42 protein-coding genes, 4 tRNA genes and 2 pseudogenes are annotated in these 43813 nt (G+C 72.1%); 25 read left to right on the top strand and 23 right to left on the bottom strand.

Annotated elements, in window-relative coordinates:
- Positions 1-60: 60 nt before the first annotated feature.
- From HMPREF3099_RS08660 to HMPREF3099_RS08650, 3 genes are all read right to left on the bottom strand, one after another.
- Complete coding sequence (locus HMPREF3099_RS08660) at positions 61-714, bottom strand: hypothetical protein (RefSeq protein ID WP_070705594.1); 654 nt, start codon at positions 712-714, stop codon at positions 61-63.
- Positions 715-934: 220 nt separating this feature from the next.
- On the bottom strand, positions 935-2794 hold the full coding sequence (locus HMPREF3099_RS08655; protein ID WP_070705593.1) for an acyl-CoA dehydrogenase: 1860 nt from the start codon (positions 2792-2794) through the stop codon (positions 935-937).
- A 251-nt stretch (positions 2795-3045) separates the two neighbouring features.
- Positions 3046-3315 carry a hypothetical protein gene (locus HMPREF3099_RS08650; RefSeq protein WP_070705592.1) on the bottom strand — a complete coding sequence of 90 codons (270 nt, stop codon included), beginning with the start codon at positions 3313-3315 and terminating at the stop codon, positions 3046-3048.
- A gap of 130 nt (positions 3316-3445) precedes the next feature.
- Between HMPREF3099_RS08650 and bioB the strand changes: the two genes are divergently transcribed.
- Positions 3446-4483 (top strand): biotin synthase BioB, encoded by a 1038-nt coding sequence (gene bioB, locus HMPREF3099_RS08645; protein WP_070705601.1) that lies wholly within the window; start codon positions 3446-3448, stop codon positions 4481-4483.
- A gap of 344 nt (positions 4484-4827) precedes the next feature.
- Here the strand turns inward: bioB and HMPREF3099_RS08640 are convergent, their stop codons facing one another.
- The 6 genes and pseudogenes from HMPREF3099_RS08640 to arsB all read right to left on the bottom strand — a co-directional run bounded on the left by HMPREF3099_RS08640 (position 4828) and on the right by arsB (position 10450).
- Positions 4828-6276: an HNH endonuclease signature motif containing protein gene (locus tag HMPREF3099_RS08640; RefSeq protein ID WP_237769806.1), complete on the bottom strand. Its 1449-nt coding sequence runs from the start codon at positions 6274-6276 to the stop codon at positions 4828-4830.
- Between the two features lie 287 nt (positions 6277-6563).
- Positions 6564-7346: a class I SAM-dependent methyltransferase gene (locus HMPREF3099_RS08635; protein ID WP_070705590.1), complete on the bottom strand. Its 783-nt coding sequence runs from the start codon at positions 7344-7346 to the stop codon at positions 6564-6566.
- The gene (locus tag HMPREF3099_RS08630) at positions 7343-8473 is read right to left on the bottom strand and encodes an ArsO family NAD(P)H-dependent flavin-containing monooxygenase (RefSeq protein WP_070705589.1); all 1131 of its coding nucleotides are present in this window, start codon (positions 8471-8473) and stop codon (positions 7343-7345) included. The genes HMPREF3099_RS08635 and HMPREF3099_RS08630 overlap by 4 nt, the downstream gene beginning before the upstream one ends.
- A gap of 7 nt (positions 8474-8480) precedes the next feature.
- A complete protein-coding gene (locus HMPREF3099_RS13515) occupies positions 8481-8921 on the bottom strand; it encodes an arsenate-mycothiol transferase ArsC (protein WP_256374423.1) in 441 nt (146 codons plus the stop codon).
- Positions 8919-9353, bottom strand: a pseudogene (locus HMPREF3099_RS13510) (arsenate reductase ArsC); the annotation flags it as partial. The gene HMPREF3099_RS13515 and the pseudogene HMPREF3099_RS13510, both read right to left, overlap by 3 nt.
- Positions 9350-10450: an ACR3 family arsenite efflux transporter gene (gene arsB, locus HMPREF3099_RS08620; RefSeq protein ID WP_070705587.1), complete on the bottom strand. Its 1101-nt coding sequence runs from the start codon at positions 10448-10450 to the stop codon at positions 9350-9352. The gene arsB and the pseudogene HMPREF3099_RS13510, both read right to left, overlap by 4 nt.
- 146 nt (positions 10451-10596) lie before the next feature.
- Between arsB and HMPREF3099_RS08615 the strand changes: the two genes are divergently transcribed.
- The gene (locus tag HMPREF3099_RS08615; protein WP_070705586.1) at positions 10597-10911 is read left to right on the top strand and encodes an ArsR/SmtB family transcription factor; all 315 of its coding nucleotides are present in this window, start codon (positions 10597-10599) and stop codon (positions 10909-10911) included.
- Positions 10912-10976: 65 nt separating this feature from the next.
- Here HMPREF3099_RS08615 and HMPREF3099_RS08610 read toward each other — a convergent pair whose 3' ends face one another.
- Positions 10977-11693 carry an arsenate-mycothiol transferase ArsC gene (locus HMPREF3099_RS08610; protein WP_070705585.1) on the bottom strand — a complete coding sequence of 239 codons (717 nt, stop codon included), beginning with the start codon at positions 11691-11693 and terminating at the stop codon, positions 10977-10979.
- 114 nt (positions 11694-11807) lie between these two features.
- Positions 11808-12965, bottom strand: coding sequence for an oxidoreductase (locus HMPREF3099_RS08605; RefSeq protein WP_070705584.1), 1158 nt, complete (start codon positions 12963-12965; stop codon positions 11808-11810).
- Positions 12966-13169: 204 nt separating this feature from the next.
- Here HMPREF3099_RS08605 and HMPREF3099_RS08600 point away from each other — a divergent pair, with 204 nt between their 5' ends.
- From HMPREF3099_RS08600 to HMPREF3099_RS08570, 7 genes are all read left to right on the top strand, one after another.
- Entirely contained in the window at positions 13170-13538 is a 369-nt protein-coding gene (locus HMPREF3099_RS08600) for a hypothetical protein (RefSeq protein ID WP_070705583.1), read from the top strand.
- Positions 13539-13551: 13 nt separating this feature from the next.
- Positions 13552-14307: an ABC transporter ATP-binding protein gene (locus tag HMPREF3099_RS08595; RefSeq protein WP_070705582.1), complete on the top strand. Its 756-nt coding sequence runs from the start codon at positions 13552-13554 to the stop codon at positions 14305-14307.
- Positions 14304-15539, top strand: a complete 1236-nt coding sequence (locus HMPREF3099_RS12455; protein ID WP_070705581.1) for a hypothetical protein — start codon at positions 14304-14306, stop codon at positions 15537-15539. Before HMPREF3099_RS08595 ends, HMPREF3099_RS12455 begins: the two co-directional genes overlap by 4 nt.
- Complete coding sequence (locus HMPREF3099_RS08585) at positions 15536-16207, top strand: hypothetical protein (RefSeq protein ID WP_141494201.1); 672 nt, start codon at positions 15536-15538, stop codon at positions 16205-16207. The genes HMPREF3099_RS12455 and HMPREF3099_RS08585 overlap by 4 nt, the downstream gene beginning before the upstream one ends.
- 107 nt (positions 16208-16314) lie before the next feature.
- The gene (locus HMPREF3099_RS08580) at positions 16315-17853 is read left to right on the top strand and encodes an ABC transporter substrate-binding protein (protein WP_070705579.1); all 1539 of its coding nucleotides are present in this window, start codon (positions 16315-16317) and stop codon (positions 17851-17853) included.
- A gap of 74 nt (positions 17854-17927) precedes the next feature.
- Positions 17928-19385, top strand: coding sequence for an alanine/glycine:cation symporter family protein (locus HMPREF3099_RS08575; RefSeq protein ID WP_070705578.1), 1458 nt, complete (start codon positions 17928-17930; stop codon positions 19383-19385).
- Positions 19386-19410: 25 nt separating this feature from the next.
- Positions 19411-20358 (top strand): ABC transporter permease, encoded by a 948-nt coding sequence (locus tag HMPREF3099_RS08570; protein WP_070705577.1) that lies wholly within the window; start codon positions 19411-19413, stop codon positions 20356-20358.
- Here HMPREF3099_RS08570 and HMPREF3099_RS08565 read toward each other — a convergent pair.
- The gene (locus tag HMPREF3099_RS08565) at positions 20353-21279 is read right to left on the bottom strand and encodes an AraC family transcriptional regulator (protein ID WP_070705576.1); all 927 of its coding nucleotides are present in this window, start codon (positions 21277-21279) and stop codon (positions 20353-20355) included. The genes HMPREF3099_RS08570 and HMPREF3099_RS08565 overlap by 6 nt on opposite strands.
- Positions 21280-21379: 100 nt before the next feature.
- Between HMPREF3099_RS08565 and HMPREF3099_RS08560 the strand changes: the two genes are divergently transcribed.
- The 4 genes from HMPREF3099_RS08560 (at position 21380) to HMPREF3099_RS08545 (ending at position 25317) form a co-directional block, all read left to right on the top strand.
- On the top strand, positions 21380-22084 hold the full coding sequence (locus HMPREF3099_RS08560) for an NAD(P)-dependent oxidoreductase (protein ID WP_168168492.1): 705 nt from the start codon (positions 21380-21382) through the stop codon (positions 22082-22084).
- A 22-nt stretch (positions 22085-22106) separates the two neighbouring features.
- Complete coding sequence (locus tag HMPREF3099_RS08555; protein WP_070705599.1) at positions 22107-22556, top strand: anthrone oxygenase family protein; 450 nt, start codon at positions 22107-22109, stop codon at positions 22554-22556.
- 128 nt (positions 22557-22684) lie between these two features.
- Positions 22685-23563 carry an ABC transporter permease gene (locus HMPREF3099_RS08550; protein ID WP_083323643.1) on the top strand — a complete coding sequence of 293 codons (879 nt, stop codon included), beginning with the start codon at positions 22685-22687 and terminating at the stop codon, positions 23561-23563.
- A complete protein-coding gene (locus HMPREF3099_RS08545) occupies positions 23560-25317 on the top strand; it encodes a dipeptide ABC transporter ATP-binding protein (protein ID WP_237769805.1) in 1758 nt (585 codons plus the stop codon). Before HMPREF3099_RS08550 ends, HMPREF3099_RS08545 begins: the two co-directional genes overlap by 4 nt.
- A gap of 59 nt (positions 25318-25376) precedes the next feature.
- Here HMPREF3099_RS08545 and HMPREF3099_RS08540 read toward each other — a convergent pair.
- Positions 25377-25450, bottom strand: a tRNA-Gly gene (locus tag HMPREF3099_RS08540).
- A 79-nt stretch (positions 25451-25529) separates the two neighbouring features.
- Here HMPREF3099_RS08540 and dcd point away from each other — a divergent pair.
- From dcd to HMPREF3099_RS08510, 6 genes are all read left to right on the top strand, one after another.
- The gene (gene dcd, locus HMPREF3099_RS08535; RefSeq protein ID WP_070705575.1) at positions 25530-26114 is read left to right on the top strand and encodes a dCTP deaminase; all 585 of its coding nucleotides are present in this window, start codon (positions 25530-25532) and stop codon (positions 26112-26114) included.
- A gap of 77 nt (positions 26115-26191) precedes the next feature.
- Positions 26192-27364, top strand: coding sequence for an ABC transporter ATP-binding protein (locus tag HMPREF3099_RS08530; RefSeq protein ID WP_083323642.1), 1173 nt, complete (start codon positions 26192-26194; stop codon positions 27362-27364).
- On the top strand, positions 27361-28005 hold the full coding sequence (locus HMPREF3099_RS08525) for an ABC transporter permease (protein WP_070705574.1): 645 nt from the start codon (positions 27361-27363) through the stop codon (positions 28003-28005). The genes HMPREF3099_RS08530 and HMPREF3099_RS08525 overlap by 4 nt, the downstream gene beginning before the upstream one ends.
- Positions 28002-28694 carry an ABC transporter permease gene (locus HMPREF3099_RS08520; RefSeq protein ID WP_083323641.1) on the top strand — a complete coding sequence of 231 codons (693 nt, stop codon included), beginning with the start codon at positions 28002-28004 and terminating at the stop codon, positions 28692-28694. The genes HMPREF3099_RS08525 and HMPREF3099_RS08520 overlap by 4 nt, the downstream gene beginning before the upstream one ends.
- Before the next feature lie 87 nt (positions 28695-28781).
- On the top strand, positions 28782-29684 hold the full coding sequence (locus tag HMPREF3099_RS08515; RefSeq protein WP_070705573.1) for an ABC transporter substrate-binding protein: 903 nt from the start codon (positions 28782-28784) through the stop codon (positions 29682-29684).
- Complete coding sequence (locus tag HMPREF3099_RS08510) at positions 29681-30580, top strand: 3-hydroxyacyl-CoA dehydrogenase NAD-binding domain-containing protein (RefSeq protein WP_070705572.1); 900 nt, start codon at positions 29681-29683, stop codon at positions 30578-30580. The genes HMPREF3099_RS08515 and HMPREF3099_RS08510 overlap by 4 nt, the downstream gene beginning before the upstream one ends.
- A 222-nt stretch (positions 30581-30802) precedes the next feature.
- Here the strand turns inward: HMPREF3099_RS08510 and HMPREF3099_RS08505 are convergent, their stop codons facing one another.
- The 5 genes and pseudogenes from HMPREF3099_RS08505 to HMPREF3099_RS08490 form a co-directional block, all read right to left on the bottom strand.
- The gene (locus HMPREF3099_RS08505) at positions 30803-31132 is read right to left on the bottom strand and encodes a DMT family transporter (protein WP_070705571.1); all 330 of its coding nucleotides are present in this window, start codon (positions 31130-31132) and stop codon (positions 30803-30805) included.
- Positions 31129-31476 (bottom strand): DMT family transporter, encoded by a 348-nt coding sequence (locus HMPREF3099_RS08500; protein WP_070705570.1) that lies wholly within the window; start codon positions 31474-31476, stop codon positions 31129-31131. The genes HMPREF3099_RS08505 and HMPREF3099_RS08500 overlap by 4 nt, the downstream gene beginning before the upstream one ends.
- Positions 31477-31478: 2 nt before the next feature.
- Positions 31479-31982, bottom strand: a complete 504-nt coding sequence (locus HMPREF3099_RS08495) for a TetR/AcrR family transcriptional regulator (protein ID WP_070705569.1) — start codon at positions 31980-31982, stop codon at positions 31479-31481.
- Positions 31919-32128, bottom strand: a pseudogene (locus HMPREF3099_RS13630) (transposase); the annotation flags it as partial. The pseudogene HMPREF3099_RS13630 and the gene HMPREF3099_RS08495, both read right to left, overlap by 64 nt.
- Positions 32129-32255: 127 nt before the next feature.
- Positions 32256-36470, bottom strand: coding sequence for a heterodisulfide reductase-related iron-sulfur binding cluster (locus HMPREF3099_RS08490; RefSeq protein WP_070705568.1), 4215 nt, complete (start codon positions 36468-36470; stop codon positions 32256-32258).
- A 102-nt stretch (positions 36471-36572) separates the two neighbouring features.
- On the opposite strand from HMPREF3099_RS08490, the gene cysK reads away from it, so the two are divergent.
- Together cysK and epsC are read left to right on the top strand one after the other, a co-directional pair.
- The gene (gene cysK / locus HMPREF3099_RS08485; RefSeq protein WP_070705567.1) at positions 36573-37502 is read left to right on the top strand and encodes a cysteine synthase A; all 930 of its coding nucleotides are present in this window, start codon (positions 36573-36575) and stop codon (positions 37500-37502) included.
- A 2-nt stretch (positions 37503-37504) separates the two neighbouring features.
- Positions 37505-38086, top strand: a complete 582-nt coding sequence (gene epsC, locus HMPREF3099_RS08480) for a serine O-acetyltransferase EpsC (protein WP_331250400.1) — start codon at positions 37505-37507, stop codon at positions 38084-38086.
- Positions 38087-38224: 138 nt separating this feature from the next.
- Here epsC and HMPREF3099_RS08475 read toward each other — a convergent pair whose 3' ends face one another.
- Together HMPREF3099_RS08475 and HMPREF3099_RS08470 are read right to left on the bottom strand one after the other, a co-directional pair.
- Positions 38225-38629: a hypothetical protein gene (locus HMPREF3099_RS08475; RefSeq protein ID WP_070705565.1), complete on the bottom strand. Its 405-nt coding sequence runs from the start codon at positions 38627-38629 to the stop codon at positions 38225-38227.
- Positions 38630-38720: 91 nt separating this feature from the next.
- Complete coding sequence (locus tag HMPREF3099_RS08470) at positions 38721-38996, bottom strand: HU family DNA-binding protein (protein ID WP_070705564.1); 276 nt, start codon at positions 38994-38996, stop codon at positions 38721-38723.
- A 221-nt stretch (positions 38997-39217) separates the two neighbouring features.
- Between HMPREF3099_RS08470 and HMPREF3099_RS08465 the strand changes: the two genes are divergently transcribed.
- Positions 39218-39304: transfer RNA gene (locus tag HMPREF3099_RS08465), tRNA-Ser, on the top strand.
- 240 nt (positions 39305-39544) lie between these two features.
- Positions 39545-39748 (top strand): cold-shock protein, encoded by a 204-nt coding sequence (locus tag HMPREF3099_RS08460; RefSeq protein ID WP_070705563.1) that lies wholly within the window; start codon positions 39545-39547, stop codon positions 39746-39748.
- A gap of 118 nt (positions 39749-39866) precedes the next feature.
- Here the strand turns inward: HMPREF3099_RS08460 and HMPREF3099_RS08455 are convergent, their stop codons facing one another.
- Positions 39867-41348: an LCP family protein gene (locus HMPREF3099_RS08455; protein ID WP_070705562.1), complete on the bottom strand. Its 1482-nt coding sequence runs from the start codon at positions 41346-41348 to the stop codon at positions 39867-39869.
- A gap of 192 nt (positions 41349-41540) precedes the next feature.
- On the opposite strand from HMPREF3099_RS08455, the gene HMPREF3099_RS08450 reads away from it, so the two are divergent.
- Positions 41541-41632, top strand: a tRNA-Ser gene (locus tag HMPREF3099_RS08450).
- A 177-nt stretch (positions 41633-41809) separates the two neighbouring features.
- On the opposite strand, the gene HMPREF3099_RS08445 is transcribed toward HMPREF3099_RS08450, so the two are convergent.
- A tRNA-Arg gene (locus HMPREF3099_RS08445) sits at positions 41810-41882 on the bottom strand.
- A gap of 92 nt (positions 41883-41974) precedes the next feature.
- Positions 41975-42445 (bottom strand): VTT domain-containing protein, encoded by a 471-nt coding sequence (locus HMPREF3099_RS08440; protein WP_083323639.1) that lies wholly within the window; start codon positions 42443-42445, stop codon positions 41975-41977.
- A 105-nt stretch (positions 42446-42550) separates the two neighbouring features.
- On the opposite strand from HMPREF3099_RS08440, the gene HMPREF3099_RS08435 reads away from it, so the two are divergent.
- Positions 42551-43813, top strand: a 1263-nt coding sequence (locus tag HMPREF3099_RS08435) for an O-antigen ligase family protein (RefSeq protein WP_141762085.1), incomplete at its 3' end; no start/stop codon positions are given.

The raw sequence follows: 43813 nt of genomic DNA, 5'->3' as shown, positions 1-43813 counted from the left end.
CGGTCCGCACCGTGTGCGGACCGCCCCCTCGCGGTGGTCAGGGCCGGGTGGCCCCGAGGCTCACTTGTCCTCGATGGCCTTGGCCTGCGCGTCGGCCACCTTGAGCACGTCGTCCTTGCTGACGTCGCTGCCGAAGACACCGACGAAGTTCTCGCCGACGAGGCGACCGCCCATGGTCGTCTCCTTCTTCTGGCCCATGGCGTCGACGGTGATCTGGGTGCCCTTGAAGTCGTCCTGGTCCACCTCATCGAAGCCGATCTTCACGGACAGACCCCCCTCGGACTTCTCGATGTCGTCGCAGTGCGCACCCAGGGTGGCGAACGCGTCCTGCAGCTTCTTGCCGTCGTCCTTCACACCAGCGGCGATGACGGAGACGTTGGACTGGCCCTTGGTGAAGTCCACCGAGGCGCCCTGGTCGATGTGGTCCGAGGCCTTGAGGCCGTCCAGATCGTCGAGGGCCTTCTGGCACTCCTCGCTGATCTCGCCCAGCTGCTTGAGGCCATTCTCCATCTCGGAGACGTCCATGGCCTCGTCCTTGGCCTCGCCGTCCTCGACGGTGCCGCGCTTGTAGCCGTCCAGCGGGAAGTTGTCCTCGGTGAGCAGCACCTCCTTGGCCTCGTCGTTGCTCAGCGGGTCGGTGCCACCGCAGGCGGTGAGGGTGCCGACCGCGACGAGGCCGGAGGTCAGCAGGGCGAGGGTGCGGGTGGTACGCATGGTGCTCTCCTTCTGATGGCGCGGCGCGGGTGGCGGCACGGGGTGTGCGGCACCGGGACGACGCGGTGGGGGTGGGATCGACCTCACGCTAGGCGGCCGTCCCGGCGGGGGCCGTCACTCCGTGGGTGGAGGGAGGGAGCCCGACCACCGGTCGTGGTCGGGCTCCCGGTGCGGTCCCGGAGGGCGCGGTCACCCTCCGGGTGGTCTCGGCCGCCCGGGCTCAGAAGGCGCTCTCGGGGAGCTCCATGAGGTCCAGGCCGGTCGCCTCGGCCGCCCGACGGTCCGCCCCGATGCGCGGGAGCACCTCGGTGGCGAAGAAGCGCGCGGCGGCCACCTTGCCGGTGTAGAAGTCCCGGTCCTCGCCGGCGGCGCCCGCGGCCAGCTTCTCGGAGGCCACCTGGGCCTGGCGCAGCAGCAGCCAGCCGATCACTACGTCGCCGGCGGCCATGAGCAGGCGGGTGGACTGCAGGCCCACCTTGTAGAGCTCCTGCGGGTCGGACTGGGCGGCCTGGGCCCACCCGGTGAGCAGCCCGAGCAGCTGCTGCAGCTCCGCCAGGGCCTTGCCGAGTTGCTCGCGGGCACCGGCGAGCTCCTCGGCCCCGCCGGCCTGCAGGAAGGCCTGCACCTCACCGGCCACCGCGCCGAGGGCCTCGCCGCGGTCGCGCAGGATCTTGCGGAAGAAGAAGTCCTGGGCCTGGATGGCCGTGGTGCCCTCGTAGAGGGTGTCGATCTTGGCGTCGCGGACGTACTGCTCCAGCGGGTAGTCCTGCAGGAAGCCCGAACCGCCGAAGGTCTGCAGCGACTCGGTGCCCAGCAGCACCCACGCCCGCTCGGAGCCGACGCCCTTCACCAGCGGCAGCAGCAGGTCGTTGATGCGGTCGGCCATCGCCGCCTCGGACCCGGCCTCGGGCTCGGCGCCGGGGTTCTGGGCGCGCCACGCGTGGGCGGTGTCCTGGAAGGTGGCGGTGTACTGCACCAGGGCGCGCAGGCCCTCGGCGTAGGCCTTCTGCAGCATGAGGCTGCGGCGCACGTCCGGGTGGTGAGTGATGGTCACGCGCGGGGCGGCCTTGTCGCCCATCTGCAGCATGTCGGCGCCCTGCACGCGGCTCCTGGCGTACTCGAGCGCGTTGAGGTAGCCGGTGGAGAGGGTGGCGATGGCCTTGGTGCCCACCATCATGCGGGCGTACTCGATGACCTGGAACATCTGCGCGATGCCGTCGTGCACCTCGCCGAGCAGCGTGCCGACGGCAGGAACGTCGGGGTCCTCGCCGAAGCGCAGCTCGCACGTGGTGGAGACCTTGAGGCCCATCTTGTGCTCGATGTTGGTGACGAACGCGCCGTTGCGCTCACCCATCTGGCCGGACTCCAGGTCGACGTGGAACTTCGGCACGATGAACAGGCTGAGGCCCTTGGTGCCGGGGCCGGCGCCCTCGGGGCGGGCGAGCACGAAGTGCACGTTGTTCTCGTAGAAGTCGGCGTCACCGTTGGTGATGAACCGCTTCACGCCGGTGAGGTGCCAGGTGCCGTCGGGCTGCTGCACGGCCTTGGTGGTGCCGGCGCCCACGTCGGACCCGGCATCGGGCTCGGTGAGCACCATCGTGGCGCCCCACTGGCGGTCGATCATGAGCTGGGCGAGCTTCTTCTGCTGCTCGGTGCCGTTGCGGAAGAGGATGTTGGCGAAGCTGAAGCCGGCCGAGAACATGTACGCGGCCGGGTTGGCGCCGAGCACCATCTCGGCGATGGCCCAGTTGAGGCTGGGGGTGGCCAGGGTGCCACCGAGCTCGGGCTCCAGGTTGAGGCGCCAGAACTCTGCGTCGGCCCACGCCCGGTAGGACTTCGTGAACGCCTCGGGCATGGTCGCGGAGTGGGTCTGCGGGTCGAACACCGGCGGGTTGCGGTCCGCCTCGGCGAACGAGGCGGCGATCTCGTTCTCCGCCAGGCGGGCCACCTCGGACAGCACTTCCCGGGCGGTGTCGGCGTCGACCTCCTCGAAGACGCCCTGACCGAGCACCTCCTGGCGGTTGAACACCTCGAAGAGGTTGAACTCCAGGTCGCGGACGTTGGACTTGTAGTGGCTCATCGGTGCCTGCTCCTCGTCGAGGGTGGGGTCGTGCCGGGCGGAGGCAAGTACCCGGTGCGCTGTGTCACACATGATGCCCGGCCCCGGCACTGTGTGCAACACCGTGCACCGGATACTGCGGAGGGGTGGAACCGTTGTGGCCAGCGGGGGCGGGTCAGCGTGCACCGCCTCTGTCCGCGCGCCCGGGGTCAGCGTGCGCCACCCGTGCCCCTGCCTCCGGGGCAGCGTGCACCGCCTGTCCCTGCCTCCGGTCACCGGCGCTGTGTGCTGGCTCCTGCAGGTGCCTCCCGGCGGGCCCAGCCGACCAGGGCGAGCACCAGGCCCGCCAGGAGCAGGGCCGGCGAGGCGAGCATCGCCGTGAGCTCGGCCGTGGTCATCCCGGGGGCGTCCGGGCCACCCTGCTCCATGGCGTCGATGGCAGCCATGTCCGTGGAGAACCACACGCACAGGAACAGGGCGAGGCCCAGGGTCAGCAGGCCGACTCCGATCGGGAGCAGGCGCGGCGTGGGGCGGGTGGTCATGCGAGGTCCTCCTCGGTGCTGGTGCTGGTGCGGTCACGACTCTCGGTGCAACCAGCCTCGCGCACGAGGATTGCCGAGACACCCGGCCCCGGGTGCCGGCCGCTGCGTGCCGTGGGTCACACTGGTCCGCATGACGGACGCCACCACCCTGACCGCTGCCCGCCCCGCCGACTCCGGGGACATCCTCCCCGTCGCCCGTGAGCAGGTGCTCGAGCGCGGCGTGGGCCTCGACGCCGACCAGGTGGAGCAGGTGCTCAACCTCCCCGACGAGCGCGTGGAGGAGCTGCTGGCCCTGGCCCACGAGGTGCGGGTGCGTCACAACGGTGAGGGCGTCGAGGTCGAGGGCATCGTCTCGCTGAAGACCGGCGGGTGCCCGGAGGACTGTCACTTCTGCAGCCAGTCCGGGCAGTTCACCTCCCCGGTGCGCGCGGTGTGGCTCAACGTCAAGGAGCTCATCAAGGCCGCCCGGGAGACCAAGGAGACCGGGGCCAGCGAGTTCTGCATCGTGGCCGCCGTGCGCGGTCCGGACGAGCGCCTCATGGACCAGCTGCGCAACGCCATCGCCGCCATCAAGGCCGAGGTGGACATCGACATCGCGGTCTCGGTGGGCATGCTCACCCAGGAGCAGGTGGACCAGATGGTGGAGATGGGCGTCCACCGCTACAACCACAACCTCGAGACGGCGCGCTCCTACTTCGACCAGGTGGTCACCACCCACACCTACGACGAGCGCCTCGAGACCTGCGCCATGGTCATCGAGTCCGGCATGGAGCTGTGCTGCGGCGCCCTGGTGGGCATGGGCGAGTCCGTCCGCCAGCGCGCCGAGCTCGCCGCCGAGCTGGGGGCCCTGGAGCCGCACGAGGTGCCGCTGAACTTCCTCAACCCGCGCCCCGGCACGCCGTTCGGCGACCTGGAGCCGATGGGGGCCCAGGACGCGCTGCGCACCATCGCCGCCTTCCGCCTGGCCCTGCCGCGCACCATCCTGCGCTTCGCCGGCGGCCGTGAGATCACCCTCGGGGAGCTCGGGACCCGCCAGGGCCTCACCGGCGGCATCAACGCGATCATCGTGGGCAACTACCTCACGACGCTGGGTCGCGACCCGCAGCAGGACCTCGACCTGCTGGCCGAGCTGAAGATGCCCATCCAGGCGCTCAGCAAGACCATCTGACGTGGCGGCTGAGGGTCCGAGGGTCGTGGCCGGCGGTGGGAGGGGTGCCGACGCCGGCGCCGCCACCCCTGACGCCCACGCCGTCCATCCCACGTACTGCGGACACTGCGGCGAGCCGCTCGCGGATGCCGGGCACGACACCTGCACCCGGCGCCTCGAGCTGGAGCCGCCCCGGTACTGCCCTGCCTGCCGTCGGCGCATGGTGGTGCAGGTGACGCCACGCGGGTGGACGGCGTCCTGCTCCCGCCACGGGGTCACCACGGCCTGAGCGGCCCGAGTGTCCTGGGCAGCATGAGCGACCTGACCGACCCGTGTGGGTCGACGGCAGGGCGGGCGGTGTCCACTCATTGGTCCGCCCTCCTGCTCCGCCCGCCCCGCCGGTGGAAACGCAGGACCCCGCGGCCCTCGCCGTCGCAGGTGATCGTGTGGGTGAGCGAGGGGTCCTCGAGCCGCCGGTGGTGCCGGCCGCACAGGGGGAGGGCGTTGACCAGGTCCGTGGCCCCGCCCGGGGGGCCGCCCCGGGCCGACCCGGACCCCCAGGGGTCCACGTGATGGACCTCGCACCAGGCGAACGGTCGATCGCAGTTCTCCTCGGCGCACTCGGTGTAGCGCAGGGCGAGGGCCCGGCGTTGCGTCTCGGTGAACAACCGGGTCCGTCGCCCGAGGTCGAGGGGGACGGAGTCGCCGCCGAGGACCACCGGGACGATGCCCGCGCCGGCAGCCAGTCGGCGCACCTCGCCGGCAGACACCTCGACCCCCGTGTCGGTGAGGCCGGCTCGGTCGGTCTCACCGCGCAGGGTCTCCAGGGTGGTGGTCACCAGCACCGTGACGTTGGTCCGACCGCCCAACTCGTGGGTGGGCAGGTGGTCGATCAGCTCGCAGAGGGCCTTGCCCTTCTCGTGGGCCCAGTCGACCTGCCGGTCCTTCCACGAGAGGTGCTCCCTCCCGGTTGCCTCTGGCCCCGCAGTCTCGACTGGGGTCCTGTCCGTCGCGTCCTTGCGCGCCAGTCGCCGCGGTGCCACGAGCGCATCGAGCACCTTGCCGAGCATGTGGCCCTGGAGCGCGGGGAGGGTGAACCGCCCGTGGACGGTGCCGTCGCCGTTGTCGCGCATCCAGAAGGACGCGGCCTCCCACGCCTTCTGCTCCTGAGTGCGCACGCGCTCGTCCTGGTGGCTGTCCACCACGGCCTCCGGCACGCCCAGCTCTCCCAGGACGCGGCGAGCCGCCCGGCGCAACGAACGAGGAGTCAGTCGCTCGGCCTTGCGGACGAGCACCTCCTCGGCCCGGAGTCGTAGTGCGGGGTCCACGTCTGCGGGGAGGGCGTCGAGCTCCTGCAGGACCACCATCGCGTGCTCCTGGGAGAGCAGCCCCGCATCGAGCGCGCGTGCCAACGGACGCGGTCCCGGCGCGGTGGGCGGCCCCGGTTCAGGGGTCGAGGGACTTCCCGCCTCGTCCGACGTGGTCCCCGGAGACGGGGGAGGGCCCACGGGCTCCGCGAGTGCCTCGGCCAGTACCGCGTCGCGCCGCGTCCCGCCAGAGGTGCGGGCGTTCTTTGCCGCCGCGAACTGTGCGTCGTCGTCGTGCACGGCCCGCCCGGCCCGGCGCGCGGTGGCCAGCACCGAGTGGGAGCGTACGCGGACCTGCTGGCCCCGGTCCCCGAAGCGCGTGGCGGTCCGGGTCAACCACTCGAGCTCCGAGGGGCTGACGGGCAGGTCCTCCTCGGAGCCGGCCGCGGTCAGCGCGGCCAGCAGTCGGTCCACGGCCTGGTCCGCGGCGGCGAACGCCTCGGTCACCTCGTGCCAGGCGCCGGCGCTGCCCGGCGGCTGCCCCGGCGCGATCGGGGCTGTGGTTGAGCCACCGTCGACCACGCGGGGTGGCGCACCTGCGTCCTGTGGGAACCGTTCCGGCATCGTCTTGGGCACGTACACCACCCCCTCGTGGCTCACCGAGGGTCGGACCCCCTGTCCGACCGGCTACCTCAAGAATAGTACATGTATTGCATCAAGTGCAACCCGCGCATCGAACATGTGGACGGTGTGATGCTGGGGCTGCCCGGCCAGCGGACCCTGTGGACATCCGCTCATCGGTGCTCACCCACCACCAGCACCGCCTCGTTCCAGAAGCGCAGCACGCCACCCTGCGCCCGGGCTCCCGCCCGAACCCTCCACGCCTCCCGCACCCGCACCCGGGTCGCCTGGTCCTGCGCCAGGAACCTGCGCCCGGGCCCGGCGATCCCCGCCTCGACACCCGCCCACAGGTCCGCCGGGGCCACCGCCCACTCCCACTCCACGGTCCGGGCCTCGCGCACCGTCAGCCCGGCCTCCCGACACAGGCCGGCCAGGCCCTGCGGGGTCCGCGGGAAGTCCACCTCCTCGGGCAGTCGCTCCGGCGCCACCTCCCGTGCGTCCGCTGCGGAGAAGACCTCGCCCACCAGCCCACCCCACCCGGCGCCTCCTGCCGGCCACACCGTCATCGCCACGCGTCCGCCCGGCGCCAGCACGCGCGCCATCTCGCGCACCCCGTCGACCGGGTGGCCGAGGTGGTTCACGACGAAGTTCGCCACCACCCCGCTCTGGCTCCCGCTCGCCACCGTGAGGCGCGGGAGCCCGCCGACCTCCACCCGTCCGGGTGCCACGCGCGCGGCGCAGGCCACCATCGCGGGTGAGGGGTCGACCCCCGCCACGTCCCACACTCGGTCGAGCGCCCGTCCCAGCAGCCCGCCCGGACCGCACCCGACGTCCAGGACCCGCCCGGCGGGCAGCGCGTCCAGCAGCAGGTCGTGCACCCCGGCACACAGCGCCCCGAACGACCGTCGGTACGCCTCGACCGCGCCCCACGCACCGTCCGACCCCGCCCCGCTCACCGCAGCACCTCCTCGATCTCCCGCGCCGCCGCGCGTGCGGGCCGCCCCACTCCGATGAGCGTCGCCGACGCCGGCCCCGTCCAGTCTCCGTAGCCCATGAGGTGCAGCCGCGGCTCCCCGGCGGCCCGCGTCATCGACCCCGGTGCCACCGCCACGTGCCCGCGCTCACCGCGCACCCCCAGCGGGCGCAGGTGGGCCAGCGCCGGTCGGTACCCCGTGCACCACAGCACGGCGTCCACCGGCAGCTCCTCGCCCGGCGCCACGGGCGGGCTGTTCCACGTGGAACCGGCCGCCTCCGCCGCCTCCTCGCCCCACACCACGCCCGATGCGGTGAGCCGCGCCACCATCGGCACGGCACCCAAGCGCCCCTCGGCCAGGGCCGCGCGCACCTCCGGCACCTGCACGATGTCGCCGAGCGTCCCCACCCCGCCGTCGTCCGGACGGCCGGCATCGAGGGCGGCCCGCCGTGCTGTGGCCACGTCGAAGAGCACCCGTCCGTCCACCTCGGGCGGCATGAAGCGTGGCGGACGCTGCGTCGCCCACACCACCTCGCGCGATGCCGCGAGCTCCGCCGCCAGCTGCGCCCCGGTGTTGCCTCCACCCACCACGAGCACCCGCCCGCCCGGCACCGACTCCGGCCCCCGGTACTGCGCCGAGTGCAGCTGTGCGCCTGCGAACTCCCGCAGGCCCGGCACGCTCGGCCAGAACGGCCGCGACCACGTGCCGGTGGCGCTCACCACGGCCCGCCCCCACCAGGCCGATCTCTCGCCCTCGGGTCGCCCCTCGACCACCAGTCGCTCGCCCTCGCGCCGCACGGCATCGACCCGCACGGGCCGCTGGACGGGCACCTCGTAGCGCTCCTCGTACGCCGTCAGGTAGTCGGCCACGTGCTGCCGCGAGGGGAACGCCCCCTCACCGGTCCACCGCGGCATGAGCCACCCGGGCAGCGACGAGTGCTGCGGCGGGCTGAACGCGTGCAGGCTCGGCCACATCCGCGCCCACGCGCCACCCGGCCCGTCGGCGTCGTCGAGCACCACGTGCCCGATGCCGGCGCGCCGCAGCCAGTAGCTCGTGGCCAGTCCGGCCTGCCCGCCGCCGATGACGACGACGTCCGCCTCCGCGTCCACCGGTGCCTCAGCGCAGCTCGTCCGCCAGCGCCTGCACCCGGCCGTCGATCTCGTCGCGCAGGGCCGCCATGCGCTCGGCGCCCTGGAGTCCGCGCTCAGACGGCTCCTCGGTGCTCCACCGGCGCACGTCACCGGGCAGGTGCCCCTCCAGCTCCGCCGGCAGCTGCGCGTTGTCGCCCACCAGCACGATGACGTCGCTCGCCGCCGCCAGCTCCGGCGTCAGCTGCTTGGGGTGCTCCCCGGCCAGCGAGGCGCCCACCAGGCCCAGCGACTCCGCCGACTCCCCGTTGACGCCCTTCTCCCACGGCGCGGCGGCCACGCCGGCACTGAGCACCTGCACGCCGGGCACGGCCAGACGCCGCATGAGCCCGGCGGCCATCTGCGACTTGCCCCGGTTGCTCGAGCACACGAAGGTCACCACGCGCTCCTGCGGCCGCGGCCACGCCATCGGCTCCACGCCGAGGGAGCGCAGCAGCTCCTCCACACGCCGCCGGATCTCGTCGCGCACCGGACGGACCTCCTCGACGGGGCGCCCAGCCGGGTCGTCCAGCGCCCAGTCCTCGCGACGCACCCCGGGCACGTACGGGCACTCGTCGCCGCAGCCCATGGTGACCACCACGTCGGAGGCCTCCATGTCCTCGCGGCTGAGCACGCGCGGGGCCACGGCGCCCACATCGATGCCGACCTCCGCCATCGCCTCCACGGCGGCCGGGTTCACGGCCTCGGCCGGCTGGGAGCCCGACGAGCGCACCTCCACCCGGTCGCCGCCCAGCGCACGCGTCCAGGCCGCGGCCATCTGGGAGCGGCCGGCGTTGTGCACGCAGACGTACATGACGGCGGGGCGGTCGCCGGCGGGCGCCGGGGTGGGCTGGTCGGTCATGCGGTCGCTCCTTCGCGGACGGAGGCGGGGAACAGGCGGCGTCGCAGCCACAGGGACACGTACACCAGCCCCACGAGCACCGGCACCTCGATGAGCGGCCCGACCACACCGGCCAGGGCCTCACCGGAGGTGAGTCCGAAGGTGGCGATCGCGACGGCGATGGCGAGCTCAAAGTTGTTGCCCGCGGCGGTGAACGCCAGCGTCGTGGTGCGCTCGTACCCCATCCCCAGCGCCCGGCCCAGGGCGTACGAACCGCCCCACATGAGGACGAAGTAGGCCAGCAGCGGCAGCGCGATGCGGGCGACGTCCAGCGGGCGCGAGGTGATCTGTTCACCCTGCAGGGCGAAGAGCACGACGATGGTGAAGAGCAGCCCGTACAGCGCCCACGGGCCGATGGCCGGCAGGAAGCGGTTCTCGTAGCGCTCGCGGCCCATCCGGCGCTCCCCGAGGTGGCGGGTGAGGAAGCCGGCCACCAGCGGGATGCCCAGGAAGATCAGCACGCTCTTGGCGATCTGCCACATCGAGACGTCCAGCCCGGTGGTGTCCAGGCCGAGCCAGCCGGGCAGGACGGCCAGGTAGAACCAGCCGAGCAGGCCGAACATGACCACCTGGAAGACCGAGTTGATCGCCACCAGGACGGCGGCGGCCTCGCGGTCACCACAGGCGAGGTCGTTCCAGATGATGACCATCGCGATGCAGCGGGCCAGACCGACGATGATCAGGCCCGTGCGGTACTCGGGCAGGTCGGGCAGGAAGATCCACGCCAGGGCGAACATCAGCGCCGGGCCCAGCACCCAGTTGAGCAGCAGGGAGCTGCCCAGCATGCGCCGGTCGGCGGTCACCGTGTCGAGGCGGTCGTAGCGGACCTTCGCCAGGACCGGGTACATCATCACCAGCAGGCCGATGGCGATGGGCAGCGAGATGCCGTCCACCTGCACGGTGTTGAGCGCCTCGCCCACCCCGGGCACGATGCGGCCCAGCAGCAGCCCGGCCACCATCGCCGCGCCGATCCACAGCGGCAGGTAGCGGTCCAGGGTGGAGAGGCGCTCGGTGACCTGGGCCTCGGCGGCATCCGGTGGGGTCTGGGTGGTGGTCACCGGGGGTCCTCTCGGTGGGCGGTCGGGGGGGGAGGGCGTCGGCGGGGATCGTGCAGGGGTGGACACGGGACGCGCCACGACGTGAGGGGAATGACGCGCCCGTGCATCGACAGCTGTCGATGGAGGAATCGTGACACAATGCATCGATGGACGTCAATGTGTGCTGTGGTGGGCTCCCGGTGGCGATCTCGGACGCGGAGGCCGAGCACACGGCATCGGTCATGAAGGCGCTCGGGCACCCGGCGCGGGTGCGGCTGGTGGCCGCCATCCGCGCGGCCGACGGCGGCGAGGCCTGCGTGTGCGACCTGCAGGAGGTGGTCGACCTGGCGCAGCCGACGGTCAGCCACCACCTCAAGGTGCTGGTCGATGCGGGGCTGCTCACGCGCGAGAAGCGGGGGCAGTGGGCCTGGTACGCACTCGACCAGCAGGCGTGGGCGGCCGTGGGGGAGCTCTTCGCCTGAGTCGCGGCGCGAGTGAGCCCGGCGGGTGCGACGAGGCACCGGCCGGGCTCACCCCATCAGGTCCGTCAGGCGGGCTGGGCCTCGCGGGCCGGGGTGGTCTGGGTGCGGCTGCCCTGCTTGGCGGCCTGGTAGGCGGCGGCCTCCTCGGCCGAGAGGACGGAACCCTCGCCCAGGAGGGACTCGATCAGCGCGTCCACGCGGACCTTGAGCTCGTCGCGGGTGGCGCGCACGGACTCGACGTCGTCCTCGTCCAGGGTGATGTGCCAGTCCACGTGCTGCTTGGCGGTGAAGTCCTCGCCCAGGTCGGGGCTGGCGATGCTCACCACCACGTCGGCGGCGTGGAGCACGTCGCGGTTCACGGCGCGGGGGTACAGGGTGGTGGTGTCGATGCCGTGCTCCTGCATCACCTGGATCACGGCGGGGGCGATCTCCTTGGCGCGGCGGACCCCGCCGGAGAGCACGTGGATGCGGCCGCCGGAGTACTTGTCCGTCATCACGGCGGCCATCTGGGTGGCGCTGGCGTTGCGAGGGCTGACGAACATCACCACCGGGTGCCCCGTGACCGTGGCGCCGCGGGCGTGGGCCAGGGCCTGGAGGTTCTCCTTGGCGTAGCGCTCGGCCAGCACCGGGATGTGGTCGCGGACCCTGGCGGTGGCCTCCATGTCCTCGCGGACGGCGTGCAGCTCGCGGGCCACCTCGTCGCGGGTGAACACGGCGTCGAACTCGCTGGCCAGTCGCTCCACCGCGTGCTCGTACTGCTGGGCGGTGCCGATGATGGTCATGGGTGCCTCCTGCGTGCGGCGGGGCATCCCGTGCCTCCGCCCCGGTAATTCACCCGATGTTAACCCAGTATTCACTTTCGGGGAAGGGTTTCGGCGCCCGGCGAGTTGGGCGGCTCAGGCCAGCCGGTCCACCCGGGCCCGCTCGTACTGCCCGATGGCCACCGGCTGCGCCCCCAGCTCCGATGCGGCGCGCATCCACCAGTGCGGGTCCGCCAGAGCCGCCCGCGCGAGGAGCACCGCATCGGCCTGCTCCTGCCCGACGATCGTCTCGGCCTGGTGCGGCGAGCTGATCTCACCCACTGCCCCCACCGGTACCTCGAACCCGGCCTCCCGCAACGCCTCCCGCACGGCCGTCGCGAAGCGCACCTGGTAGCCCGGCCCGGAGACGATCTTCGGCGCCGGCAGGTTGCCACCGCTGGAGACGTCCACGAAGTCGACCCCCAGTTCCGCCGCGGCCACCACGAACCGCTGCAGCGAGGCCACGTCGCCCTCGACGTCCTCCCAGTCGGTCGCGGAGATGCGCAGCAGCACCGGCATCGATGCGGGGACGCGCCCGCGCACCTCGCGCACCACCTCGAGGCCGAACCGGTGACGGCCCGCCTCGTCGCCGCCCCAGGCGTCGGTGCGCGTGTTCACCAACGGCGAGATGAACTGGTGCACCAGGTACCCGTGGGCGCCGTGGATCTCGACCGCGTCGAAGCCGGCCGCCACAGCGCGCTCGGCCGCGTCGCCGAACGCGGTCACGGTGGCGCGGACCTCCGCATCGGTCAGCGCGCGGGGCGCATCGAGGTCGCCGAAGGCCTCGTCGGTGGGGGCGACCGTCTGCCACCCGGAGGTCTCGATGCTGTGCGCGTAGCCCTGCGCGTCGGCCCCCACCGGCACCGACCCGCTGCGGCCGTCGGTGCCGAACGGGCGCCAGGTCGAGGCCTTGCGCCCGGCGTGCGCGAGCTGCACCGCGGTGGTCACGCCCGTGCCCAGGCCGTGCACGAAGTCGTTCACGCGGCGCCAGCCGGCCACCTGCTCGTCGTTCCAGATCCCCGCATCGTGGGGGGAGATCCGGCCCTCGGGGGTGACGGCCGCTGCCTCGGTCACGATCATCGAGGCTCCACCGGTGGCGAAGGCACCCAGGTGCACCAGGTGCCAGTCGTTGGGCACGCCGGGCGCGGTCACGGGGTCGCAGGAGTACTGGCACATCGCGGCCACCCACGCCCGGTGGCGGACCTCCAGGTCGCGCAGCGTCATGGGCTCGAACAGGGCGATGGGGCGGGGCATGGGTCCTCCGATGTGGTGGGGCGGGCGTCCGGGGCGTGAACGCACCCTTGTGGCCCGCAATTCCTCAGTCCGCGTGAACCTCGTCTGCCCTCGACCAGTTCAGTTGGGTAAAGGTTTGCCCAAGATCTCCCCTGGGTATGGACATCGTGTGTGTGTGGAATTCTTGAGTCGGCACATGCCGGCACTTCACACACTGGAGGAATCGTGAACAAGAAGTGGACGGGGTTGATGGTCGCGGCGGCGACGATCTGTGCCACCCCGATGATCGCTCAGGCCGCGGGCACGACGGATGGAAGCGGGTGCAAGATCTACGCAGCCACGCCGGGGTACGGCGCCCCGGGGCAGGTGTCGGGGTACGTCTCTCGCTTCGGGTCCGGGTGCTCGAAGGGTGACGTCACCGGCAAGTTGATCCACGCGAAGTGGGGGCCCGACTACGTGGTCTCCAGCTACGAGGGGTACCTCTTGGGTAGCCGGAAGTACCTGTCGGGCGGCGGCACCAGCGGTGACGTCTACTTCACCAAGATCTACGGTGCCACCGGGGCATCCGTGGCCTCGGACCGATTCACGTTCTGACGAGAGGAACGACGTGCAGCTGCAGGCGGCAGGGCTCACCAAGCGGTACGGCACCAGGACCGCGCTCGATGCGGTCGACCTCACCCTCGAGCCCGGCGTGTTCGGTCTGCTGGGGCCGAACGGAGCGGGCAAGAGCACGCTGATGTCGATCCTCGCCACGCACGTCGCACCGACCGCCGGTTCGCTGGCGATCGGGGACCATCGCGTCTTCGAGGGCCAGCGGCCCGGCCCGGGTCTGGAGGGGGCCCGCCGCCTCATCGGCTACCTGCCGCAGAAGTTCACGATCATGGGTTTCTCCAGTGTCCGCCGCAACGTGGAGGTCGCGGCGTGGGCGCAGGGGGTCGATGCGGCGGAGGTGCCCGCCGCCGCAGACCGCGCCCTGGCGCGGGTGGGCCTGTCGGACCGGGCCACCTCCCGCGCACGCTCCCTGTCCGGCGGCATGCGCCAGCGCCTCGGCATCGCGTGTGCCTTGGCCCATGACCCGCAGGTGGTGCTCTTGGACGAGCCCACCGCAGCTCTGGACCCGGTCCAGCGCGCTGGGTTGCGCGACGACCTGGCTGAGCTGGGACGCGATCGCATCGTGGTCGTGACCACCCACATCGTCGAGGACATCGCGCACATCGCCCAGCGTGCTGTCGTGATGGACCACGGCAGCTTCCGGTTCGACGGCACCGTGGCGGATCTGGCTGATCTCGGCGGGGGCGATGTCGTGTCTCCCCTCGAGGCGGGCTACCGCGCCGTCCTGGCCGACCCGGTGCCCGCCGCATGAGGCGCCTGTCCGCCGCCCACCACCCGCTGTCGCTCGCGGTGCTGGCGTTGCTCGTGGCGCTCTCCTTCGCCGTGGAGGCACCCCGTGACTGGCCCCCGGCTGACTGGGGGCGCCTTCCCTTGACCGTCCGGGACTACTCGGTCTGGGCGGCGGTGCTCGGTGCGGTGTGGGGGGCGGTGACGGGTTTGCGGCACGGTCCCGGCAGCGTCGCCCCCGGGCGGTCGACCGGCCGCAGCATCCCCAGTCTCTTGGCCGGTGAGGTGGGTTCGCTGGTCGTCGCGTTGTGGGCGGGGGGCGTGATTGGACTGGTGCCGTTGACCATCACCCTCGCCCGGGGAGCGCCCGGATCGCTCGGCTTCGGGGACGCTCTGGCGACCGTCGCCGGCATCGCACTGCTGGCCCTGTGGCCGATCCTCGGGATGGCCCTCGGCACCCTGCTGGGCCGATGGGGTGTGCTCCTGGCCCCGCTCGTGACCCTCGCCCTGCTCTTCCTGCCGGCGCAGGTGCGAGGCACCCCCTTGGCCAGCATCACGCCGTGGTGGGGCAATGGTTTCCCCGCGCCCGGGTGGGAGATGGCCTGGCCTGCGACGCTCTCGAGACTGGCTGTGCTGGCGCTGGTGGCCGGGGCGCTGCTGCTGCTGGCCGCTTGGCGTTTGGCCACCCCACGAGGAGCCCGTCAACTGCCGGCCAGTGCCCTGGCGGCGGGGGCGGGTGCGGTCGCACTGGCGGCCGTCTCGGTGGGGCTTCGACCCGACATCGTCACCGCCAGCGGTGAGGCGGTGTGCCTCGAGCGGCAGCACGTCACCCTCTGCTCGGCCCCCGAGGAGCAGCAGCTCGTGGCCGCGGCGAGCGGCAGCATCGACGCGATGGTGGGCGCGACCGGAGCGGGTCCGATGACGCTGGCCACCGAGGCGGCGGCATCCCACCAACCCACCGACCTCCCCTTGCGGGGCCTCGGGCAACGGGACCGGTCCTCCGCGGTGGGCACGGTGACGCGCGGCGTGGCATCACAGCTTGCGGGCAGCAGCTCCTGCGGGCCGGGGGTCGCCCAGGGGAACATGGAGGCCTCGACGGACCTGGCCGAGGAGATCCGCCGTCGCGCTGCCTCCCCCGGGCCGGCGGAGAAGGGGACAGGTGCGTCCGCCCTGTCGGTCGAGGAGTTCCGCGCTTGGTACGCCGAGCACCGGAGCGAGATCAAGTCCTGCCGCCTGGGCCCCGAGGCCCTCCGGTGAGCCCCTGGCGAATGTGGCTGTCGGGCCGTTCGGCGGGTGCCGCGGGCGCGGCGGTCGCGCTGGCACTGGTGGCGATGTCCATCAGCTGGGGACAGGCCGTCCACGTGGACCTCGTCCACCCACGCATGGTGCGCTTCTGGGAGGTGCTCGCAGTGCTCACCGCAGTGGCCACGGCCGCGGCGTGGGCTCCGGCCCACCGGCTGTGGGAGGTCACCGGGCACCCACGGCTGAGGGGGTGGGCCCTCGTTCCGTGCCTGGTTGTGGCCCTGGTGGCCGTGGCCGTCCCCCGGCTCGCGAAGGTGCTCGCAGGGTGGTGGCCGGAGTCCGTGCGAGATGCCGTCAGCCAGGCCCCTGGCCAAGCGGTCCACCTCATCGTCTACCCGGGTGTCGTCGAGCAGTCCGTGGGCGCTGGGCTAACGGCGGCCGGGATCGCGCTGGCCTGCATCGGTCTGCTGGGGCGCTGGGTGGGCTCCGTCCTCGCGGTGGCCCTCGCCGCCGCGCTGGTGGTGTGCCAGGCACTGGTGGGGGACGTGGGACTGCCGTGGGCGGTCGATGCCAGCACGCCGCACCCCGCATCGATGCCCGCGGCCTGGGGTGTGTGGGCGGCGGGTACGGCGGTGTGGGTCTGGCGCACCACGCGGCCCACCCTCGTCGGGTTGGACGCCTGAACCACCACCCCCCGGGCGCCGGGAACTGGCCAAGAGGGCCCCCGACGGCGCAGACTGTGCGCCGTCCGAGGGTGGCAAGGGTGCCGCCCCGCGATCTGGGAGTCGCCGTGAACCGTTCCACCCGCCGCGCCGCAGCCCTCGCCGGGGCTGCACTGCTCGTCCTCACTGCCTGCAGCGCCGGGAGCTCCACCGACCCCGACGGCTCCGGCACCTCCGGCTCCGAGGGGGCCAGCGGGCCCTCCGACGAGACCGTCACCCTCGGCCTGGTGGCCGAGCCCGCCACGTTGGACTTCCGCACCGGTGACGGTGCCGCGATCCCGCAGCTACTGCTCGGCAACGTCTACGAGACCCTCGTGACCGTCGACCCCGAGTCCGGCGAGATCGTCGATGCGCTCGCGGAGTCGCACGAGGTGTCCGACGACCGCCTCACCTACACCTTCACCCTGCCGACCGACCGCACCTTCTCCGACGGCAGCGAGCTCACCGCGCAGGACGTGGTCTCCAGCATCGAGGCCGTGCAGGGCACGGCCTGGACCAGCTCGCTGAAGTCCCAGATGGACGTCGTCGAGTCCGCCGAGGCCACCGACGACCACACCGTCGAGGTCACCCTGTCCGAGCCCAGCAACAGCTGGCTGTACGCCATGACCACCCGCGTCGGCGCCGTCTTCCCCAGCGAGACCGATGCGGAGCTGGCCACCAATCCGGTCGGCTCCGGCCCGTACGACGTCACCGACTGGAAGCGCGGTGACCGCATCACCCTGGAGCGCCGCGAGGACTTCACGGGCGAGAAGCCGTACTTCGCCACGGCCGTCTTCCGGTACTTTAAGGACGGCACCGCGCTGAACAACGCGATGCTCACCGGCGACATCGACATCGAGACCACCGTGCAGGCTCCGGAGTCCCTCAGCCAGTTCGAGGGCAAGGACGACCTGCAGGTCATCGAGGGCACCACCAACGGCGAGGTCGTGCTCAGCTTCAACCACGGCAACGCCACCATGCAGTCCGAGCCGCTGCGCCAGGCGATCCGTCATGCCATCGACCACCAGGCGCTGCTGGACACCTGCTGGGCGGGCAAGGGCGAGCTGATCGGCTCCATGGTGCCGCCCACCGACCCCTGGTACACCGACCGCACCGGCGACTTCCCCCACGACCTGGAGAAGGCCAAGGACCTGGTGGAGGAGGCCGGCGTCGACCGCCCCCTGCGCCTGCGCGTGCCAACCCTGCCGTACGCCACCGAGTGCGGGCAGGTGGTGAAGTCGCAGCTGGAGGAGGCCGGTCTGCGGGTGCAGCTCGACCAGCTCGAGTTCCCCGCATCGTGGCTGGAGCAGGTGTACTCGAGCGCCGACTACGACCTGTCCATCGTCGCCCACGTGGAGCCGCGCGACCTCGGCAACGTGTTCGGCAACCCCGAGTACTACCTGCGCTACGAGAACCCCGAGCTGACCAAGGCCCTGCAGGCCGCGGACGCCGGCACGCAGGAGGAGCAGACCGAGCAGATGAGGAAGGCGGCCGAGATCATCAGCACCGACGCGGCGGCGGACTTCCTCTTCCTCCTGCCGAACCTGGTGGTGGCCGACGCCGACATCCAGGGCATCCCCACCAACGCCGTCACCGAGGGGTTCGACCTCACCGCCCTGCGCCGATGAGGTGAGCGTCCTCCGGTGCGCGTCACCCCATCAGGAACTGCGGTTCCGGCCCGCGGCCCACGTACGCTGCCCCCATGGATGCTCTCGCCACCAAGATCTCCGACATCAACGGGTACTACTGGTACCTGGTGATCGTGCTCCTGGTCATCGCCGGTGTCTGGTTCACCCTCCGCACCGGCGTCGTGCAGCTGCGCCTGCTGCCGGAGATGGTGCGCAACATCCTGGAGAAGCCCGGCTCGGACTCCGATGACGGCATCTCCGCCTTCCGCGCCTTCACCGTCTCCGCGGCCTCCCGCGTGGGCACCGGCAACGTGGCCGGGGTGGCCGTCGCCATCGCCGTCGGTGGCCCCGGGGCGGTGTTCTGGATGTGGGTGCTGGCCATCATCGGCGGCGCGACGGCCTTCGTCGAGTCCACCATGGCCCAGCTGTACAAGGTCAAGGGCGGGGACGGGTACGTCGGTGGGCCGGCGTACTACATCCGCGACGGGCTGGGCTGGAATCCGGTGGCCGTGCTCTTTGCCGTGATCATCACGTTCACCTACGGCTTCGTCTTCAACGCCGTGCAGTCCAACTCGATCAGCTACTCGCTGCAGGACACGCTCTCCGGGGTGGAGAACATCGCGCTGATCACCGGCCTGGTGCTGGCGGGGCTGACCGGCGTGGTCATCTTCGGTGGCGTGAAGCGGGTCTCGGCGGTGACCGAGGTCATCGTCCCGGTGATGGCCACGCTGTACATCCTGGTGGCCCTGGTGGTCGTGGCGCTGAACATCACCGAGGTCCCGGCCATGTTCGCCCACATCGTGGGGCACGCGCTGGGCTTCAAGGAGGTCGCGGGGGCCGGCATCGGCGCGGCGCTGATGCAGGGCATGCGCCGCGGCCTGTTCTCCAACGAGGCCGGTATGGGTTCGGTGCCCAACGCGGCGGCGACGGCCTCGGTGAGCCACCCGGCCAAGCAGGGTCTGGTGCAGGCCCTGGGCGTCTACTTCGACACCATCATCGTCTGCTCGGCCACGGCTTTCGTGATCCTGCTGTCCAACCCCCAGTTCGGCGTCGACGACCCGCAGGGAATCGGCCTCACCCAGAGCGCCCTGCAGGAGCAGGTGGGCAGCTGGGCCGGGCCGTTCCTGTCGGTGGTCATCTTTTTCCTGGCGTGGTCCTCCATCCTGGGCAACAGCTACTACGGGGAGGCCAACATCCGGTTCCTGGCCGGCAAGCGCAACGCCCAGCTGGCCATCATCGTCTTCCGCGTGCTGGTGGTGCTGTGCGTGGTCGGCGGCGCGCTCGGCTCGGTGGCGCTGGTGTGGAACCTGGCCGACCTGGTGATGGGCTTCATGGCCACCATCAACCTCATCGCCATCCTGCCGCTGGGCGGTCTGGCCATCGCGATGCTCAAGAACTACGACGATCAGCGCAAGCGGGGCGAGGAGCCCGTGTTCCGCCGCTCCGAGCTGCCGCAGGCCCGGAACGTCTCGCTGTGGGGTGACGGCATGGGCATGCCCGAGGTCCGCGCCGCCGCGGGGGAGAAGCGGTGAGCGGCATGGATCTCGGGCGGGTCTGATGCTGCTGCGCCTGGCCTCCCGCTTCGCCGTCCTGCTGGTCAGCCTGGCGGTGGCGAGCCTCATCGTGTTCGCGGTGATGGCGGTGCTGCCCGGTGACCCGGCGCGGGTGGCCCTGGGGCTGAACGCCTCTGAGGAGTCCGTGGCGCAGATGCGGGAGGAGTTCGGGCTCGACCGCTCTTGGCCGGTGCGTTACACCGAGTGGGTGACCGGCCTGCTGACCCTGGACCTGGGGCAGTCCTACGTCTCCCGGGCGGAGATCGCCCCGCAGCTGGTGGACCGTTTCGCCGTCACCCTGTGGCTGGTGGGCACGGCGATGGCGCTCGCGGTGCTGGTCGCCGTGCCGCTGGGAGCCGTGATGGCCCTGCGGCACCGGTCCGGCGTGGGTGTGGTGCTCTCCGCGGCCAGCCAGGTGGGCATGGCGGTGCCGGCCTTCCTGGCGGGCATCCTGCTCATTGCCCTGTTCGCGGTGCGGTTGGGGTGGCTGCCCTCCGGCGGGTGGACTCCCCCCATCGAGGGGGTGGGGGAGTTCCTGCGCAACCTGGTGCTGCCCGCGGTCTCGCTGGCGCTGGTGCAGGCGGCGATCCTGGCCCGCTACGTGCGCAACGCCGTGTTGGAGGTGATGGACACCGACTTCATCCGCACCGCGCGGGCCAAGGGGCTCACCCGGGGTCGGGCGCTGGCGCGCCACGGGTGGCGGAACGCCGCGGTGCCGGTGGTGACCGTGCTGGGCTTGTCGCTGACCTCGATGCTGGTGGGGGCCGTGGTCATCGAGCGCGTCTTCGTGATCCCCGGGGTGGGCTCGATGCTGGTGGACGCCGTCGCGCAGCGCGACCTGATCCTGGTGCAGGACGTGGTCATGGTGCTGGTGGCCATGGTGCTGGTGGTCAACTTCCTGGTGGACGTGCTGTACGTGGTGATCGACCCCCGCATCGGAGGCCGTTCATGACCACTGCGGCGTCCCGGGGTGTGCTCTGACCCGCCCCGGGGGGATGCCGGTCTCCCGCCGGAACGCCCGGCGGAACGACACCTCCGACCCGTAGCCGGTGGCCCGGGCGACGGCCGCGACGCCGGAACCCTCCCGCAGGAGCCGGTGCGCCTCGGCCATGCGTACCCGGGTAACCCACGCCATCGGCGCCTCCCCGGTGAGCGCGGTGAACCGAGCACTGAAGGCGCTGCGCGACAGGCCCGCCACCCGGCTCATCCCCGTGACGCCCCACGGGTGGGCCAGGTTCGCCAGCATCGCGCCCAGCACCGGTCCGATGGCGTCGTCCCGGCTGGCGGCCCACCACCCCGCCTCGGTCGGCGCCTCCCTCACGGCTCGCCGAACCTCACGCAGTGCCAGCCCCTCCACCAGGTGTGCGCTGACCTGAGCCCACCCCTCGGCCTGTTCCTGCGCCTCCCGCAGCACCAAGGCGGCCACGGCCCGCAGAGCGGCGACGTCCTCCCCCTCGGCCGCGGCCCGCAGCAGGGGCGGCAGGCGCGCGGGCAACCGGGGGGAGGCCGGGTGCTCCAGGGCGATAGCGCCGCACACCAGGTGCAGGGCCGGGTCGCGCCCACCGAGGTCCAGCTGCTCGATACCGCCGCCCAGGTCGACCCGGCCGCTCTCGGCCAGACCCACTGTCCACAGGGGCGTTCCGTGGGCCGCGATGCGGTGTCCGGTGCCGTGCGGGGCGAGGACGATCTCCCCCTCCCCGAGGGTCACCGTGGTGTCGTCGCAGATCACCACGCACGTGCCCTGCAGGACCAGGTGATACATCACTGACCCTGGCAGCGCCGGGAGGTCGACGGCGGTCGACCCGTCGAGCCTCGTGTCGCAGTGGAAGATCCCACGCGAGCGCAGCAGGGCACCCAAGGGGCTCGGGTCCATCGGTCCTCCGGACGATCGATCATGGATGGAGGACTTCCGGGCATGGATCGTCCCTCGATTCCTCGCCACGATGACACCACACGATCAGAGAGGACCCGTCATGACTCACCCAGAAGCCCCCATCACTGCCCCCGCCGCGGACGGTGCCCTGCCTGCAGCGGTCCCGGTCACCGTCGCCGTCGTCGGAGCCTCCGGCCGCGTCGGCCAGCGCGTGTCGCAGCGCCTCCGCGAGGCCGGCCACCGCGTGGTGCCCGTCTCACGCACGCCCGACCCCGGTGCCCCGCCTCCCCATCGGCCGGTGGACGCGCTGGATCCCGAGGCGGTCCGCGCGGCGCTGGAGGGGGTCGATGCCGTGGTCGTCGCCCTCGGCATCTCCGAGAACCCGCTGCGGGTGCGACTGCGCGGCTCCCGGGGTACGGCGGACGACGTCCGCTCCCGCGGGACGCGTCACGTCATCGAGGCGATGCGCGCCACGGGCGCCCGGCGCCTCGTCGTGCTCTCCAGCACCGGGGTGGGGGACTCCGCCGGGGTCCTGACACCTGGCATGCGGCTCGTCATCGCCGGGCTGCTGCACCCCCAGTTCGCCGACCACGCCCGTCAGGAGGAGCTGGTGCGGTCCTCCTGCCTCGACTGGACCATCGCCCGGCCGGTCAACCTGCGCCCCGCCGCGAGCGCGCCGGTGGTGGCCGACCCGCACGGTCGGGTGGTCTCCATGGATGTCGGCATCGACCAGGTGGCCGACTGCCTGGCCCGCTGGGCAACCTCCTCGGAGCACCTCGGGGCCACCGTTGCGCTCTCGAGCTGAGGCCCCCGTGCTCGATGTCGTGATGGGTCTCGCCCTGGTGCTCGCCGCTGTGCTGGCTGGGTTCTGGGCCACCTGGTCGGTCGTGGTCCTGCCGGCCCTGGACTCCCTGCCGGCGCCCGTGGCCGTGGCGGCAATGCGGAGATGCAACGAGACGGTGCTCACGCCGCTGTTCCTCGTGCCGTTCGCGACGGCGCCGTTGACGGCGGCCGCCGGCGGGGTGGGTCTGCTGCTGGAGCGGGCGTGGCTGCCTGCGCTGCTGGTCGGCTTCGCGGTGGTGCTGCAGGTGGTGGGCGTTGTGGTCGTGACGGGGTTCGTCAACGTGCCCCTCAACGGCGCGCTGGCCGAGGCCCAAGGTGCGCCGTCGGAAGCCTGGGCGGCGTTCAGTGGGCCGTGGCAGCGGGCCAATCTGGTGCGGACGGCCTCCGGGCTGGCCGCGCTGGTGGTGCTGCTGGTCGCCGCGCGTATGCCCTGACGCCTTCCTGTCCCTGTCGACACGGGACAACTGCGCGCTGCCGGACTCGTCGACGTGCTGCGGCACGATGGACTCCTGACACCTGGGAGATGCACCAGGGGTTCCACCCGCTTCCGTAGGCTGCCTCCATGCCCACCCCGTCCCTGGCTGCCGCGGCCCCCGCTCCGGTCGCCGCCCGCCCCCCGAGCCGTGCCGGCCGCGCCTATCTGGTGGTCGGCGGGGTGATCGTGGCCGTGATGGTGGCGATGGCGCTGCTCTCCTACGTGTGGACACCCTTCGACCCCACGCACGTGGTGCCCTCGCACCGCCTGCAGGGCCCGTCGGGCGAGCACTGGCTGGGCACGGACAAGTTCGGGCGCGACACCTTCAGCCAGGTCCTCGTGGGTGCCCGCACCACGCTCTACGTGGGCTTCGTGGCGGTGGGCGTGGCGGCGCTGCTCGGGGTGCCGCTCGGCGTCCTCGCCGCGATGGGGCCGCGCTGGCTCGACGCGCTCGTGATGCGTGCCGCCGACATCGGCCTGGCCTTCCCCGGCCTGCTGCTGGCCATCATGTTCGCCGCCGTGTTCGGCGCCTCCACCACCTCGGCGATGCTCGCCATCGGTCTGGCGAGCGTGCCCTCCTTCGCCCGTGTCGCCCGTTCCGGGGCGCTGGGGATCGTGCCGCGTGAGTTCGTCACCGCCGCCCGCGTGGCTGGGCGGCGGCCGCTGGCCATCGGGTGGCGCCACGTGCTGCCCAACGTGCTGGGTCTGGTCATCGTGCAGGCGTCGGTGAGCTTCGCGCTGGCCGTCCTCGCGGAGGCGGGGCTGAGCTTCCTCGGCTTCGGCACCCCGCCGCCCACGCCCAGCTGGGGCCGAATGCTGCAGGAGAGCCAGCCGCTGCTGGCCTCCGAGCCGCGCCTGGCCGTCGTGCCGGGTGTCGCCATCGCGCTGGCGGTGCTGGGGTTCAACCTCCTCGGTGACGGCCTGCGCGACCGCTACGACCCGCAGATGCAGGTGACCGACCAGTGAGCACCCCCGGCCGCGACGACCTCCGCACCGGTGCTGAGCTCGACAGTCGAGACCTGCACCGGTGCGGTTCTCACGACCCGGCCCGCGACGCCGCCACGCGCCTCGAGGCGCGTGACCTCGCCATCGGCACCCGCCACCGCACCCTCGTCGAGGGGGTGGACCTCACCCTGCGCGCCGGCGACCGGGTGGGCCTCATCGGCGAGTCCGGCTCCGGCAAGTCGCTCACGGCCCTGGCGGTGATGGGCCTGCTGCCGGACAACCTGCAGGCCATCGGCAGCATCGAGATCACCCCCGAGGGGGGCGCCCCCACCCAGGTGGTCGGCGCCTCGGACCGCGCGATGTCGCGCCTGCGCGGCCGTGACGTCTCCATGGTCTTCCAGGAGCCGATGAGCGCGCTCAACCCCACCATGCGCGTGGGTGACCAGGTGGCCGAGGTGATGGAGATCCACGGCACCGCCACCGGTGACGCGGCCCGCCGCCGTGCCGTGGAGCTGCTGCGCGACGTGGGCGTGGTGGACCCCGAGGCCGTGGCGCGCTCCCACCCGCACCAGCTCTCCGGCGGGCAGCGGCAGCGGGTCGTCATCGCCATCGCGCTGGCCAACGACCCGGACGTGCTCATCTGCGACGAGCCCACCACCGCGCTGGACGTCACGGTGCAGGCCACGGTGCTGAAGCAGGTGCTCGAGGGCGCCGAGCGCAGCGACGCGGCCCTGCTGTTCATCACGCACGACCTGGCCGTGGTCTCGCAGGTGTGCGAGCAGGTGGTGGTGCTCTCCGGCGGTCGCGTGGTGGAGCGGGGCACGGTGGCCGAGGTGCTCGGGGCGCCGCAGCACCCGTACACGCAGCGGCTCGTGGCGGCCTCGGAGCTCACCCCGCGGCTCGGGTCGGCCGGGGCCACGGCGCTCGCGGTGGCCGACGAGCGGGCCGGTGCGGCGGACGACGGCGCGCCCGAGTCCGCATCGCCAGCGGTGCGGGTGGAGGACGTGCGGCAGGTCTACACGCGCCCGCGCCGGCACCTGTTCGCCGCGCCGCCGCAGGTGGTGGCGCTCGACGGGGTCTCGCTCGAGGTGTCGCGGGGCGAGCGCTTCGGCATCGTGGGGGAGTCCGGCTCCGGCAAGTCCACCCTGCTGCGCCTGCTCGCGGGGCTGGAGAACCCCGCATCGGGCCGGGTGGAGGTGCTGGGCCGGCAGGTCTCCGGGGTGCCCGAGCGGCGCCTGCGGTGGCTGCGTGAGTCGCTGCAGATGGTGTTCCAGGACCCGCGCGACTCACTCGACCCGCGCATGACCGTGCGCGACGTGGTGGCCGAGCCGCTGGTGGCGCAGGGCTGGTCGCGCCAGGATGCCGACGACCGCGTGGCCGAGCTGCTGGAGCGCGTAGGCCTGGAGGCGTCGATGGCGCGCCGCCACCCGCACCAGTTCAGCGGCGGGCAACGGCAGCGCATCGGCATCGCCCGCGCGCTGGCGCCGAGTCCGCAGGTGCTGCTGGCGGACGAGCCGGTCTCCGCACTCGACGTGAGCGTGCGCGGCCAGGTGCTCGACCTCATCGGCGAGCTCGTGGACGAGATGGGGCTGACGCTGGTGTTCGTGAGCCACGACCTGTCGGTGGTGCGCCACGTGTGCGACCGCGTGGCCGTGGTGCGGCACGGGGAACTGGTGGAGGTGGCGCCCACCGAGGAGCTGTGGGCCGCGCCGGGCAGCGAGTACACGCGCGCCCTCATCGAGGCCGTGCCGCGGATGCGAGTGCCCCGCGCCTGAGCGGCGGGGAACGAGGCGGACACGACGAAGCCCCGCGCGGCAGGTGCCGGCGGGGCCGTTGGAGCGGGTGACGAGAATCGAACTCGCGTATTCAGCTTGGGAAGCTGATGTTCTACCATTGAACTACACCCGCAAGGTGTGTGCAGCGGCACAGTGTACACGGGGTGCTCGGGGGCCGCGCAGTGCGCTGTGCACCGCGATATTCTCGCCGCATGCTCCTCTCGGACCGCGACATCGCCGCCCGCCTCGACGCCGGGGACGACTCCGCCGTCCGACTGGACCCGTGGGACCCCGCGATGCTGCAGCCCAGCAGCGTGGACGTGCGCCTCGACCGCTTCTTCCGGCTGTTCGACAACCACAAGTACCCGGTGATCGACCCCGCGCAGGAGCAGCCCGACCTGACGCGCCTCGTGGAGGTGGACGGCGAGGAGTCCTTCGTGCTGCACCCCGGCGAGTTCGTGCTGGGCAGCACCTACGAGCAGATCACCCTGCCCACCGACATCGCCGCCCGCGTGGAGGGCAAGAGCAGCCTGGGGCGGCTCGGGCTGCTCACCCACGCCACGGCCGGCTTCGTGGACCCGGGGTTCTCCGGCCACGTCACCTTGGAGCTGAGCAACGTCGCCACCTTGCCGATCGTGCTGCACCCGGGCATGAAGATCGGCCAGCTGTGCTTCTTCCAGCTCTCCTCGCCCGCCGACCACCCCTACGGCAGCGACAAGTACGGCTCGCACTACCAGGGCCAGCGCGGGCCGACCGCCTCGCGCAGCTGGAGCAACTTCCACCGCACCGCCATCTGACCCCTCCGCCGCGATGCGGTGAGGGCCCCGAGTCCGTCGGCCTGCGGTTGTCGGTGGGCCCGCGTAGGGTCGAGGCCATGATCCGCTTCGAGGGCGTGACCAAGCGGTACCCCAACGGCACCGTGGCCGTGGACGACCTGCACCTGGAGTGCCCGCGGGGGCACATCACGGCACTGGTGGGCCCCTCCGGCTGCGGCAAGACCACCAGCCTGCGCATGATCAACCGCATGGTGGAGCCCTCCGAGGGGCAGATCCTCCTCGACGGCCGGCCCAACACCGAGCTCGACGCCGACGAGCTGCGCCGCACCATCGGGTACGTCATCCAGCACGGCGGGCTCTTCCCGCACCAGACGGTGCTGCGCAACGTCATGACGGTGCCGATGCTGGTGGGCTGGGACAAGCGCAGGGCCCGCACGCGGGCGCTGGAGCTGCTGGAGCGGGTGGGGCTCGACCCGCAGCTCGCCGACCGCTACCCCGCGCAGCTCTCCGGTGGCCAGCAGCAGCGCGTGGGCGTGGCCCGGGCGCTCGCGGCGGACCCGCCGTTGATGCTCATGGACGAGCCGTTCAGCGCCGTCGACCCCATCGTGCGTGAGCACCTGCAGGACGAGTTCCTGCGCATCCAGGAGGAGTTCGGCACCACCATCGTCATGGTCACCCACGACATCGACGAGGCGATGAAGTTGGGGCACCAGGTGGCCATCCTCCGTGAGGGCGGCCACCTGGCCCAGGTGGACAGCCCCGCCCGTGTCATGGCCCGCCCGGCCGATGACTTCGTGGCCGGCTTCGTGGGGCGCGACCGCGGGTACCGCTCGCTGGCCTTCCACGACGGCGCGGTGCCCATGCAGACCGAGCGCACCGTGCGGCTGGGGGAGCCGCTGCCGCGCGACACCGAGTGGGTGCTGGCCGTGGACGACGCGCACCAGCCGCTCGGTTGGCTCCGCACCGATGGGGGTGAGGTCGCCTCGCAGGAGGCGCTGCGCCTGGGCGGCACCCTGGCCCGCCGGGGCGGGTCGCTGCGCGAGAAGCTCGACGCGGCGCTCTCCTCGCCCAGCCAACGCGGCGTGGTGGTGGACGACGACGGCCGGCTCGTGGGCACGGTGCGCCCGCACGACGTCCTCGACGTCATCACCGACACCGACCGCAGCGACCCCACCTCGCAGCACGCCGAGGGCACGGACCCGGCCGGGCGCCCCGTGGAGGCGGCAGAGGATGCGGATGAGCGCGCGGTTCCGCCCGGGAGCACGTCGTGAGCGAGATCGGGAACGTGCAGTGGGGCGAGCTGTGGCAGCTCACGGTGGCCCACGCCTGGCTGGCCGGGGCGCCGCTGGTCATCGGCCTGGCGCTCGCGCTGCCGCTGGGGTGGGCCGCAGCGCGGGTGCCACGGCTGCACACGCTGCTGGTCTCCGGCAGCGCGCTGCTCTACACGCTGCCCTCGCTCGCCCTGTTCATCCTGCTGCCGGGCCTCATCGGCACGCAGATCCTCGATCCACTCAACGTGCTGATCGCCATGACGCTCTACACGGTGGCGCGGCTGGTGCGGAGCGTGGCCGACGGACTGGGCTCGGTGCCCGAGCACGTGCGGCAGGCGGCCACCGCCATGGGGCTGGGGCGCTGGCGCCGGCTGGTGGGTGTGGAGCTGCCGCTGGCCGTCCCCGTCATCGCCGCCGGGCTGCGCGTGGCCGCGGTGAGCAACGTGAGCATGGTGAGTGTCGCTGCGCTGGTGGGCATCCCGCAGCTCGGGATCCTCTTCACACGCGGCTTCAACCGGGATGACCTGGGCATGATCGCCGTGGGCATGGCCGGGTGCGTGCTGCTCGCCCTGCTCTTCGATGCGGTGATCCTGCTGCTCCGCCGGCTGCTCACCCCGTGGCTGCGTGAGGTGCGCGCATGATCGTCGGCGAGATCGTGGCCTGGCTGACCGACCCCGCCAGCTGGCAGGGGGAGGACGGCATCTGGATGCAGGTGCTGCGGCACCTGGCGTACTCGTTCGCGGCGCTCGCCCTGGCCTGCCTGGTGGCGGTCCCGCTGGGCCTGTGGATCGGGCACACGGGTAAGGGCTCGGTGGTGGTGGTGAACCTGGCCGGGGCGCTGCGTGCGCTGCCCTCGCTGGGTCTGCTGCTGCTGGGGTGGGTGCTCCTCGCGCCGCACCTGCCCGGTGATGCTGCGTTCGTGGTACCGAGCCTCATCGTGCTGGCCGTGCTGGCGATCCCCCCGGTGCTCTCGGGGGTGTACTCCGGCATCGCGGAAGTGGACCCGGCCGCGCGGGACGCGGCGAAGGGCATGGGGATGACCGGCATGCAAGTGCTGCGGCGGGTGGAGATCCCCGTGGCGCTGCCGTTGATCCTCTCCGGCATGCGGTCGGGGCTGCTGCAGATCATCGCGACGGCCACCATCGCCGCCTACGTCTCCCTCGGCGGGCTCGGGCGCTACCTCATCGACGGGCTCGCGGCGCGCGACTACACGCAGATGGCCGGCGGGGCGCTGCTCGTGGCGGGCCTGGCGTTGCTGATGGAGCTGGTCTTCACCCTGGTGCAGAAGCTCGTCGTGAGCCCCGGCCTGGCCGACCAGGAGGCACGATGACGACCGCGCTCCCGACCGCTGCACCTGCTGATCCCGCACGACTACCTACCGACCCCCATCCACCCCCTCGATCTCCCAGGAGCGACCATGCGTCCCACCCGTTCCCTCGCCGCGCTCGCGACGGTCAGCGCCCTCACGCTCGCCGCCTGCGGTGGCGACCCCACGCAGGACCCCAGCGCCACCGAGGAGGGTGACGCGAGCAAGGTGACCATCGGCAGCGGGAACTTCACCGAGAGCACGATCCTGGCCGAGGTCTACGCCAAGGCACTGCAGGACGACGGCGTCGAGGTGGAGAAGAAGCTGGAGATCGGCAGCCGCGAGACCTACCTGCCGGCCCTGCAGGACGGCTCGATCGACCTCATCCCGGAGTACATCGGCACCTTGGCGACCTATTTCGACAAGGAGCTGGCGGTCACCGACGCCGACGAGGTCTACGCGGCCCTCGAGAAGAGCCTGCCCGAGGGGCTGGAGGTGCTCGAGTACTCCGAGGCCGAGAACGCCGACAACGTCGTCGTCACCCGCGCCACGGCCGACGAGCAGGGACTGGAGAAGATCTCCGACCTGGAGGGCAAGGCCGGGGACATGACCCTCGGCGGCCCCCCGGAGTGGAAGGAGCGCGCGCAGGGGGTGCCCGGGTTGAAGAAGGTCTACGGGCTGGAGTTCGCGAAGTTCCGCGCGCTGAGCGCCGGTGGCAACGTGACGGCCCAGGCGCTGGAGAACGGCCAGGTCGACGCCGCGAACATCTTCACCACCGACCCGTCGATCGTGCAGAAGGACTTCGTGATCCTCGAGGATGACAAGGACCTGTTCAGCGCGCAGAACCTGGTGCCGCTGCTCTCCTCGGAGGTGGCGGACGACGCGGTCAGCGAGTCGCTGAACAAGGTCTCCTCGGAACTGACCGCGGAGGACCTCGCGCAGATGCAGATCGACGTCACCGACGGCAAGACGCCGGAGGAGGTCGCCAGCGCGTGGGTGGAGGAGAACCTGTGAGCGCGCGGCGGGCGGCCGTCATCGGGGCCGGGACGATCGGTCTGGGCTGGGCCGGGATCTTCGCCGGCCACGGCTGGGACGTGGCCGTGTTCGACCCGCGCGACGGCCTAGACGCGGCGCTCGACGACGCGGCGGCCGAGGCGGCCGGGGCGCTGACGGCTGCGGGGCGTGAGGTGAGCACCCAGCAGGTGCGTGAGCGGCTCGCGGTGGCCGGATCGTTGGAGGAGGCGGCCGAGGGCGCGGAACACGTGCAGGAGTCCGGGCCGGAGGAGTTGGGGGGGAAGCGGCGCACCTTCGCGCAGCTCGAGGCGGCCACGGGGCCGGGAACGGTGCTGGCGACCTCGAGCTCCTTCATCACCTCCAGCGAGATCTCCCGCGACAACCTGGAGCAGGGACGGATGCTGGTGGGCCACCCCTTCAACCCGGTGCTGGTCCTCCCTTTGGTGGAGGTCGTCGGCGGGCCGAACACGCACCCGGAGACGGTGGAGACGGCCGTGGAGACCTACCGTGCCGTGGGCAAGCACCCGGTGGTGGTCGGCGCGGAGGTGCAGGGCTTCATCGGCAACCGGTTGCAGTTCGTCCTGTTGGCCGAGGCGCTGCACCTGGTGGAGCAGGGGGTGGCCACGCCCGAGGAGATCGACGAGGTCGTGCGCACCTCCCTGGGGCCGCGGTGGGCGGCGTTGGGGCCGCTGCGGGCCTCGTCGATGGGCGGGGCGCGCGGGATGACCGGGCTGTTCGAGCTGCTCTCACCCGAGCTGGAGAAGCTGCAGCCCGGGCTGCCGGACCTGTCGACGCAGATCCGGACGACCGGGGTGGTGGACGCCGCCTACGGCGACAACCAGCCGACGCCGGCGGAGGTCGCCCGGCGCCTCCGGGGCGCCTTGTCCGACGACTGATGCTGGAGACGGGCAGCCGTTGCCGGTGTTCCCGTGGGAGGTCTCGACGGGCTGAGGGCGTGGCTGCTCCGCCCGGGGGGGTGCGGGGCGGGGTTCGAGCGTGTGGGGTGGGCGCGCCGGCTGCTGCCGGCCTGCAGACCTGACCACCACCGAAGGTCCGAAGAGCCGCCAAACCGCCGTGGCACTTGCCAGCTCAGGTGTTTACTCAGGCTGTTCAGCGCGTCAGTGTGCGGCGCCGAGTTCGATGAGGAGGACCCCTCCGACGATCAGGATCAGGCCGAGGATCATGACCCAGGTGAGAGGTTCTTTGAAGAAGATGCGGCTGAGGATCGCGGTGATCGCCACGCCCGCCGCGGCCCAGATCCCGTAGGCCACGCCGATTGCGACACCTTCTGCGAGCACGACGGAGAGCATTGCGAAGGCGAAGACGTAGCCGGCGCCGACGCCGATCCACCACAGCTTCTGCCCGGTGCTCGCCATGCGTAGCGAGACTGTCGCGGTGACCTCGGCGATGATCGCGGCCGTGAGGCAGATGAGGGCGAGGACAGTCATGACGTTGCCTCCGTCTTCTTGTGGGCGGCTTGCGAGCCGAGTTCGACCAGCAGTACGCCGGCCATGACGAGGGCGATCCCCATGGCCATGACGAAGGTGATGGGCTCGCTGAAGAGAACGAAAGACATGATCGCCGTCAGGGCAACGCCGCTGGCCCCCCAGATCCCGTACCCGACGCCGAGGCTCATCCCGTTGCGCAGCGCCATGAACAGGGCGAGGAAGGATCCGACGTAGCCGGAGATGACGAGGGCGTAGAAGCCGGGTGCGTCGAGGGCGGCTTTCAGCGAAAGGGAACCGGTGACTTCGAGGCCGATCGCGAGAGCGAGAAACACCCATTTCTTCATGACTATGAGTCCTTTGCGAGGAGGGAGAGGGCCACGTCGACGACGGCAGTGCGCTGCGGTTCGTCAAGGCGAAGCATGCCGAGGCAGCGATCGATCCAGGCGCCGTCCGCGATGAGTCGGACGGCTGCGACGTGAGGCTCGGTGGACTCGCCGAACCAGACGGCCATCCGGTCGGCCCACCGGGCCGACAGCTTGTCGCGAAGACGTGGGTCTGCCAGCAGCGCGAGGTCGGCTGGATCCATGTCCCCCAGGAGTGCGTACTCAAGGTAGGCCCGAAGGCGAGCCGTCGAATCCGCGTCGGCACCAGCGCGTGCGGTCAGCTCGGCCTCCCACTTCTCGAGCAGGTGGTCCAACACCGCCAGCGTGAGGCCCTCCTTCGTGGAGAAGTGATGGACCACACCCGGTTTGGTCAGGCCGGCGACACGTGCGACGGCGTCGATCGTCAGCGGGTCACCGGCGCGAAGGACGTCGAGAGCCGCATCGAGGATGTCACAGTTCGTTGCCACTCGGCTAACCTACCATACGTATGGTAGGTCGCCCTCTCTTCGGACGTCGGTGGGGTCTCTTGCTGGACGCGGCGACGGACCTCATCGACGCCCTGGGTGCCGAGCTTGACCACGTGAAAGGTGTCCAGCACGGCGGTGGCGTCGGCCACCGACGCCGAAGGGAGCCATCCCATCACCGGCTCCGCCACGCACGCGGACACCCCTGCCCCCACAACGACGGGAGCCCGCCGCAGGATCACCCTGCAGCGGACTCCCGTACCGGACCGACCCGGCTCAGCCCTTCCAGGCACCCAGGCGCAGCGCTGGCGAGTCAGCCCCGATGCGGGACGCTCGCTCGCCCACGTTCGGCACCTCGACCGGAGCGCCACCGGTCGCCGGGGGCTCAGAAGCGTCGGCCTCAGGAGCGGCGGACTCCGTGGCCGTCGGCTCGGCCGAGCCCTGATTGACCGAGGCCTCGTCCTCCACGACCTGGGTGCCCGAGACCACGGCCGGGGTGCCCGTGGTCCCTGGGTCCACGACCTCCTGCGGCTGGCGGTCGGCGGCCTCCTGCGGCTGCTGCTCCTGGCCGATGTCATCCATCCGATCGCCCTGCATCACGCCCGTGGACGTGACCGGGGCGTGGGACTCATCGATCGGCGGCGTGTCAGCCCTCTCGACCTCGGCCTCTGCGGCCTGCGCGCCGCCCTGGGCCCACCCGAATCGCGATGCGGAGTCAGCTCCGATCGTCGTGCCGGTGTGGCCCTGCGGTGCGGTGGCCGCAGTCCGCTGAACGGAGCTGTCGGCCGGCGCGGAGACGGTGGGGGTGGGCTCCTCGGTCGAGGTGCTCGGTCCCGCCGCCTCGGTCACGGCGGCCTGGGACGTCGACGCTTCGTCCTCGGTCGCGTCCTGGTCGCTGCCGCCCTCGGTCGCGTCCTGGTCGCTGCCGCGGCCGGTCGCCCAGCCGAACCGCTGCGGGGAGTCGAGGCCGATCCGGTCACCGGAGTGGCCGGCCGGGGCCGTGCCGATGGGCCCGCTCGCCGCCGGGGCGGCGTCATCGGCCGGGGTGGCCTGGCTCGTCGTCACGGTCGTCGAGGTCTGTTCCGTCACCGCGCTCTCGGAGGGCTGCTCCGTCGCGGGTTCCGGGGAGGCCTGTGTGGCCGCCGTGACCGTGGGCTCGGGCTGGGCCGCAGCGGCGGGCGCCGTGCCCTCGGCCTGCTCTCCGCCGGTACCGGTGGCCCAGCCGAAGCGGCGCGGCGACTCCCCGCCGATCCGGTCGCCGCCGTGCCCCGCCGGTGCGCTGCCCGTGCCCGTGGCGCCTGGGGCACCCGGAGTAACGGTGGCCTCGGTGGCAGGTGCTGCTGCCTGGCTCGTCGACGGCGCGCCAGTGGCCTGATCGGTGGCCCATCCGAAGCGGGTGGGGGTGTCGGCGCCGATGCGCTGACCGGTGAAGGCCGCGGGGGCGGTGCCCGCGCTCGGTCCCGCCGGTGCAGGTGCCTCGGCCTCCGGGGTGGTGCCGTCGGCGGTACCTCCGGTGGCTGCAGCGGTCGCGGTCTCGGCGGCGGCGGTGTTGTCGGAGTCGGCATCCGGGGCAGCGGCCGCCGCGGGGGCGGTCTGGGACGCGGACGCGGCGGTGCCACCCGTGGGGGCGCCGTCCTGCGAGGCCCAGCCGAAGCGGGTGGGCGTGTCGGCGCCGATTCGGTCTCCGGTGAAGGCCTGTGGGGCCGTGCCACTGGCGGCGGTGGCAGCACCAGCAGCGTCACCAGTCGTCGCACCGGCGGTACCGGTGGCATCCGTCGTGTCGTCCGAGGGCGCGCCGGCCGCTGCCGGCTCGTCCACGGCGTCCGCAGGCTCCTCGCCCGCGGCCCGGTCCTCCTCGACCTGCCCGACGGCGCCCTGCTCGTCCACGGTGGTCTCGCCCTCGGGGGAGCGGTCGTCCTCGTCGACGCGGGAACCCACGGGGCCCTCGGCGTCGTCACCATCGGACTCGCGCGGCTCCTCGGCCGAGACACGGGAGGCAGCCTCGTCACCCTCGGAACCGTCATCCGAGCCCGAGCCCGATGCAAGGGCTGCCCCGGCGGCCCTGGAGCCCGCCTTGGTGAGCTCGGAGATGTCGTCGGGGATCTGGATCCGCTGCGTCTCGGCGTCGCTGGCCGCACCGTCAGTGGTGGTGCCGTCCACCAGCTCGTCGGTGACCGCACCGGTCGCGGCGTCCTCCTCCTGACCACGGCGCACGCCGGCGAGCAGCATCTGCGCCACGTCCACGACCTCGACGTCCTTGCCGCGGCCCTCTTCCTGGGCAGCGGTCAGGCCGTCGCTCATCATCACGCGGCAGAAGGGGCAACCGATGGCGATGCGCTCGGCACCCGTGTCGATGGCCTCCTCGGTGCGGTTCACGTTGATCCGCGAGCCGAGCTTCTCCTCCATCCACATGCGGGCACCACCGGCGCCACAGCAGAAGGACTTCTCCTTGGAGCGCTCCATCTCCCGGTACTCCACACCCGGCAGCGTGGCGATCAGCTCGCGCGGCGCCTCGTACACCTTGTTGTGACGGCCCAGGTAGCAGGGGTCGTGGTAGGTCACCGACGGGGCGGTCGAGGCCACCTTGGACGGCTCGGCCACCTCGGAGGCGGCCACCGGCTGCAGGCGCTTCTCGCGCACCAGGCGGTTGAGCAGCTGGGTGTGGTGCACCACCTCGTACTTCCCGCCGTTCTGCGGGTACTCGTTCTTGATCGTGTTGAAGCAGTGCGCACAGGTGACCACGATCTTGGTGGCGCCCACCTCGTTGAGCATCTCCACGTTCTGCTGCGCCAGCATCTGGTAGAGCACCTCGTTGCCCGCGCGGCGGGCGGAGTCACCGGTGCACGCCTCGCCGTCACCCAGCACGGCGAAGTCCACGCCGGCGATGTTCAGCAGCTCGGCCACGGCCTGGGTGGTCTTCTTGGCGCGGTCCTCGAAGGCGCCGGCGCAGCCCACCCAGAACAGGTACTCCACCTCGGAGAGGGACTCCACGTCCGCCCCCACCTGCTTGACCTCGAAGTCCAGGTCCTTGGCCCAGTCCATGCGGGTGGAGTTGGCCATGCCCCAGGGGTTCTGCTTGCTCTCCAGGTTCTTGAACAGCCCGCCCAGCTCGCTCGGGAAGGCCGACTCGATGAGCACCTGGTTGCGGCGCATGTCCACGATGGCGTCCACGTGCTCGATGTCCACCGGGCACTGCTCCACGCAGGCACCGCAGCTGGTGCAGCTCCACAGCACGTCGGGGTCGATGACGGCGCCGCCGGTCGGGCGCGTCGGGTCGCCCTCGGTGGGGCCGACGAGCTGGCGGATGTCGAAGTCCTCCGGCGTGCCCGTCATCGGGGTGGCGCCGGAGCCGTCGGCCCCCTCGCCCGTGCCGGCCGGCTGGGTGGCGGTCTGCCACGGCGCCTGCGCGTACGCGGCGTCGCGCAGGTTCATCACCAGCATCTTGGGGCTCAGCGGCTTGTCGGTGTTCCACGCAGGGCACTGCTCCTGGCAGCGGCCGCACTCGGTGCACGTGGTGAAGTCCAGCAGGCCCTTCCACGTGAAGTCCTCGATGCGGCCCACGCCCAGGCTCGGCTCGGCGGCGCCCTCGGTGCCGTCCTCCTCCTCGTCGGCGTAGAGCTCCTCCAGCTGCTCCATGTCCGTGAGCGGCTTGCCCTTGACCATCATCGGCTGCAGCTCGCCCAGTGAGGTGCGGCCGTCGGCGTGGCGCTTGAACCAGATGTTGAAGAAGGCCAGGAAGCGGTGCCAGGCCACGCCCATGGTGGGCTGCAGGCCGATGGTGATCATCCACGCCATCGAGACGAGGATCTTCAGCAACGCGACGGCGATGATCGCCCCGGCCAGCGTGGCGGCCGAGAGGCCGGTGAGGGCCTGCCCCATCCACGCGGTGAGCGGGAAGTGCAGGGCGCTGGCGTGGTGCTCCCCGTCGACCCTGCCGAGCGCGAACTCCAGGGCGCGCAGGGCGAGGATGCACAGCACCACCGCAAGGATGGTGAACTCCACGCAGTACGCCTGCCAGAAGGTCGAGCCCCAGAAGCGGCTGCGGCGCTCGTTGCCCTTCTCGCGCGCGGCCACGGACGGCTTGGTCCGCTGGCGCAGCCAGATCAGGTAGACGATGCCGAACAGGCCGGTCCACGCGAAGAACTCGGTGAGCCACTCGAACGGCGGGAAGTGCCCGATGAGGGGCAGGGCGAACCGCGCGTCGAAGAGCTGCCCGTAGGCGTTCACCAAGGTCAGGAACAGCATCCCGAAGCTGATCATCGTGAACCAGTGCGCCACGGCGACCCACTTCTTGCGGAGCATCCGCGGGTGGGCGAAGACCTCGTAGAGCATGGTCTTGGTGCGCTGGGCCGGGTCGTCGAAGCGTCCGACGGCCGCTCGGCCCTGCCGGACGACGGCCACGATGCGCATGACGGCGCGCACCAGGAGGGCCACGCCGACGGCCGTGACGGCCAGTCCGAGGACGATCGCGAGGAGCTGCAGGGGAGGCATGGCGCGAGTCTACGAACAGGCCCCCGAGCCGGCTTGGTGTGGTGTGCCTCACTACGTCCGCGCATCCGGAAGGATGTAAGCCGGTGTGATGTTCACAGAAACATGACCATTCACCAGGACGTCACCTCGACCATCGGCGGCACGCCCCTCGTGCGCCTCAACCGTGTCACCGAGGGGGTGGGTGCGACCGTCTTGGCCAAGCTGGAGTCGGCGAACCCCGCGTCCTCGGTCAAGGACCGCATCGCCAAGGCGATCATCGAGGCCGCCGAGGAGTCCGGCCAGCTGCAGCCCGGCGGCACCATCGTCGAGGGCACCAGTGGCAACACCGGCATCGGCCTGGCCATGGTGGCCGCCGCCCGCGGCTACAAGATGGTGCTGGCCATGCCGGAGACCATGAGCGCCGAGCGCCGCGGCGTGCTGCGCGCCTACGGCGCCGAGCTCGTGCTCACCCCCGGCCCCGACGGCATGAAGGGTGCGGTGGCAAAGGCCGAGGAGATCGCCGCCGAGCGCGGTGGCGTGCTGGCCCGCCAGTTCGCCAACCCGGCCAACGTGCGCGCGCACCGCGAGACCACGGCCGAGGAGATCTGGGCCGACACCGAGGGCCGGGTCGACGCCTTCGTGGCCGGCGTGGGCACCGGCGGCACCGTCACCGGGGTGGGCCAGGTGCTCAAGGAGCGCAAGGACGACGTCTTCGTCATGGCCGTGGAGCCCGCTGACTCGCCCATCTTGACCGGTGGCCAGGCCGGCCCCCACAAGATCCAGGGCCTGGGCGCCAACTTCGTGCCCGAGGTGCTGGACACCGAGGTCTACGACGAGGTCTTCGACGCCCAGCTCGAGGACGCGCTGCGCGTCGCCCGCGATCTCGCGGCCAAGGAGGGCATCCTCGCGGGCATCTCCGCCGGTGCCAACGTGCACGCCGCCCTCGAGCTCGCCAAGCGCCCCGAGTTCGCCGGCAAGACCATCGTGGTGGTCGTGCCGGACTTCGGTGAGCGCTACCTCTCCACCGTCCTCTTCGAGGGCCTGACGGACTGACCGTGCTGCGCCGCCTGATCCGCCAGGTCGCCGAGGACGCCGACGCCGTGGTCGCACGCGACCCAGCCACCTCCTCGCGTCTGGAGGCGCTCCTGACCAGCCCGGGCCTGCACGCCATCGCCGCGCACCGCGTGGCCCATGCCCTGTGGCAGCGTCCGGGCGGTCGCCTGCCCGCCCGCGTGCTGGGCACGGTGTCCCGGGCCGTCACCGGGGTGGAGATCCACCCGGGTGCCACCATCGGCCGCCGTCTCGTCATCGACCACGGCATGGGTGTGGTGGTCGGCGAGACGGCCGTGGTCGGCGACGACGTGATGATGTACCACGGCGTCACGCTCGGGGGCACCTCCGGCGACGCGGTCAAGCGCCACCCCACCGTCGGGGACGGCGTGCTGCTCGGCGCCGGGTCCACCGTGCTCGGTGACATCGAGGTGGCCGGTGGCGCCGCCGTGGGCGCGGGCGCCGTGGTGCTCAAGCCCGTGCCGGCCGGCCAGGTGGTGGGCGGCATCCCTGCCGCGCCGCTGGACTCCACCTACCGGCTGCCACCCCTCACGCGCGACCAGGCCGCCGACCAGTGGGTCATCTGACGCGCAGGACGCCCCGGCCCGTCACCTGACCGCGTGACCGTGCCCGCTGCGCACGCGAGAGGCCCCCTCCCGGACGAACCGGGAGGGGGCCTCTGCTGCGCGCGGCGGCTGCCGCGTCACCACCGGGGTGGTGCGACCTCAGTGCTTCGTGTCGCCGAAGGACGAGGTGTTGGTGGTCGGCTGGAAGCCGGAGGTGGCGCCGCGGGTCGGGGTGGTGCCCGTGGTGCCGGTGGTGGTGGCCGGACGACCGGTGGTGTTGGTCGTCTGCGAGAAGGACGAGGTGCCGGTGGTGGCGGTGCCGGTGGTGGTCGAGTCGGAGTTCTTCTCCTTGACCTCGGCCACCTTGTCCTTCACCTGGTCCTGGGCCTGGGAGAAGGCGGACCCGGTGGAGGTCTTGGCGGTGCTCACGGCGTCCTGGACGCGCGGGTCGCCCCACAGCGTCTGGGCCTGCTCCACGAGGGAGTCGTACTTCTCACGGCCGGCGCGGGCGCCGAGCACGTAACCGATGCCGGTACCGACGAGCAGGAGGAGCTTGTTCTTCATGGTTCTACCTCTCAGTGGTGTTCGGGTTCTTACGGTCTTGAGCTGGGCGGGGCGCCCGGGTGGTTCCCGGCGGGCCCGGGAACCGCGGCGGTCAGCCCTTGGCAGCGGCCTTCAGGGCGGAGCCGGCGGACAGCTTGGCGCCGAAGGAGGCCGGGATCTCCATGGTCTCGCCGGTGCGCGGGTTGCGGCCGGTGCGAGCGGAGCGCTCGACGCGCTCGATGGTCATGAGACCCGGGAGGGAGACCTTCTCGCCCTTGCCGACGGTCTCGCAGATGACATCGCCCATGGCGGACAGGACCGCGGCGGCGTCCTTGGCGGACACGTCGGCCTGCTGGGCGATCGCGCTGGCGAGCTCGGTGCGGTTCATGGGAACTCCTTGTTCGTGCACTTGCATGCGTCGAGGGGGGTGTCGGACGGCCGACGTGACCCCTCCGGATGGAGGCCGACTCGTGCCGGCACTGGCTCCATCATGTCCCATGACAGCCTCAACGCAAGTGGCCAGCCCTGCAACCGTGCCGAATCGGAGGGCGCGAGAGGGGTCCGCGTAGGGTGGGCCACCCCCGTGCGCGGCCCTGCCGCCCGGGGACGGGAGGGCTCGCATAGTGGCCTAGTGCGGCGGTCTTGAAAACCGCTATGGCGGCAACGCCATCGTGGGTTCGAATCCCACGCCCTCCGCTCCGGACGCCGCGTGACCTGTGTCTCTGCGCCGCCCAGCCCGGTGGCAGGAGGGCCTGTCGGTGGTACCGTGGAATCAGGTTGCACGACGCAGTACCTCGCACGTCGAAGGAACATCGTCCGCTCCACGGACGCACATCTGGTTGATCTACGGCAGGCTCCGCCCGCCGGGGGTTCTGGCAGCAACTCGTGATCGGCGCCTTCCGCCGGTCATCGCCAATCCAAAGAAAAGGAATCCCCATGGCACAGGGCACCGTCAAGTGGTTCAACGCTGAGAAGGGCTTCGGCTTCATCCAGCAGGACGGCGGCGGCGACGACGTCTTCGTCCACTTCTCCGCCATCCAGACCAACGGTTACCGCTCGCTGGACGAGAACCAGCGCGTGGAGTTCGAGATCACCCAGGGCCCCAAGGGCCAGCAGGCGGAGAACGTCGTCCCCCAGTGATTTCCCGCTGATCGTCGCGGCTGGCCGCTGACGACAGCACCACGCGCACAGGGCCCCACCTCCTCGGAGGTGGGGCCCTGTGCCGTGCCCGGCCCGTGGCCCGGGCCGGGCGGCCGCCTCAGCAGGTGGAGGCCAGGTCCTCGGCGTCGCTCGGCGACGGCTCGGGGGTCGGCTCCTGCGTCGACGGCTTGGGCTTGGGCTTGCCGGTCGGCTTGGGCGGGTGGATGGCCCGCTGCACCATCGTGTGGATGGCGTCGAAGTCCGGGTCGGAGGTGTCGATGCGCTCGTTGGTGAGCGGCAGGCTGCGCATGCGGCCGTCCTTCATGCGCATCGTCAGCTGGGCCCAGGCGGGCAGGTCCTCCTGCGGGATGTCGGTCCACACGTTCTGCTCCAGCGCGCCGGCGATGGCCGGGTACCGGCGCACCATGTCCAGCGGGTTGGACTGGTCCACCAGGGCGCCCACCATGCAGCGCTGGCGGCTCATGCGGTCGTAGTCCGAGGTGGTGGCGCGCGAGCGGGAGAACCACAGGGCGGTGTAACCGTCCATGTGCTGCTGGCCGGGCTCGATCCAGCCCGTGATGGAGCCGGGGACGATCTCCCCGTTCTTCACCTTGCCGCCGATGGGGATGCGCTCGCCCACGGTGATGTCGACGCCGCCCATTGCGTCCACCAGCTGCTGGAAGCCCTGCAGGTCCACGGTCACCACGTGCTGGATGTCCAGTCCCACCACGGCCTCCACGGAGTCGCGCGTGGTGTCGGAGCCGGGGTTGGCGTTGTCGCCGAACAGCTCGCCATGGTTGGCGGCCTCGGACCACAGCGCGTTGATGAGGCAGGTGTTGCCGCAGTCGTAGCCGGACGGCCACAGCTGGTGCAGTGGGTTGCCGGCCGGCACGGGGGCCTTCTGCAGGTTGCGGGGGACGCCGATCAGCACCGAGTCGCCGGTGCGGGGGTCGATGCTCATGACCATGAGGGCGTCGGGGCGCACGCCCATGCGGTTCTCGGCGGCGTCGGAGCCCAGGAGCAGCAGGTTGACCCGGTCGAAGTCCTTCCACGGGTCGTCCTCGTGCACGGCCGGACCCCCGGAGGCCGGTGCGCTGCCGCCGGCGAAGACGGTGCTCACGGCCTGGCGGTGCGCTGCCACGAGGTTGAGGGTCTGGACGGCCGGCGCCAGGACGAGGCCGCTCATGAGCAGGGCCACGCCGGTGAGCGCAAGGGAGCCGCGGGTGTCCAGGCCGCGGGGGCGCGTGACGCGCGCAGTGATCGCGATGAGGACGATCCAGGCCAGGGCGGCCAGGAGCACGCCGCCGGCGAGCAGCAGCAGCTGGGTGCCGGAGGTGGCCACGTCGAGGGCCGTGCCCACGAGGCCGCCGCTCACGAGCTTGACCACCAGCCCCAGGAGCAGCAGGAGGCAGAGGCCCACGGCGAGGGCGCCCAGGCGCCAGGCCGGTGTGAACACCAGGCCGAGGCCCGGGACCACGCCGGAGAGCGCCGTGAGGCCCAGCGAGCGGCGGAGGGACGGAGGCCGGCGGGTCCGGGACGGGACCCAACCGGTACGGGACGAGCCGCCCGCGGGCGGCTCGTGGTCGGCAGAAGTGCTCACGCTGCTCCTCTGGTGGTGGCGCGTCCGTGCCGGGGGGATCCACGGACGATCAGCACCGGCCGCACCCCCGGCCGGTGCCCCATAGCGTACTGCCGGGAGCGTGCCTGCAGGGGCCGCCGCAGTGGGGCGCGCCGACCTGATTTCGGTCCTGCCGGGGGAGCAGGTACCCTGACTCCTCGCATCCTGATGCGAGGAGACGTCGCCTAGTCTGGTCTATGGCGCCCGCCTGCTAAGCGGGTTTGGGGTTTATAGCTCCATCGAGGGTTCAAATCCCTCCGTCTCCGCCGACTCGCGAGAGCCCGGAACCGTTGAGGTTCCGGGCTCTCGGCGTGTGGTGGGGCTGCCAGGGGAGCGGGGCCCTCGGGTGCTGCGGCCGGTCGTCCGTCGGCCAGGGCCTGCACGTCGAAGGCCCCGACCGCGTTTCCGCGGCCGGGGCCTTCGAGGACTGTCTCAACACAGTGCGCGCCTGTAGGGATTCGAACCCCAAACCTTCTGATCCGTAGTCAGATGCTCTATCCGTTGAGCTACAGGCGCCCATCTCGGTGATCCACCGGAGTGGCTCATCGGGACGAGGAGAAACTATAGGGCACATCCGGCGCCGATGCCAATCGGCGACCTGCGGGGCCTCATCGCACGAGGTCGAGGGCCCAGGTGAAGGCGCCCAGGAGGGCGGCGAAGCGCAGTGTGCGGCCCACCGTCATCGAGACCACGCAGGCCACGAGGGACATGCGCAGCTGCCCGGCCACCACCACGAACACCGCCAAGGGGGGCACCCCCACGAGGCTGGAGAGGAACATCGTGGCCTGCCCCCAGCCCGGGTGGCGCTGCATCCAGTCCACGAGCCGGTCGTAGCGCTCCCCGACGGCGGGCTTCTCCAGCTGGCGGCGCATCCACGGCCACCCGATGCTCCACCGCCCCAGGGCGTACCAGGGCACCTTGCCGAGGGCGTGTCCGAGCGCGGCGGCGAAGGCGACGGTCCACACGCCCACCCGGTCGGTGAGGGCTCCCACCCCGCCCAGCCACAGCTCGATGGGGACGCCCGGGACGAGCGCCGAGAGCGCCCCGAAGCCCAGGGTTCCGAGCAGCAGCCACCACATGGCCCGCAGTCTGTCAGGACCGTCACAACGGCCCGTCAGGATGCGGGACCCGGGGCCCGCGCTGGCTAGCCTGACGGCGCCACCAGCCCACCGACATGGAGCCCGATGAACCCCGTGCGTCGCGAGACCCTCGCCACCGTCCTGCGCCTGGCGGCCGTCGTGCTGCTCCTGGGCGTGCTGCCGCTGGTCTCCACCCCCGGTGCCCTGGACGTCCGTGAGCCGGTCCGTCGGGTGGTCATCGCCGCCGTCATGACCTGCACCGCCGGGCTCTGGTGGGTGGAGCGGGAGGACCCGCGGCTGCCGCGTCCGGTGTGGTGGGCGATGGGGGCGGTGGGCCTGGCTGCGGTGCTGGCCACCTGGCTCTCCACCAACTCGTGGCTCTCGGTGGTGGGGCGCTACCCGCGCAACGAGGGACTGGTGATGATCGGGGCGTACCTGGCGGCCCTGCCGGCGGGGGCGCTGCTGTTCGCGCACCAGGCGGGGCGCCGGTGGGCGGTCTGGACCGCCACCGCATCGGGCTGGGTGCTGGTGTGGATGGGGGTGCGCGATGCGACGGGCGGGAGTGCCGGCCGCGTCGTCACCGCCCTGGGCAACGCCTCCACGGTGGGCTTCTGGGGTCTCATGCTGGCCGCCTGGCTGGGGTGGGTCACGTGGCGTGAGCGCTCCCGCGTGGCGCTGGCGGGCGCGGTGGCCGGTGGGGCCCTGCTGGTGCTCGGCGCCTCGCGCGGGGCGCTGCTCGGGCTGTTCGTGGGCGCGGCCCTCTCGCTGGTGCTCGTGGCACGCACGGAGGGGGTGCGCCGCGTCGTCGCCCCTGCCGGGGTCATCGTGGCCGGGGTCGTGGCCGTGCTGGCACTGCCCATCACGCGCGACCGCATCTTCCTGGAGCAGGAGGGGGCCGGTACCAACATCACCGTGCGGCTCATGATGTGGCGCCGGACGGCCCGGCTGGTGCTCGAGCACCCCGAGGGGGTGGGGCCGTCGCGCTGGGTGGCCTCCGTGGCCGATGGCTACGGTCCGGCCTGGCAGGCCGAGGCCGGGCCCGGCGTCACGCTCGACGCCGTGCACAACGTGGTGCTCCAGACCGCCTCCACCCTCGGCGTGGTCGGGCTGCTCGCGGTCACTGCGCTGGCGGTGGCGTGCGGCCAGGTGCTCTGGCGCGCGGTGCGGACCACGGGTCCGGGGGAGGGGCCGCGCAGCGCGTGGTCGCCGGCGGCGCTGGTGGTGGGCGTGGGGTTCTGCGTGGCGCTGATGTTCGCGTACACCGAGCCGGTCTTCGTGGTGCCCGGGGCCGCCCTGGTGGGCGGGGGGCTCGCCGCCGCGTGCCGGGACGACGAGCCGCTGGTGCGCGTGCCCCGGCGGTGGTCCGCG

The sequence above is a fragment of the Kytococcus sp. HMSC28H12 genome (assembly GCF_001816045.1).
Lineage (GTDB): Bacteria > Actinomycetota > Actinomycetes > Actinomycetales > Dermatophilaceae > Kytococcus > Kytococcus schroeteri.
Note: the sequence above shows the minus strand (reverse complement) of the source record. Positions and strands in the feature narration are given on the sequence as shown.

Coding starts and splice junctions, on each gene's coding strand:
- HMPREF3099_RS13515 (WP_256374423.1), bottom strand. CDS start 8,921: ATGGCGTGGCCGCGGCCGCAGGAGCGCGTGGTGACCTTCGTGTGCTCG.
- HMPREF3099_RS08655 (WP_070705593.1), bottom strand. CDS start 2,794: ATGAGCCACTACAAGTCCAACGTCCGCGACCTGGAGTTCAACCTCTTC.
- cysK (WP_070705567.1), top strand. CDS start 36,573: ATGACCATTCACCAGGACGTCACCTCGACCATCGGCGGCACGCCCCTC.
- HMPREF3099_RS08660 (WP_070705594.1), bottom strand. CDS start 714: ATGCGTACCACCCGCACCCTCGCCCTGCTGACCTCCGGCCTCGTCGCG.
- HMPREF3099_RS08440 (WP_083323639.1), bottom strand. CDS start 42,445: ATGTGGTGGCTGCTGCTCGGAACCCTGGGCTTCGGGGCGCTCTCGGCG.
- HMPREF3099_RS08560 (WP_168168492.1), top strand. CDS start 21,380: ATGACTCACCCAGAAGCCCCCATCACTGCCCCCGCCGCGGACGGTGCC.
- HMPREF3099_RS08575 (WP_070705578.1), top strand. CDS start 17,928: ATGGATGCTCTCGCCACCAAGATCTCCGACATCAACGGGTACTACTGG.
- HMPREF3099_RS08565 (WP_070705576.1), bottom strand. CDS start 21,279: ATGGACCCGAGCCCCTTGGGTGCCCTGCTGCGCTCGCGTGGGATCTTC.
- HMPREF3099_RS08605 (WP_070705584.1), bottom strand. CDS start 12,965: ATGCCCCGCCCCATCGCCCTGTTCGAGCCCATGACGCTGCGCGACCTG.
- HMPREF3099_RS08530 (WP_083323642.1), top strand. CDS start 26,192: ATGATCCGCTTCGAGGGCGTGACCAAGCGGTACCCCAACGGCACCGTG.
- HMPREF3099_RS08615 (WP_070705586.1), top strand. CDS start 10,597: ATGGACGTCAATGTGTGCTGTGGTGGGCTCCCGGTGGCGATCTCGGAC.
- HMPREF3099_RS12455 (WP_070705581.1), top strand. CDS start 14,304: ATGAGGCGCCTGTCCGCCGCCCACCACCCGCTGTCGCTCGCGGTGCTG.
- HMPREF3099_RS08490 (WP_070705568.1), bottom strand. CDS start 36,470: ATGCCTCCCCTGCAGCTCCTCGCGATCGTCCTCGGACTGGCCGTCACG.
- HMPREF3099_RS08520 (WP_083323641.1), top strand. CDS start 28,002: ATGATCGTCGGCGAGATCGTGGCCTGGCTGACCGACCCCGCCAGCTGG.
- HMPREF3099_RS08470 (WP_070705564.1), bottom strand. CDS start 38,996: ATGAACCGCACCGAGCTCGCCAGCGCGATCGCCCAGCAGGCCGACGTG.
- HMPREF3099_RS08475 (WP_070705565.1), bottom strand. CDS start 38,629: ATGAAGAACAAGCTCCTCCTGCTCGTCGGTACCGGCATCGGTTACGTG.
- dcd (WP_070705575.1), top strand. CDS start 25,530: ATGCTCCTCTCGGACCGCGACATCGCCGCCCGCCTCGACGCCGGGGAC.
- HMPREF3099_RS08650 (WP_070705592.1), bottom strand. CDS start 3,315: ATGACCACCCGCCCCACGCCGCGCCTGCTCCCGATCGGAGTCGGCCTG.
- HMPREF3099_RS08555 (WP_070705599.1), top strand. CDS start 22,107: ATGGGTCTCGCCCTGGTGCTCGCCGCTGTGCTGGCTGGGTTCTGGGCC.
- HMPREF3099_RS08570 (WP_070705577.1), top strand. CDS start 19,411: ATGCTGCTGCGCCTGGCCTCCCGCTTCGCCGTCCTGCTGGTCAGCCTG.
- HMPREF3099_RS08550 (WP_083323643.1), top strand. CDS start 22,685: ATGCCCACCCCGTCCCTGGCTGCCGCGGCCCCCGCTCCGGTCGCCGCC.
- HMPREF3099_RS08610 (WP_070705585.1), bottom strand. CDS start 11,693: ATGACCATCATCGGCACCGCCCAGCAGTACGAGCACGCGGTGGAGCGA.
- HMPREF3099_RS08515 (WP_070705573.1), top strand. CDS start 28,782: ATGCGTCCCACCCGTTCCCTCGCCGCGCTCGCGACGGTCAGCGCCCTC.
- bioB (WP_070705601.1), top strand. CDS start 3,446: ATGACGGACGCCACCACCCTGACCGCTGCCCGCCCCGCCGACTCCGGG.
- HMPREF3099_RS08500 (WP_070705570.1), bottom strand. CDS start 31,476: ATGAAGAAATGGGTGTTTCTCGCTCTCGCGATCGGCCTCGAAGTCACC.
- HMPREF3099_RS08505 (WP_070705571.1), bottom strand. CDS start 31,132: ATGACTGTCCTCGCCCTCATCTGCCTCACGGCCGCGATCATCGCCGAG.
- HMPREF3099_RS08460 (WP_070705563.1), top strand. CDS start 39,545: ATGGCACAGGGCACCGTCAAGTGGTTCAACGCTGAGAAGGGCTTCGGC.